Annotated in this window: 50 protein-coding genes; 17 read left to right on the plus strand and 33 right to left on the minus strand. The window is 63.6% G+C overall.

Features of this window, described 5'->3' with window-relative positions; genetic code table 11:
• Positions 1 to 81: 81 nt before the first annotated feature.
• The gene (locus tag NKI35_RS25410; RefSeq protein ID WP_352741740.1) at positions 82 to 2,061 is read right to left on the minus strand and encodes a putative bifunctional diguanylate cyclase/phosphodiesterase; all 1,980 of its coding nucleotides are present in this window, start codon (positions 2,059 to 2,061) and stop codon (positions 82 to 84) included.
• 267 nt (positions 2,062 to 2,328) lie between these two features.
• Between NKI35_RS25410 and NKI35_RS25415 the strand changes: the two genes are divergently transcribed.
• Positions 2,329 to 3,375, plus strand: a complete 1,047-nt coding sequence (locus NKI35_RS25415; RefSeq protein WP_352741741.1) for a class I SAM-dependent methyltransferase — start codon at positions 2,329 to 2,331, stop codon at positions 3,373 to 3,375.
• 276 nt (positions 3,376 to 3,651) lie between these two features.
• Here NKI35_RS25415 and NKI35_RS25420 read toward each other — a convergent pair whose 3' ends face one another.
• Entirely contained in the window at positions 3,652 to 4,545 is an 894-nt protein-coding gene (locus NKI35_RS25420) for an SDR family oxidoreductase (RefSeq protein ID WP_352741742.1), read from the minus strand.
• A gap of 127 nt (positions 4,546 to 4,672) precedes the next feature.
• Here NKI35_RS25420 and NKI35_RS25425 point away from each other — a divergent pair, with 127 nt between their 5' ends.
• The gene (locus NKI35_RS25425; protein ID WP_352741743.1) at positions 4,673 to 5,686 is read left to right on the plus strand and encodes an AraC family transcriptional regulator; all 1,014 of its coding nucleotides are present in this window, start codon (positions 4,673 to 4,675) and stop codon (positions 5,684 to 5,686) included.
• Here NKI35_RS25425 and NKI35_RS25430 read toward each other — a convergent pair.
• A complete protein-coding gene (locus tag NKI35_RS25430; RefSeq protein ID WP_352741744.1) occupies positions 5,680 to 6,726 on the minus strand; it encodes an alpha/beta fold hydrolase in 1,047 nt (348 codons plus the stop codon). The two genes, NKI35_RS25425 and NKI35_RS25430, sit on opposite strands and share 7 nt — an antisense overlap.
• Before the next feature lie 235 nt (positions 6,727 to 6,961).
• Here NKI35_RS25430 and NKI35_RS25435 point away from each other — a divergent pair, with 235 nt between their 5' ends.
• The 3 genes from NKI35_RS25435 to NKI35_RS25445 all read left to right on the plus strand — a co-directional run bounded on the left by NKI35_RS25435 (position 6,962) and on the right by NKI35_RS25445 (position 9,592).
• Entirely contained in the window at positions 6,962 to 7,375 is a 414-nt protein-coding gene (locus NKI35_RS25435) for an organic hydroperoxide resistance protein (protein ID WP_352741745.1), read from the plus strand.
• A 136-nt stretch (positions 7,376 to 7,511) separates the two neighbouring features.
• A complete protein-coding gene (locus tag NKI35_RS25440; RefSeq protein ID WP_352741746.1) occupies positions 7,512 to 8,249 on the plus strand; it encodes a response regulator in 738 nt (245 codons plus the stop codon).
• Positions 8,250 to 8,254: 5 nt separating this feature from the next.
• Positions 8,255 to 9,592, plus strand: a complete 1,338-nt coding sequence (locus NKI35_RS25445; protein WP_352741747.1) for an ATP-binding protein — start codon at positions 8,255 to 8,257, stop codon at positions 9,590 to 9,592.
• Here NKI35_RS25445 and recQ read toward each other — a convergent pair whose 3' ends face one another.
• The 9 genes from recQ to uxaC all read right to left on the minus strand — a co-directional run bounded on the left by recQ (position 9,593) and on the right by uxaC (position 18,838).
• The gene (gene recQ / locus NKI35_RS25450) at positions 9,593 to 11,425 is read right to left on the minus strand and encodes a DNA helicase RecQ (protein WP_352741767.1); all 1,833 of its coding nucleotides are present in this window, start codon (positions 11,423 to 11,425) and stop codon (positions 9,593 to 9,595) included.
• Positions 11,426 to 11,688: 263 nt separating this feature from the next.
• Positions 11,689 to 12,027, minus strand: coding sequence for a cupin domain-containing protein (locus tag NKI35_RS25455; RefSeq protein WP_352537813.1), 339 nt, complete (start codon positions 12,025 to 12,027; stop codon positions 11,689 to 11,691).
• Between the two features lie 10 nt (positions 12,028 to 12,037).
• A complete protein-coding gene (gene kduD / locus NKI35_RS25460) occupies positions 12,038 to 12,805 on the minus strand; it encodes a 2-dehydro-3-deoxy-D-gluconate 5-dehydrogenase KduD (protein ID WP_352741748.1) in 768 nt (255 codons plus the stop codon).
• On the minus strand, positions 12,802 to 13,659 hold the full coding sequence (gene kduI / locus NKI35_RS25465; RefSeq protein WP_352741749.1) for a 5-dehydro-4-deoxy-D-glucuronate isomerase: 858 nt from the start codon (positions 13,657 to 13,659) through the stop codon (positions 12,802 to 12,804). The genes kduD and kduI overlap by 4 nt, the downstream gene beginning before the upstream one ends.
• 23 nt (positions 13,660 to 13,682) lie before the next feature.
• Positions 13,683 to 14,459 carry a FadR/GntR family transcriptional regulator gene (locus NKI35_RS25470; protein WP_352741750.1) on the minus strand — a complete coding sequence of 259 codons (777 nt, stop codon included), beginning with the start codon at positions 14,457 to 14,459 and terminating at the stop codon, positions 13,683 to 13,685.
• Positions 14,460 to 14,497: 38 nt separating this feature from the next.
• On the minus strand, positions 14,498 to 15,778 hold the full coding sequence (locus NKI35_RS25475; RefSeq protein WP_352741751.1) for a TRAP transporter large permease: 1,281 nt from the start codon (positions 15,776 to 15,778) through the stop codon (positions 14,498 to 14,500).
• On the minus strand, positions 15,779 to 16,342 hold the full coding sequence (locus NKI35_RS25480; RefSeq protein ID WP_502897171.1) for a TRAP transporter small permease: 564 nt from the start codon (positions 16,340 to 16,342) through the stop codon (positions 15,779 to 15,781). It abuts the gene before it with no gap.
• A 70-nt stretch (positions 16,343 to 16,412) separates the two neighbouring features.
• Complete coding sequence (locus tag NKI35_RS25485; protein WP_023668677.1) at positions 16,413 to 17,390, minus strand: TRAP transporter substrate-binding protein; 978 nt, start codon at positions 17,388 to 17,390, stop codon at positions 16,413 to 16,415.
• Positions 17,391 to 17,428: 38 nt separating this feature from the next.
• Positions 17,429 to 18,838: a glucuronate isomerase gene (gene uxaC / locus NKI35_RS25490; RefSeq protein ID WP_352462258.1), complete on the minus strand. Its 1,410-nt coding sequence runs from the start codon at positions 18,836 to 18,838 to the stop codon at positions 17,429 to 17,431.
• Positions 18,839 to 19,013: 175 nt separating this feature from the next.
• Here uxaC and NKI35_RS25495 point away from each other — a divergent pair, with 175 nt between their 5' ends.
• Entirely contained in the window at positions 19,014 to 20,516 is a 1,503-nt protein-coding gene (locus NKI35_RS25495; protein WP_352741752.1) for a mannitol dehydrogenase family protein, read from the plus strand.
• A 100-nt stretch (positions 20,517 to 20,616) separates the two neighbouring features.
• Here the strand turns inward: NKI35_RS25495 and NKI35_RS25500 are convergent, their stop codons facing one another.
• The 6 genes from NKI35_RS25500 to NKI35_RS25525 form a co-directional block, all read right to left on the minus strand.
• Entirely contained in the window at positions 20,617 to 21,024 is a 408-nt protein-coding gene (locus NKI35_RS25500; protein ID WP_023668674.1) for a F0F1 ATP synthase subunit epsilon, read from the minus strand.
• Positions 21,025 to 21,133: 109 nt separating this feature from the next.
• Entirely contained in the window at positions 21,134 to 22,705 is a 1,572-nt protein-coding gene (gene atpD / locus NKI35_RS25505) for a F0F1 ATP synthase subunit beta (RefSeq protein ID WP_023698224.1), read from the minus strand.
• Between the two features lie 70 nt (positions 22,706 to 22,775).
• Complete coding sequence (locus NKI35_RS25510; RefSeq protein WP_023698225.1) at positions 22,776 to 23,660, minus strand: F0F1 ATP synthase subunit gamma; 885 nt, start codon at positions 23,658 to 23,660, stop codon at positions 22,776 to 22,778.
• 34 nt (positions 23,661 to 23,694) lie between these two features.
• Entirely contained in the window at positions 23,695 to 25,224 is a 1,530-nt protein-coding gene (gene atpA / locus NKI35_RS25515; protein ID WP_023684101.1) for a F0F1 ATP synthase subunit alpha, read from the minus strand.
• Positions 25,224 to 25,784, minus strand: coding sequence for a F0F1 ATP synthase subunit delta (locus tag NKI35_RS25520; protein ID WP_023698226.1), 561 nt, complete (start codon positions 25,782 to 25,784; stop codon positions 25,224 to 25,226). Before NKI35_RS25520 ends, atpA begins: the two co-directional genes overlap by 1 nt.
• A gap of 246 nt (positions 25,785 to 26,030) precedes the next feature.
• Positions 26,031 to 26,426 (minus strand): AGROH133_08824 family phage infection protein, encoded by a 396-nt coding sequence (locus tag NKI35_RS25525; protein WP_023684099.1) that lies wholly within the window; start codon positions 26,424 to 26,426, stop codon positions 26,031 to 26,033.
• 138 nt (positions 26,427 to 26,564) lie between these two features.
• Between NKI35_RS25525 and NKI35_RS25530 the strand changes: the two genes are divergently transcribed.
• Complete coding sequence (locus tag NKI35_RS25530) at positions 26,565 to 26,753, plus strand: hypothetical protein (protein ID WP_023698227.1); 189 nt, start codon at positions 26,565 to 26,567, stop codon at positions 26,751 to 26,753.
• A 16-nt stretch (positions 26,754 to 26,769) separates the two neighbouring features.
• Here NKI35_RS25530 and NKI35_RS25535 read toward each other — a convergent pair whose 3' ends face one another.
• The 5 genes from NKI35_RS25535 to NKI35_RS25555 all read right to left on the minus strand — a co-directional run bounded on the left by NKI35_RS25535 (position 26,770) and on the right by NKI35_RS25555 (position 33,572).
• Entirely contained in the window at positions 26,770 to 27,465 is a 696-nt protein-coding gene (locus tag NKI35_RS25535; protein ID WP_023684097.1) for an aspartate/glutamate racemase family protein, read from the minus strand.
• A 110-nt stretch (positions 27,466 to 27,575) separates the two neighbouring features.
• The gene (locus tag NKI35_RS25540; RefSeq protein WP_023668667.1) at positions 27,576 to 28,910 is read right to left on the minus strand and encodes a lysine N(6)-hydroxylase/L-ornithine N(5)-oxygenase family protein; all 1,335 of its coding nucleotides are present in this window, start codon (positions 28,908 to 28,910) and stop codon (positions 27,576 to 27,578) included.
• Entirely contained in the window at positions 28,907 to 30,727 is a 1,821-nt protein-coding gene (locus tag NKI35_RS25545) for an IucA/IucC family protein (RefSeq protein WP_352741753.1), read from the minus strand. Before NKI35_RS25545 ends, NKI35_RS25540 begins: the two co-directional genes overlap by 4 nt.
• Positions 30,724 to 31,788: a GNAT family N-acetyltransferase gene (locus NKI35_RS25550; RefSeq protein WP_352741754.1), complete on the minus strand. Its 1,065-nt coding sequence runs from the start codon at positions 31,786 to 31,788 to the stop codon at positions 30,724 to 30,726. Before NKI35_RS25550 ends, NKI35_RS25545 begins: the two co-directional genes overlap by 4 nt.
• Positions 31,785 to 33,572 carry an IucA/IucC family protein gene (locus NKI35_RS25555; protein WP_352741755.1) on the minus strand — a complete coding sequence of 596 codons (1,788 nt, stop codon included), beginning with the start codon at positions 33,570 to 33,572 and terminating at the stop codon, positions 31,785 to 31,787. The genes NKI35_RS25550 and NKI35_RS25555 overlap by 4 nt, the downstream gene beginning before the upstream one ends.
• 121 nt (positions 33,573 to 33,693) lie before the next feature.
• Between NKI35_RS25555 and NKI35_RS25560 the strand changes: the two genes are divergently transcribed.
• Positions 33,694 to 34,860 (plus strand): MFS transporter, encoded by a 1,167-nt coding sequence (locus NKI35_RS25560; protein ID WP_352741756.1) that lies wholly within the window; start codon positions 33,694 to 33,696, stop codon positions 34,858 to 34,860.
• 11 nt (positions 34,861 to 34,871) lie between these two features.
• Here the strand turns inward: NKI35_RS25560 and NKI35_RS25565 are convergent, their stop codons facing one another.
• From NKI35_RS25565 to NKI35_RS25580, 4 genes are all read right to left on the minus strand, one after another.
• The gene (locus tag NKI35_RS25565; RefSeq protein ID WP_023827094.1) at positions 34,872 to 36,158 is read right to left on the minus strand and encodes a RhtX/FptX family siderophore transporter; all 1,287 of its coding nucleotides are present in this window, start codon (positions 36,156 to 36,158) and stop codon (positions 34,872 to 34,874) included.
• On the minus strand, positions 36,155 to 36,529 hold the full coding sequence (locus NKI35_RS25570) for a hypothetical protein (RefSeq protein ID WP_155922495.1): 375 nt from the start codon (positions 36,527 to 36,529) through the stop codon (positions 36,155 to 36,157). Before NKI35_RS25570 ends, NKI35_RS25565 begins: the two co-directional genes overlap by 4 nt.
• Positions 36,530 to 36,544: 15 nt before the next feature.
• Positions 36,545 to 38,803, minus strand: a complete 2,259-nt coding sequence (locus tag NKI35_RS25575; RefSeq protein ID WP_352741757.1) for a TonB-dependent receptor — start codon at positions 38,801 to 38,803, stop codon at positions 36,545 to 36,547.
• 224 nt (positions 38,804 to 39,027) lie between these two features.
• Entirely contained in the window at positions 39,028 to 41,211 is a 2,184-nt protein-coding gene (locus NKI35_RS25580; protein WP_352444810.1) for a primosomal protein N', read from the minus strand.
• Positions 41,212 to 41,301: 90 nt separating this feature from the next.
• On the opposite strand from NKI35_RS25580, the gene fsa reads away from it, so the two are divergent.
• On the plus strand, positions 41,302 to 41,958 hold the full coding sequence (gene fsa, locus NKI35_RS25585; RefSeq protein ID WP_023688874.1) for a fructose-6-phosphate aldolase: 657 nt from the start codon (positions 41,302 to 41,304) through the stop codon (positions 41,956 to 41,958).
• 89 nt (positions 41,959 to 42,047) lie between these two features.
• Here fsa and NKI35_RS25590 read toward each other — a convergent pair whose 3' ends face one another.
• Positions 42,048 to 42,644 (minus strand): LPS assembly lipoprotein LptE, encoded by a 597-nt coding sequence (locus NKI35_RS25590; protein ID WP_023831794.1) that lies wholly within the window; start codon positions 42,642 to 42,644, stop codon positions 42,048 to 42,050.
• Entirely contained in the window at positions 42,631 to 45,273 is a 2,643-nt protein-coding gene (gene leuS / locus NKI35_RS25595) for a leucine--tRNA ligase (protein WP_023747323.1), read from the minus strand. The genes NKI35_RS25590 and leuS overlap by 14 nt, the downstream gene beginning before the upstream one ends.
• Positions 45,274 to 45,421: 148 nt before the next feature.
• On the opposite strand from leuS, the gene NKI35_RS25600 reads away from it, so the two are divergent.
• The 4 genes from NKI35_RS25600 to NKI35_RS25615 all read left to right on the plus strand — a co-directional run bounded on the left by NKI35_RS25600 (position 45,422) and on the right by NKI35_RS25615 (position 48,013).
• Positions 45,422 to 46,084 carry a YggS family pyridoxal phosphate-dependent enzyme gene (locus NKI35_RS25600; RefSeq protein ID WP_023745345.1) on the plus strand — a complete coding sequence of 221 codons (663 nt, stop codon included), beginning with the start codon at positions 45,422 to 45,424 and terminating at the stop codon, positions 46,082 to 46,084.
• 89 nt (positions 46,085 to 46,173) lie between these two features.
• A complete protein-coding gene (locus NKI35_RS25605; protein ID WP_023684084.1) occupies positions 46,174 to 46,428 on the plus strand; it encodes a type II toxin-antitoxin system Phd/YefM family antitoxin in 255 nt (84 codons plus the stop codon).
• On the plus strand, positions 46,428 to 46,829 hold the full coding sequence (locus NKI35_RS25610) for a type II toxin-antitoxin system VapC family toxin (RefSeq protein ID WP_023747324.1): 402 nt from the start codon (positions 46,428 to 46,430) through the stop codon (positions 46,827 to 46,829). Before NKI35_RS25605 ends, NKI35_RS25610 begins: the two co-directional genes overlap by 1 nt.
• A 134-nt stretch (positions 46,830 to 46,963) precedes the next feature.
• Positions 46,964 to 48,013 carry an aldo/keto reductase gene (locus NKI35_RS25615; RefSeq protein WP_023747325.1) on the plus strand — a complete coding sequence of 350 codons (1,050 nt, stop codon included), beginning with the start codon at positions 46,964 to 46,966 and terminating at the stop codon, positions 48,011 to 48,013.
• A gap of 51 nt (positions 48,014 to 48,064) precedes the next feature.
• On the opposite strand, the gene NKI35_RS25620 is transcribed toward NKI35_RS25615, so the two are convergent.
• A complete protein-coding gene (locus NKI35_RS25620; RefSeq protein ID WP_023747326.1) occupies positions 48,065 to 48,973 on the minus strand; it encodes a LysR family transcriptional regulator in 909 nt (302 codons plus the stop codon).
• Between the two features lie 126 nt (positions 48,974 to 49,099).
• Between NKI35_RS25620 and NKI35_RS25625 the strand changes: the two genes are divergently transcribed.
• A complete protein-coding gene (locus tag NKI35_RS25625; RefSeq protein ID WP_352741758.1) occupies positions 49,100 to 50,281 on the plus strand; it encodes an MFS transporter in 1,182 nt (393 codons plus the stop codon).
• Between the two features lie 43 nt (positions 50,282 to 50,324).
• Positions 50,325 to 51,359: an aldo/keto reductase gene (locus NKI35_RS25630; RefSeq protein WP_023747327.1), complete on the plus strand. Its 1,035-nt coding sequence runs from the start codon at positions 50,325 to 50,327 to the stop codon at positions 51,357 to 51,359.
• Positions 51,360 to 51,418: 59 nt separating this feature from the next.
• Here NKI35_RS25630 and NKI35_RS25635 read toward each other — a convergent pair whose 3' ends face one another.
• Complete coding sequence (locus NKI35_RS25635; protein ID WP_023668649.1) at positions 51,419 to 51,691, minus strand: usg protein; 273 nt, start codon at positions 51,689 to 51,691, stop codon at positions 51,419 to 51,421.
• A 305-nt stretch (positions 51,692 to 51,996) separates the two neighbouring features.
• Between NKI35_RS25635 and acs the strand changes: the two genes are divergently transcribed.
• Positions 51,997 to 53,952 (plus strand): acetate--CoA ligase, encoded by a 1,956-nt coding sequence (gene acs, locus NKI35_RS25640; protein WP_352741759.1) that lies wholly within the window; start codon positions 51,997 to 51,999, stop codon positions 53,950 to 53,952.
• Positions 53,953 to 53,958: 6 nt separating this feature from the next.
• Positions 53,959 to 54,699: an MOSC domain-containing protein gene (locus NKI35_RS25645; RefSeq protein WP_352741760.1), complete on the plus strand. Its 741-nt coding sequence runs from the start codon at positions 53,959 to 53,961 to the stop codon at positions 54,697 to 54,699.
• A gap of 66 nt (positions 54,700 to 54,765) precedes the next feature.
• On the opposite strand, the gene NKI35_RS25650 is transcribed toward NKI35_RS25645, so the two are convergent.
• Both NKI35_RS25650 and NKI35_RS25655 read right to left on the minus strand, forming a co-directional pair.
• The gene (locus NKI35_RS25650; protein WP_352741761.1) at positions 54,766 to 56,034 is read right to left on the minus strand and encodes a class I SAM-dependent methyltransferase; all 1,269 of its coding nucleotides are present in this window, start codon (positions 56,032 to 56,034) and stop codon (positions 54,766 to 54,768) included.
• Between the two features lie 387 nt (positions 56,035 to 56,421).
• Entirely contained in the window at positions 56,422 to 57,291 is an 870-nt protein-coding gene (locus NKI35_RS25655; RefSeq protein ID WP_023700201.1) for a transglutaminase-like domain-containing protein, read from the minus strand.
• Between the last annotated feature and the right edge of the window lie 101 nt (positions 57,292 to 57,392).

Below are 57,392 nucleotides of genomic sequence, written 5' to 3' on the forward strand. Positions count from 1 at the left end.
TGAATACATCTGCAAAATCTGGACAAAAGAGCCCGAACGATTCAGGCTCGATCCAACCCATCAAACCTTGGGACTAAACATCTAGGCAACGAGGCCTTCCCTCATTTGGTTTACGTCTTCGATCGGGACCGGATGCCCGGTGAGGAAGCCTTGCATCAAATCTACCCCCAGGCGCTGCAGCAATATGTACTGCTCTTCGGTTTCTACGCCCTCGGCGAGCACGACATGGCCGAGATTGCGCAGCAGTCCGACCATGTCCCGCAACAGGCTCAAGCCACGAGACGTCTGGCAATCGTGGAGGAAGCTGCGATCGATCTTGACCACGTCGAATTTGAAACGGCGCAGCCATGTCAGGCCGGCAAATCCCGTTCCGAAGTCGTCCAGCCAGATCTGAACGCCCAGTTTTCGCAACCGCTCCACGTTTCTTACCGCTTGCGCCTCCAGAAAGATGTCACTGCCTTCGGTGATTTCGATGGCCAGTTTCTGGGGCGCAAGGCCGTGCCTGCCAAGGATTTCGGTGATCCGGAGCGAAAAGTTGGGAGCCTTGAGCTGAAGAACGGAGACGTTCACCGTCACGACCGAGCCCAATCCGTATTCCGCCATGTCACCGCAGGCTCGATCGATCAGCCACGTACCCAGTTCCACGATCGCTCCGGTCTGCTCGGCAACGGGTATGAATACGGACGGACCGATCATGGTGCCATCGAAGTCGCACAGCCGCATCAGAGTCTCGTGGCCCAGCACGCGTCCAGACGCCAGGTCGAAAATTGGCTGGTAGGCGACAGAAACGAGCTGGTTGGAAATTGCCAGCTTCAGCAGTTCTGAAAGATTTTCGCCGGAGCGATCCTGGCTGGTGGCGTGCGGGTCGTAAATCGTGAACGTAGCCCGACCGGCAAACTTGGACGCGTAGAGTGCGCGGTCCGCTTCCTGCAGCAGGATTCTAAGCTCTATGCTCTGATCGGCGCGCGTCAACGACGCTCCGGCACTGATCGTGACGATGTTGAGCTTGTCGCCCCGATCAGGGTGGTAGATATCCAAATCCTCTACAGCGCGACAGAATTTCTTCGTTATCTCATGAAGGTGAGCCCGCCCGGTGACCTTGCAGAGAATGACGAATTCTTCTCCGCCATAGCGGGCCGCGATGGCGTTGTTGGCAGCCGCCATCTCGGAAAGGACATGGGCGAGTTTGATCAGGCAATCGTCGCCGGCCTGGTGACCAAGTCCGTCATTAAACCTTTTGAAGTAGTCGACGTCGATCAGAATGAGGCCTATCTCGTCGTCGTCCGCGGCCCAGTCTTCGCGCAGCTCCGAGAATTCTCGAATGATCGCCCTGCGGTTCTTCATTCCCGTGAGCGGATCGGTGTCGGCGATTTCAGTTAGCTTTTGCCCCTTCTTGATAGCAGCCTGCTCCTGGAATTGTGCCCGAAGCGCGTGCAGGAAAGTCTGGTACCGCTCCAGACTCAGCCGCCAGGAAAGATAAAGCGACAAGACGAGGCAGTTCACGAAATAGGCCGACAACACGACCCGACCGGCGATGTCGGCCTGAAGGGAGAACATCGCGGCGTACACAAAGCTTGCGGCGACCGTCGCGGAGGCAAGGGCCGAAAGCCAAAAACGGAAGTTGAAGAACAGATTCGCACCCAGGATGAACACTGTGCCAAAAACCATGAAATGGGAGAGGGCATCCTGATGCTCTGTTCCAACAGCGGAGACGAGCCACCCAAGGGCACCGGAGACAATCGCCAGCGCTGCTACAAGGTGCAAGGTGGCAAGGGCAAAGCCCCGTCGGGCGACAAATTCGACAAGCGCCAGGGAAGTGACCCCTAGCGTAACGCGCGTCAAAACAAGCCGGCCGGCGACATCCGGAAAGAGAAACCAATCGAAAAGGCCATAGGCCACATAGCTGAATACAGCAGCCGCAATACCCCATCGCACAAGGCTGCGATTCTCATCGGCATCCTTCTGCAGGAACAGTGTCAGGAGTTCCGGATCGGCGGAATGCCACCGCGGACGTCCAATCGCTGCCGCCACCTTCTGGGCAACGTCCTCGCTCAGTTGCATCGCAACGCTCCTCCGCGATCTGCAGTAGCGAATGCAACAGCCGACGTCGCCTGCGGTCGGGGAATGAAGACGTCCCTGTCCGCAAGAAAAGTCAGATGTCGCTAACCGAGGGTAAACGGGCGGTTCGGATTTAGCCAGTTTGCAGGATTGATGGCCGTTCCGTTGATTAAAATTTTACTTAAATTTTATTAAAATTGTTAGCATTGGTTGGCGGCGCACCTATGCTGCTGGCCGGGGACCGGGGCGGTAAACCGGAGAGTAAACGGCATGCCTATCAAGCCAAAACTGCAGCTCGACCAATACAGCCTGGTCACCACTAGGCTGATGAAGAAACATGTTGCGACCTCCGAAGAGGCGGCTGACTCCGACGAGTTGAGGGACAGCACGGCCCAGCTCGCCCTGATACTGGACCTTGCTCATCAAGCCTTTGCGCGAAACAAACCGGCCGCCCCCGTCGTCCATCGTTTGGCGGGGCGACTCCACAAGCTCCGCCGGCAGGTTGCTATCGCGGTTTGGCAGAAACTCGTTCCTTTGGCTCAGCAGCATCGGGTCGCGGAATATTTGCTCCAGGACCCGTTCACGCGGTGGTCGGTCGAAAAACCGCGCGGGTATTCGGGCGATGCAGGCCTGCTGGATATTTACTACAAGCATCCGATCGCCGACGAGATCGTGGCCTCGTCGACCTTACTTGGTCGGCAAATCTATGCGTACACCAGTGAAGCTGCCAGTTCGGTGGCGGGGCGCGAGCGGCGGGATATTCTGGCCAGGACCGTGGACGAGACGGCCAGCAGTGTGGAAAAGGCTGAGGTGCTGGCGATTGCCTGCGGCCACCTCAGGGAAGCCGAACGCTCCGACGCGTTGGCCAGGCATAAACTGCAGCGTTGGATCGGCCTGGATCAGGACCCCGTCAGCGTAGCCACGGTGAACCACGACTTTGCCGGCACGGCAGTCGAGGCAGTCCAGGGTTCCGTACGCGGCATCCTGCGCCGCGCCTACGCCCTTGGCACATTCGATCTCGTCTACGCATCGGGGCTTTACGATTACCTGCCGCGTGCCATCGGCGTCCGCCTGCTTCAAAGAGCCATGGAACTCGTCAAGCCCGGTGGCGAATTCCTGTTTGCCAATTTCAGCGACGAGATAACGACGGATGGTTACATGGAGACTTTCATGGATTGGCCGCTCATCCTACGTTCGGCCGACGATATGTGGGACATCATCAATGCCGCCCTCGGCGGGAGTCCTTTCGACGCGAAAGTCTACTATGGCTCGAACCGGAATATCGTCTACGGCAAGGTGAGGAAGGGCGATTTCTAACTAGGCGCGGGAATCGCGCGCGCATCCCCGTAACAAGGTAGGTCTGCCATGACGAGGCCATGCCTTCGCCGGCTTTCCGGCGACGGGCGAGCAGGTCGTCCGGGCTGCGGGCGGCCTACGCCGTGTTCGTTCTGATTGCCGCCATACAGATGTGGCGGCGGTTCCAGCAGCACGACAGTGCTGCCCGCTCGGCGGGCTGCGTCTGGCCGTGTTGCTGGCACTGCCGCTGATCGCCAGGCTGTCGGTCGTGCAATGCAACGCGACTGGCCGGCCTGATCAGGCCTCGAAATAGCGGGCACGATCGAGATCGGCGATGAGCCCCGGCCCGGTCGGCTGCCATCCCAGCGCAGTGCGGGTCTGCTCACTTGACGCCGACAAGTCCCTGCCGATGAAATGCCCGAGAAAGCCGAAATGCGCAGCCGCGTCCTCGGAGCCTATGGAAACGACCGGCAGGCCGAGCCGGCGGCCGATGATCTCGGCGGTCTCTTTGCTCGCCACGCCCTGTTCGGCAACCGCATGATAGCTGACGCCGCCCGCCCCCTTCTGCACCGCCAGCCTGTACAGGGTGGCGGCGTCGAACCGGTGCACCGCCGCCCAGCAATTTGCGCCGTCGCCGACATAGGCCGAGACGCCCTTTTCACGCGCAATGGCAATCAGCATCGGCACGAAACCGTGATCGCCCTCGCCATGGACGGTCGGCGCCAGCCGCACCGTCGATGCGCGCACCCCGCGCGCTGCGAGCGCCACGGCCGTTGCTTCCGAAGCGCGCGGCATGGCGGCCGATGGAGGCGCGGGTTTGTCGTCTTCGGTTGCCGGCCTTCCCTGCGCAAAACCGGCGAGGCCGGAGGTGACAAGCAGCGGTCGCTCGGAACCCTCGAGCGCCGCGCCGAGCGTTTCGATGGCGCGCTGGTCAACTGCGCAACTGGCGGCGAATCTCGAAAAGTCGTGGTTGAAGGCCGTGTGGATGACGCCATCCGATTGGGCAGCGCCGCTGCGCAGGCTGTCGAAATCCTCGATATCGCCGCGATGCGCCTCGGCACCCGCGGCCACGATCGACTCCGCACCTGCTTCCGACCGCGCGAGGCCAAGCACCTGATGGCCCGCCCCGAGCAATTCCCGCACCACAGCCGAACCGACAAAACCGGTAGCCCCGGTAACGAACACACGCATGATCATTTCTCCTTGGTTTTCGGCGAAGGCCGTACAGGCAGCCCGTTGCCGAAGGAGATAGAAGGTTGCGATCATACGATCTATGCGGTAAAATCCGAAATATCTTCGCAATCGTCCCAGAACCCTCATGGATCCGCTGTCAGACGTGCTGTCGCTGCTGAAGCCGCGCAATTACCTGTCCGCCGGCCTGGAAGCCGGTGGCGACTGGGCGATCCAATTCCCCGACCAGCAGGCAGCGATCAAATGCGGAGCGGTGGTGTCCGGCCAATGCTGGCTGTCGGTTGAGGGCGTCCCTGACGCGGTGCGGCTGGACGTGGGCGACTGTTTCCTGTTGCCGCGCGGCCGCCCTTTCCGGCTTGCCAGCGATCTCGGCCTGACGACGGTCGATGCCCGAACGATCTTTTCACCGGCACGCACCGGCGGCATCACTGTCCATAATGGCGGCGGCGATTTCCTCCTGGTCAGCAGTCGCTTCACGCTGTCCGGCGACCATGCCGGCATCCTGTTGCGGATGCTGCCGCCCATCGTCCACATCCGCGCCGAGAGCGACCATTCGGCGCTGCGCTGGCCGGTGGAGCGGATGATGCAGGAATTGCGCCAGCGGCGTCCCGGCGGCTTTCTCATCGTCGAGCACCTCGCCCACATGATCCTGATCGAGGCCTTGCGCCTGCATATGACGGCGCAAGGCAATGTCGGCTGGCTGTTCGCGCTGACCGACAGGCAGATCGGCGCGGCGATCGGCGCCATGCACGAGGACCCGGCGCATGGCTGGACATTGCAGCAACTGGCGGAGCGCGCCGGCATGTCGCGATCGACTTTTGCGCTCAGATTCAAGCAGACGGTCGGGGCCTCACCCCTGGATTATCTGACGCGCTGGCGCATGATGCTGGCCGGCGACAGGCTGATGCATTCCGGCGATCCGGTTTCCGTCATCGCGCTGGCGCTCGGCTACGAATCCGAAAGCGCCTTCAGCACGGCATTCAAGCGCGTCATGGGCTGTTCGCCGCGCCAATACAGCCGCCGGGAGCCGGACCTGACTGCGCAGGGCCTGAGTCTAGAGGCTGTAGGGGAGGCGCTTCGTGTCTTCCCACAACGGGCGGCCATTGGCCGCCCGTTTCGTTATCAGCGACAGGATCAATAACCGTCGACGTCGATGACTGCCTGGGCGAAAGCCTGCGGCGCTTCCTGCGGCAGATTGTGGCCGATTCCGCCCTCGATGGTCCGATGCGTATATTTGCCCGAGAACTTGTTGCGATAGGCCGTCGGGTTGAGATGCGGCGCACCATTGGCGTCGCCCTCGAGCGTGATTGTCGGCACGCTGATGACCGGGCCAGCGGCGAGCCGGTTTTCCAGATCGTCATATTGCGGATCGCCCGCCGCCAGCCCGCCGCGCCAGCGGTAATTGTGAATGACGATGGCGACATGGTCAGGATTGTCGAAGGCCGCGGCGCTGCGATCGAAAGTGGCGTCGTCAAAATTCCATTTCGGTGACGCCGTCTGCCAGATCAGCTTGGCGAAATCATGCCGGTATTTGTCGTAGCCGGCCGCGCCGCGCTCGGTGGCGAAATAGAACTGATACCACCAGTCATGCTCGGCGCTCGGTGGCAACGGCACCTTGCCGGTCTTGATGTTGCTGACGAGATAGCCGCTCACCGAGACCAGCGCCTTTGCGCGTTCCGGCCACAGCGCCGCAATGATGCAGGCGCAGCGCGCGCCCCAGTCGAAACCGGCAAGGATAGCCTTGGGGATACCGAGCGCATCCATCAGCGCGACGATGTCCTGGGCGACCACCGATTGCTGGCCGTTGCGCATCGTCTCGGCGGACAGGAAGCGCGTCGCGCCATAGCCGCGAAGATAGGGCACGATCACCCGGTAGCCCGCCGACGCCAGCAGCGGCGCGACATCGACAAAGGCGTGGATATCGTAGGGCCAGCCCTGCAGAAGAACGACCGGCGGCCCGTCGGCCGGACCGGCCTCGGCATAGCCGATGTCGAGGACGCCGGCCTTGATCTGCTTCAGCGCGGCGAAGGTCGTGTTCGTCCCTGGGCTGACCGTGGGCAGGGTCGCCGCCTTTGCCGTGCCGGCTAACGCGCCTGTCGAGCCGACCATGCCGGCGGCAGCGATAGTCAGAGCCGCCGTACCAAAGAAGCGGCGGCGGTCGTGGTTGATTTCGTCGGTCATGGGTTTCTCCTACTGATTTGATACCTGCTGGAAAGAATGGCCTCGGTGTATCTCGCATGTGTCCCCATCCGTTCAAATTGAAAGCGGATGTAGCAAGCCGGCGCTCAGATACATTGCGATACATTTCCAGCCGATCAGCACACAATCGGGATACGTCGCTTGCCTCTTATGCGGATGTCGCTGGCCTCCGGGCTATCGCGGCTCAACGCTATCCCTCCCTCAAGGAAATTATTCCATGACGACGATCGAAAAAGTCCTCTACACCGGCAAGACCCACACCACGGGCGGCCGCGACGGCGCATCCCGCAGCTCGGACAGCCATCTCGACATCAAGCTTTCACCACCCGGCACCGGCGCCGGCACCAATCCGGAGCAGCTGTTCGCAGCCGGCTGGTCGGCCTGCTTCATCGGCGCCATGGGCCTTGCGGCACGCAAGATGAACGTCGCCTTGCCGTCCGATGTCGCCGTCGATGCCGAAGTCGACCTGGCCACATCCGAGGGCGGCTATCTGCTGCAGGCCCGTCTCAATGTCAGCCTTCCCGGTGTGGATCGGGAAACTGCCCGCGCTGTGGTGGACGGAGCGCATCAGACCTGCCCCTACTCCAAGGCGACGCGTGGTAACATCGGCGTCACGATCGAGCTGGTCTAGCCAACTGGCAAAAACAACGGCATCGCTGCCGGCAGCTTATCGCGTCTCGCGGATACACTGCCGGCGGCACTTGATGCACTTTCCCTAGGGAAAATGTACAGGTGACATCAGGCGAAGAAGACAGGAAGCATCCACGATGGATCATGTCGATCACATCCTGATCGTCGATGACGATCGCGAAATCCGCGAGCTGCTCTCGGGCTACCTCAAGAAGAACGGCCTGCGCGCCACCGCCGTGCCGGACGGCCGGCAGATGCGCGCCTTCCTCGATACGGATTCCGTCGACCTCGTCATCCTCGATGTGATGATGCCCGGCGATGACGGCCTCGTTCTGTGCCGGCAATTGCGCGCCGGCAAGCACAAGGCAACGCCGATCCTGATGCTGACCGCCCGCAACGACGAAACCGACCGGATCGTCGGCCTGGAACTGGGCGCGGACGACTATCTGGTGAAACCTTTCGCCGCGCGCGAGCTTCTGGCCCGCATCAACGCTGTGCTGCGGCGAACCCGCATGCTGCCGCCAAATCTCCAGGTGACGGAGACCGGGCGTCTGCTCAAATTCGGCGCATGGCGCCTCGACACCGTCGCGCGTCACCTTCTCGACGAGGATGGCACCGCGATCGCGCTCAGCGGCGCCGAATACCGGCTGCTCTGCGTCTTCGTCGACCATCCGCAGCGTGTCCTGAACCGCGACCAGTTGCTGAACCTGACGCAGGGGCGCGAAGCCGAGATCTTCGACCGCTCCATCGACCTGCTGGTCAGCCGCCTGCGCCAGCGCCTGCGCGACGACGCGCGCGAACCCGCCTACATCAAGACGGTGCGCAGCGAAGGCTATGTGCTGTCGATGCCCGTCGAAATCAGCGAGCCGGGTTGAGCCCGATGGCGACATCCCGGCGCTTCCGGCCTTGGCCGCGCACATTGCGCTCCCGGCTGTTCCTGATCCTGCTCGCCGGCCTGATCGTGGCGCAGGGTCTTTCCTTTGTGCTCCTGATCGCAGAGCGCTTCGCCTCAGCCCAGACGATCATGACCGATACGCTGGACAGGGACGCGAAGGCGGCGATCGCCATACTCGACCGCGTTCCCGCGGCGGAACGGTCGCAATGGCTGCCGCTGCTCGACCGGAATACCTATCGCTATGTATTGGGGCCGGGCCTGCCGGGGGTGCCCGAGCTGACCGGCCGGGGCCCGTTGATAGGCGCGACCATAAGCGCTGCAGCCGGCCCGCGTTTCCTAGTGAGGGTCGAGGCCATTCCCGCTGACGGAAACCGTCTTCAGGCGCATTTGACGCTAAGCGATGGCGCACCGCTGACCATCGATGTCCACCCCTCGCTGATGCCGCTGGCGCGCTGGCTGCCCTATGTGCTGGTGGCGCAGCTGCTTTTGCTCGTGCTGTGCAGCTGGTTCGCCGTCCGGCTGGTCATCCGTCCGCTTGTCGATCTGGCCAACGCCGCCGACAAACTCGATCCGGGCAAGCCAACGCCACGTCTCAGCGAATCCGGACCTCTGGAAATCGCGCATGCGGCGACCGCCTTCAATTCGATGCGCGAGCGCATTGCCGAGCACCTCGAAGAGCGCATGCAGATCCTTGCCGCGATCTCCCATGATCTGCAGACGCCAATCACCCGCATGAAGCTGCGCGCCGAACTGTCGGACGAGACGCCGGGGAAAGAGAAGCTGATGCACGATCTGGCCGAGATCGAGAACCTCGTGCATGAGGGCGTGGCCTATGCCCGCAGTGCCCGCGGCAGCCTCGAAAAGCCGTCGCGGATCGACCTCGGCTCCTTCGTCGAAAGCCTGGTGTACGACTACCAGGACACTGGCAAGGCCGTGTCGGCCGGTGCGGAAATCGATGCCGCGGTGGTGACGCGCCCGCAAGCGCTGCGGCGCATCCTCACCAACCTCGTCGACAATGCGCTGAAGTTCGCCGGCGAGGCGGAGGTCTCGGCGGCAAAAGGGCTTGGCGACCACGTCGTCATAAGTGTGCTCGATCGCGGCCCCGGCATTCCGCACGACCAGCTCGAAGCGGTCCTGCAACCGTTCTTCCGCCTTGAGCAATCGCGAAACCGCGGCAGCGGCGGAGCGGGATTAGGCCTGGCAATCGCCTATCAATTGTCGCTTGCTATCGAAGGCAGGCTGGAACTGAAAAACCGACCCGGCGGCGGATTGATCGCCGAAATCCATTTGCCCGATCGGATGCAGGCGAGCCGCAACGCGTAGTCACCCGCCAGCTTGATGTTCGGCAATGGCGCTCAGAAAAACCTTGCCGAACTCCTTGAGCTTGGCCGCACCGACGCCATTCACCCCGGCGAAATCGTCGAGGTCTTGCGGACGACGCTCGGCCATGTCGATCAGTGTACGATCCGAAAACACCACATAGGCCGGCACCTGGCGTTCCTTGGCCAGACGCAGCCGCAGTGTCTTCAGCGTCGCGAGCAGCGACGCATCGACATTTTCGCTCTGAGGGCTCTGCCCGGCACGAGCCGCGCGGCGCGCGGCGCGCGTGCGCATCTCGACCCTATACTGGAACGGCACCTCGCCCCGGCCGAGTGCGTGGCCCTTGTCCGCGATGGCCAACCCGCCATGGCCGGCCGGGTCCGGCATCAGGAAACCGTTCGCGACCAGCTGGCGAATCATAGATTGCCAAAAATCCTTCTTGTGCGCGGCGCCATTGCCGAAGGCTGCCAGCCTGTGATGCCCCCTTGCCGCGATCTTTTCAGTCTCGTGGCCGATCAGGATGTCGATGACATGGCCGGCGCCGAAGCGCTCGCCGCTCTGCGCCACCGCCGCCAGGATGAGGCGCGCCTCGGCGGTGCCGTCGGCGCGCGGCGCCTGTTCCAGGCAATTGTCGCAATTGCCGCAAGGGACCGCCTCTTCACCGAAATAACCGAGCAGCACCTGGCGGCGGCACTCGGCCGTCTCGCAATAGCCGATCAGCGTATCGAGCCGGCCATGCGAGCGGCGCTTGTGTTCGACAGCGGCGTCCTCGTCGTCGATGAACATGCGGCGCATGCGGATGTCGCCAAGGCCGTAAAGCATATGCGCCTCCGCCGCCCGGCCGTCGCGACCGGCGCGGCCGATTTCCTGGTAATAGGCTTCGAGGCTGCCCGGCAGGTCGGTGTGGAAGACATAGGCGACATCAGGCTTGTCGATCCCCATGCCGAAGGCGATGGTCGCCACCATGACGACGCCCGACAGCGTCATGAAGGCGTTCTGGTTGGCATCGCGCGCCTCCTTGCTCATCCCGGCGTGATAGGCGAGCGCGGTCACGCCGTTCTTTTCGAGAAACGCCGCCATCTCTTCGGTCTTCTTGCGCGACAGGCAATAGACGATGCCGCTGCGTCCCTGATGGCGCCCGATGAAATTGAGCAACTGCCGCTTGCTGTCCTGCTTGGGCTCGATGGCGAGCTTGATGTTGGGACGGTCGAAGCCGAGCACCTGCGTTTCCACGCGGCCGCCAAACAGCCGCGTCTCGATGTCTGCCCGCGTCGTCTCGTCCGCCGTTGCCGTCACCGCAATGATCGGCACGTCGGGAAATATGCCGCGCAGTTGCGAAAGGTCCTCGTATTCGCGTCGGAACGCCGGCCCCCACTGCGAAATGCAATGCGCCTCGTCGATGGCGATCAGGCTGACGTCGAGCTTAGCCAACGCATTTAGCATGCGCTCGGTCATCAGCCGTTCCGGAGCGAGATAGAGCAGACGCGTCTGCCCGGACGCAACGCGGCGCCATGCCGCGACATTGGCATCACGGTCGATCGAGGAGTTGATCGTGTCGGCGGCGACGCCGGCGAGGCGCAGTGCCGCGACCTGATCCTGCATCAGCGCCACCAGCGGCGAAACGACGATGGTCAGCCCGCCCTTGACCAGCGCCGGGACCTGATAGCAGAGCGACTTGCCGGCACCCGTCGGCATGACGGCCAGCACATGACGGCCGGCAAGCAGCGCCTCCATCACCGCGGCCTGTCCGGGACGGAAATCGTCGAAGCCGAACACGTCCTTGAGGACGCGCCGTTTGGGATCGTGCGTCGGCACGCTTGTCGTCGATATCTGCATCACTGATGTTTTTGCGATCGGCCGCCCGAAGCAGCGGCCTGGACAGAACGATTAGCGCAGCCCCTGCCCGACCACAACAAGCAGCAGCATTACCCCACCGGCGGTCGACCTGATTGGCACGTTAAACCTATCTTCACCATGTTGCGGCACCGTCCAACCCTGCGGCGATGTTTCGAGTACCGCTGCGCCACGAGCGCACAGGCAACAGACCCGCGCCTCCCAGGAGGCGCGGGTTTCCTGTTTCTCGAATTGCCGAAAACGGCTCAGGCCAGGAAATCGGCCCGATGCGGGGTAAAGCTGTCGACCAGGCGCCCGGCCTCCAGCGCCTTCACGCCGTGCACCAGATTGGACGGCACGATGAAGCTGCCACCGGTCTCGATTGTTTCGGTGCGGCCGTCGATGGTCACCTCGAAGCGACCTTCGGCGACATAGCTGGCCTGGACATGCGGGTGCGAATGCAGTGCGCCGACGCCGCCCTTGTCGAAGCCGAACTCGACCATCATCAGCTCATCGGTGGAGACGAGAACGCGGCGTCTGTTGCCGTCCGGCGTCGGCGTCCAGGCGCTCTCGTCTGGCTGGGCGAAAATCTTAGCTTCAATCATGACCATCTCCTCACCGGGCCAGCCAGCCGCCGTCCACGGGAACCACCGCGCCATGCATATAGTCGGACGCCGGCGCCAGCAGGAAGACAGCGGCATCGCCTATGTCTTCCGGTCCGCCCCAGCGCCCGGCCGGGATGCGCGCCAATATAGCGGCGCTGCGGTCGGGATCGGCGCGCAACGCCTCGGTGTTGTTGGTTTCAATATAGCCGGGCGCAATGGCGTTGACGTTGATGCCTTTTGCCGCCCATTCGCAGGCCAGCAGCCGGGTTATGCCGAGCGCGCCATGTTTCGACGCGGTGTAGGACGCGACACGAATACCGCCCTGGAAACTCAGCACCGAGGCGATGTTGACGATCTTGCCGCGCTGCCCGGAATCGGCCAGCACGCGCCTGGCAAAACCCTGGCTGAGGAAGAACAGCGTCTTCAGATTGACGTCGATGACGTCGTCCCAATCGGCCTCGGAGAAATCGACCGCATCGGCGCGGCGGATGATGCCGGCATTGTTGACCAGCCCGTCGATCGGGCCGGTCTTCTCCCACACCTGGTCGAGCATGGCATTGGCGGCAACATGATCGGCGAGATCGCACCGCACAGTCTCGAACTGGCCGCCGGCTTCCGCGACTTGTCTTTCCGTGTCGTCCATCACAGAGCGGCCGACACCGATGACGATGCCGCCGGCGCGCGCGATCGAGACCGCGATGCCCTGGCCGATGCCGGTGTTTGCGCCGGTGACCAGGACGCGCTTGCCGGCCAGGCTGAAGGAGGAATGGCCGCTCAACGCAGTTCGCCCAGCGGCACCGGGTCGACATCGGTGTAGTCGACATTGTCGCCGGCCATCGCCCAGATGAAGGCATAGTTCGAGGTGCCGGCCCCCGAATGGATCGACCAGCCCGGCGACAGCACCGCCTCCTCGTTGGCCATCACCAGATGCCGCGTTTCGTCCGGCTCGCCCATGAAATGGAAGACGCGCGCCGTCTCCGGCAGGTCGAAATAGAGATAGGCCTCCATGCGCCGGTCATGCACATGGCAAGGCATGGTGTTCCACACCGAGCCCGGCGCCAGCTGCGTCATGCCGACGACCAGTTGGCAGGTCTTGACGCCATCGGCATGGATGAACTGGAAGATGGAGCGTTCGTTGCAGGTTTCCTTGCTGCCGAGATCGAGGCGCTTGGCATCGCCAATGCGGATCAGCCGGTTGGGATGGGTGTGATGCGCAGGCGCGCTGAGCAGATAGAATTTGGCCGGTGCGCCCTCATCGGCCGATGCGAACGAAACGTCGGTGCTGCCCATGCCGAGATAGAGCATGTCGCGCGCCTGCAACTGGTGGGTCTCGCCATTTGCCGTCACCGAGCCGGCGCCGCCGATATTGACGATGATCAGTTCGCGGCGGTCGAGAAAATTCTTGGTGCCCGTCGGCTTGATCGCTTCCAGCGGCAGCGGCGCTGCCGCCGGCACGGCGCCGCCGACGATCATGCGGTCATAGTGGGTGTAGGTCAGGCTGACGCGTCCCGGCTGGAACAGGTCGTCAATATGGAAGTTGTGACGCAGCTCGTCGGTTCCCATGGACGCTGCGGCGACCGGGCCGATGGCGAAACGCGAGGTGAATTCGGTATGCGGGTGGCTTTGAGTCATTGCTGCTCCAGCTGAATGAATGGCTATTTGGTTGCCGACGCCTTGACCGAGTCGGCGTAGTAGACCTGGCGGGCGTGCAGCCGCTCGCGGTAGCGCTCTTGGCTGGCGGTGAGATGGGTGCGCATCGCCTCGCGCGCGGCTTCGGCGTCGCCTGACGTGATCGCATTCAGGATCACCAGATGCTCGCGCTGCAGCCCGCGCTGATAGCTGTCGGATTGCACAAGTTCCGTCGACCAGGGCGAGGTCACGTCGCAAGGAATGGCGCGGCGGCCCAGCACATCGAGCATCTCGACATAGAACGGGTTGTTGGTGGCGCTGGCGATCGCACGGTGGAACGCGAGATCGGCCGGGCCGGTCGGCTCGCTGTTGAGCAGCAGCCGTTCGAACTCGAAGAAGGCTTCCTGGATCGCCGCTTCCTGCGCGGCGTTGCGGCGAATGGCGGCGAGCCCGGCCGATTCGATTTCGACGGCCAGGCGCACTTCGAGCACATTGAGCGCGATGGAATCCTTGCTGCCCATGTCGGCGGCGAGCGCGCCGAACATCGTTGAGATGTGCTCGGTGACGAACACGCCGGCGCCCTGGCGCGCCTCGACCAGCCCGTCGGCGGCGAGCTTGGCCAGCGCTTCGCGGATGACGGTGCGGCTGACGCCGAAGGTCTCGGTCAGTTGTCCTTCGGTCGGCAATTTGTAGCCGGGCAGGATCTCGCCCGCCTGCAGCTGCTTGCGGATCGCAGCGACGACGGTCTCCGACAGTTTGGGTTTTCTCTCGACCCTGAGATCAACAGCCCTATCCGATGCCATATCGCACCCCTGTTTGAAGACGTCTATTTGAAGACGCCCTATTTGAACACGCTCGGCAACCAGAGCGAAATCGCCGGAATATAGGTGACCAGCCCCAGGACCACGATGCCCGCGCCATAGAACGGCCAGATCGAGCGCATCGCTTCCCAGACCGTAATCTTGCCGACGGCACAGGCGACGAACTGCACCGTGCCGACCGGTGGCGTGTTGAGCCCAATGCCGAGATTGAGGATGGTGATGACGCCGAAATGCACGGGGTCGACGCCGTAATGGGTGACCAGCGGCAGGAAGATCGGCGTGCAGATGATGATCATCGGCCCCATGTCCATGAAGGTGCCGAGCAGCAGCATCAAGACGTTGAGCAGAAGCAGCACCACCAGCGGATCGGTGGAGATGGCGTTCATGCCTGCGATCAGCAGCACCGGCACTTTGAGATAGGCCATCAGCCAGCTGAACGAGGCCGCCGTGCCGATGATCAGCAGCACCATCGAGGTCGTGCGCACCGCGCCCTTTGTGGCATGGACGAAATCGCTCCAGGCCATCGACCGATAGACGAAGACGGTGACCAGCAAAGCGTAGATGATGGCGATGCAGGAGCTTTCCGTCGCCGTGAAAATGCCCGAGCGGACGCCACCGAAGATGATGCCGATGAGCAGAAGTCCGGGCACGGCGATCACCGCCAGTTGGCCGACGCGCGAGAAGCCCGGGAAGGCTTCGACCGGGTAGCCGCGGCTGCGGGCGACGAAATAGGCGGTCACCATCAGCGAAGCCGCGAACAGCAGACCCGGCAGGATGCCGGCCGTGAACAGATCGGCGATCGAAATCTTGCCGCCGCCTGCGATCGAATAGATGATCATGTTCTGCGACGGCGGCAGAAGCAGCGCGATCAGCGCCGCCATCGACGTCACGTTGACGGCGTAATCGGCGCCGTAGCCGCGCGCTTTCATCTGCGGGATCATCAGCCCGCCGACGGCGGCGGCTTCAGCCACCGCCGAGCCGGAAATGCCGCCGAACAATGTCGCGGCGATGATGTTGACCTGGCCGAGCCCGCCCCTGACATGGCCGACCAGCGAGCCGGCAAAAGAAACGATGCGTTGAGCGATGCCGCCGCGCACCATCAGATCGCCGGCGAAGATGAAGAACGGGATCGCCATCAGCGAGAACGCCGACATGCCGGATTTCAATTGCTGGAACACCACCAGCGGCGGCAGGCCGAGATAGATGACGGTGGCGAAGGACGCCGCACCCAGGCAAAAGGCGATCGGCGTGCCGGCAAACATCAAAAGCGTGAAGACGCCAAACAGGATCCAGAGTTCCATCTAGGCCTCCTGCACGGCCGGCATTTCCGGCACTTCCTCGAGATTGATATCCTTGTCGATGTCGGCGCCGGACCAGCGCAGCACGATGCGTTCGGCCGAGAACAGGCAGATCAGAAAGCCGCCGGCGGCCAGCGGCAGATAGTCGAAACCGCCGGGAAGCTCGAGCGCCGGGATGATGGTCCGCCAGGTCAGCCCGACCAGCTTGCAGCCGTACCAGACCATGCCGAAGCCGAAGCCGAACGCGATCAGGTCGGACAGGGTGCGCAGCGCCCATTTGCTGCCCTTGGGCAGGATATAGAGCAGCACGTCGAAGCCCATATGGTAATTCTCGCGCACGCCGACGGCAGCGCCCAGGAAGATGAACCAGTTCATCAGCATGATGGCGGTGACTTCGGTCCAGCTCGGTGACGCGTTGAGCACGAAGCGGGAAAACACCTGGTAGGCAACAAGCGCGGTCATGGCGACCATCCCGATGCCCGCGAGATAGAGCGCACCGTCGCAAATCTTCGAAAGCACCGCACTGAAGCGCGGTGGCGCTCCGCTCCTGGCCGTTCCCGCAGTCATCCGATCCTCCCGGTCTTTCCGTCCCCTAAAAGCGATTGGCGGGGCGGCGCCATGCCGCCCCGCCAGAAAATCACTTGGTCGCCTGGATGCGCGTCGCGAGGTCCTTGAGCTCCGGCGTCTTCAGATACTTGTCGTATACCGGCTTCATCGCATCGATCAGCGGCTGCTTGTCGATCTCGCTGACCTTGACGCCGGCCTTCTCGACGATCTCTCGCGACTTCTTCTCCTGCGCGTCCCACAATTCGCGCATCTTGACGACGCTATCCTTGGCCGCCTGCTTGACGATCGCCTGGTCTTCCGGCGTCAGTCTGTCCCAGCTCGATTTCGACATCACCAGCACTTCCGGCACGATCTGGTGCTGGTCGACGGTATAGTGCTTGGCGACTTCGTAGTGCTTGGCGGATTCGAAGCTGGGCCAGTTGTTCTCGGCGCCGTCGATGACACCGGTTTCGAGCGCCGAATAGACCTCGCCATACGCCATCGGCGTGGCATTTGCGCCAAGCGCGTTGACCATATCGACGAACACGTCGGACTGGATGACGCGGAACTTCATGCCTTTCAGATCGGCGATCGAGGTGATGTCCTTCTTGGTGTTGTAGAAGGAACGGGCGCCGGAATCGTAGAAGGCAAGGCCGACCAGATCATGCGTCTCGAAGGCCTTGAGGATCTCGTCGCCGATCGGCCCGTCCATGACATGGCGCATGTGTTCGACCGAACGGAACATGTAGGGCAGCGACGGCACCGCGGTTTCCGGCACGATGCCGTTGAACGGACCCATCGAGACGCGGTTCAGATCGATGACACCGGTCTGCGTCTGTTCGATCGTGTCCTTTTCCTCGCCGAGCTGCGCCGAATGATAGACCTCGACCGAATAGCGGCCGGCGGTGCGCTCCTTGATGAGCTCGCCGAGATATTTGACCGCCTCGACAGTCGGATACCCGTCCGGATGGGTGTCGGCCGAGCGCAGTACGGTCTGGGCGCCAGCAACGCCGATCATCAGCGAGCCGAAGGCGAATGTGGCTGCCACCAGTTTTGAAAAATGCAACATGACTGTCTTCCTCCCTTTTAAAATTCCACGCGCCCGGCTCACAGCCGGTACGCCTTCTTGGCAAGCGTGTAGGCAAGCTCCCGCGCCAGCTCATGCGCCTCGTCCTCACGCAGCCGGTGCTCGGCGACGAGACGAGCGAGAAAGGCGCAGTCAACCCGGCGCGCCACATCGTGACGGGCGGGAATCGACGGAAAGGCACGGGTGTCATCGTTGAAGCCGACGGTGTTGTAGAAGCCGGCGGTCTCGGTGGTCATCTCGCGGAACCGGCGCATGCCTTCCGGACTGTCGTGGAACCACCAGGCCGGCCCGAGCTTCAACGCCGGATAGACGCCGGCCAGCGGCGCCAGTTCGCGCGCGTAGCTGGTCTCGTCGAGCGTGAACAGAATGATGGAGAGGTCGCGCTCCAGCCCGACGCAGTCGAGCAAGGGTTTGAGCGCCGCGGCATAGTCGGTGCGGGTCGGAATATCGAAGCCTTTGTCGCGGCCGAATTTTTGGAAAACACCAGGCGAGTGGTTGCGCCATGAGCCGGGATGGATCTGCATGACCAGCCCGTCGTCGCGGCTCATCTTGGCCATTTCGGTCAGCATCTGGGCGCGAAACAGTTTGCGCTCGCGCTCGTCGTCCGAGCCGCGGCGGATGCGGTTGAACAGCTCTTCCGCCGCCGCATCGGAAAGATTGGCGGTCTCGGCCGTCGGATGGCCGTGATCCGACGAGGTTGCGCCGAAACTTTTGAAGAAGGCGCGGCGCTGGCGATGCGCGTCGAGATAGCCGACCCATGTGCCGGTGTCGCAGCCGGCGATCTCGCCCAGACGATCGAGATTGGCCGAAAATCCTTCGAAGTCGGGATCGACGACGGCATCCGGCCTGTAGGCAGTGATGACGCGGCCCTGCCAGCCGCTGTCGCGGATCGTCTTGTGCCATTGGAGATCGTCGAGTGCGCCCTCGGTCGTCGCGATGACCTCGATGTTGAAGCGCTCGAACAGCGCGCGTGGGCGATAATCGTCGCGCTGCAAAAGCGCCGCGATGGTGTCGTAATGGCGGCTAGCGGTGCTGGCGTTGAGCGGCTCTTCGATGCCGAACAGATGCTCGAGCACATGGTCGAGCCACAACCGCGTCGGCGTGCCGCGGAAGAGGTAATAGTGCTCGGCGAAGCGCCGCCAGATCGCCCTGGGATCGGTCTCGACCGGCGAGCCGTCGAGGGTCGGGACGCCGAGATCTTCCAGCCGCACGCCCTGGCTGAACAGCATACGGAAAATGTAGTGGTCGGGCACCACCAGCAATTGCGCGGGATCGGGGAATGGCTCGTTGAGCGCATACCAACGCGGATCGGTGTGGCCGTGCGGGCTGATGATCGGCAGGTCCTTGATGCCGGCATGGAGATCGCGCGCGATCGACAGCGCGCGCCCTTCGGCGGCAAAAAGCAGATCCGGATCGGTCAGTCCCGCCACGTCGTTCCTCCCAGGGGCGATATCGGTAGGATTGGAAAGAAATAATGTCAACATACAAAAACTGGATTGTTGTATGATGACTTTTAACCGGCGTCAGGTCATTGTGCGGCGGAAGAGCGGATGTTACGCCGCTAGCAGATCCCGCCCCGCACACCATCCAGCGACAAGCCGCGCCATGACCAGCAGACGCCTTTCCAACGCAACAGTGCAATCCTTGCCGGCCTCGGTCGCGGTCCCCCCCTATGATCGCGCCAGTGTCGCCCCAGGCATCGTCCATCTCGGCGTTGGAGCCTTCCACCGTGCCCATCAGGCCGCCTATGTCGATGACTGCCTGGCGGCCGGCGAGACCGGCTGGGGCATTGTCGGCGTCTCGCTGCGCAGCCCCGACACGCGCGATGCGCTGACGCCACAGGACGGGCTCTACACGCTGGCGGTGCGCGGCAGCGATGGCGAAGCGCTGCACATTATCGGCTCGATCCAGTCGATGCTGGTCGCGCCGGAAGACCCCGGCGCGGTGCTGGCCGCGCTGACCGACCCGCGCACCCGCATCGTCACCCTGACCATCACCGAAAAGGCCTATCTCAGGGCCGCCGACGGCAGCCTCGACGAAAACCATCCCGATATCGTCCACGATCTGGGCAATCCCGGATCTCCCAGGACAGCGCATGGATTCCTGGCGGAAGCGCTGGTGCGACGCCGGGCCGCCGGCACGCCGCCCTTCACCGTGCTTTGCTGCGACAACCTGCCGGCCAATGGCGCCACGCTGCACCGGCTGCTGGTCGGGTTTGCAAAACTGCGCGATGCCGGCGCTGCTGCTTCAGGCGACGCTGCCCTCGCCGGTCATATAGCCGATGACGTTGCATTCCCATCGAGCATGGTCGACCGCATCGTGCCGGCAACCACCGATGCCGACCGGGCGCGCATCGCGGTCGAACTCGGCCTCGAGGACGCCTGGCCGGTGATGACCGAACCGTTCCGGCAATGGGTGATCGAAAACAGGTTTCCAGCCGGCCGCCCGGCCTGGGAGAAATTCGGCGTCACCATGGTCGAGGATGTCCGGCCGTTCGAGGACATGAAGCTTCGGCTGCTCAACGGCGCCCATTCGGGCATCGCCTATATCGGCCTGCTCAGCGGCCACGTCACCGTCGACCGCGCCTTCGCGGATCCCGCGATCCGCGCGTTCGTCGACCGGCTCTGGGCCGAGGCCATCCCGACATTGCCTGCGGATGCCGGGCTCGACACGTCAGCCTATACGGCCGAACTTGCCGAACGTTTCTCCAACACCGCGCTGGCCCACCGCACCGCGCAGATCGCCAATGACGGCAGCCAGAAATTGCCGCAGCGCATTGTCGCTACCGCCATCGCGCGCATCCAGGCCGGCCTGGTCCCGGAGCATCTGACGCTGGTGATCGCCGCCTGGATCGCCGCCTGCGAGGCGCGCGGCAAGGACCTGCCGGAAGCCCACTTCACCGATCCGCTCGACGCGGCGCTGGCCGCGCTCGGAGCGCAGCCGACGCTGGAACGGGTGGTGACGGTGTTTGACCTCGCCGGCTTCGCCAGCGGCAGCCCCGAGCGCCAGACGCTGATCGAACTGGTTGCCGCCCATCGCGAGCATATCCTGCAAGGCGGGGTGGCGCTCGCGCTCGCGGCACTGGGTGTACCGGGAAAGACCAGGTGACCTGACGTCGCCCGGATACAAAAAGCCGGGCTTAAGCCCGGCCTGTTTCATACCTTTGCCCGACCATGACCCCTCTGATCACGTCCAATCATTCTGCGGCTTACGCCGGCAGCAGCGCGCCTTCGAGCGTGGTAAGCTGGCTAAGGAACTGCTCCGCCTTGCTGCGGCTCTGGTCGTCCTTGGCGTCGGCGGCGTCTTCCTTGGCTTCCTGGATGCGGCGGGCGAGATCGGCGCGGTCGATATCGCCGACGGCGACCGCCGATTCGGCGAGCAGCGTGCAGCCGGCAGGGACGATGTCGGCAAAGCCGCCGAACACCACATAGCGTTCTTCCTTGCCGCCGGCGGTCTTCAGCGTGACGACGCCCGGCTTGATCGTGGTCATGACTGGCGCATGGTGCGCCATGACTGTCATTTCACCTTCGGCGCCTGGAATGACGACGGACTCGACCTGCTCGGAAACCAGGAGGCGCTCCGGCGAGACCAGTTCGAACTTGAAAGCTTCAGCCATGTCAATTTAGTGAGTAGGGAATAGTGAGTAGGGAGTAGGGAGAGGACAGCTGTCCTGATCACCCGGCCGCTATTCACTACTGACTACTGACTACTCCCTATTGCCTTGATTACGCTGCTTCAGCCGCCAGGCGCTGAGCCTTCTCGACCGCTTCGTCGATGCCGCCGACCATGTAGAAGGCGGCTTCCGGCAGGTGATCGTAGTCGCCGTTGCAGAGGCCCTTGAAGCCCTTGATTGTGTCGGCGAGGTCGACCAGCTTGCCCGGCGCACCCGTAAACACTTCGGCGACGAAGAACGGCTGCGACAGGAAGCGCTCGATCTTGCGGGCGCGGGCCACCGTCTGCTTGTCCTCTTCCGACAGCTCATCCATGCCAAGGATGGCGATAATGTCCTGCAGCGACTTATAGCGCTGGAGGATCGACTGCACCTGGCGGGCGACGGCATAGTGCTCCTCGCCGACGACCAGCGGATCGAGCATGCGCGAGGTCGAGTCGAGCGGATCGACGGCGGGGTAGATGCCCTTTTCCGAGATCGCGCGGTTGAGCACGGTCGTCGCGTCCAGGTGGGCGAACGAGGTCGCAGGCGCCGGGTCGGTCAAATCGTCGGCCGGCACGTAGATCGCCTGCACCGAAGTGATCGAACCCTTGGTCGTTGTGGTGATGCGTTCCTGCAGCGCACCCATGTCGGTGGCCAGCGTTGGCTGGTAACCCACGGCCGAAGGAATACGGCCGAGCAGCGCCGACACTTCAGAACCGGCCTGCGTGAAGCGGAAGATGTTGTCGACGAAGAACAGCACGTCCTGGCCCTGGTCGCGGAAATATTCGGCGACCGTCAGGCCGGTCAGGCCGACGCGGGCACGCGCGCCCGGCGGCTCGTTCATCTGGCCATAGACCAGTGCCGCCTTGGAGCCTTCGCCGCCGCCCTTCTTGTTGACGCCGGACTCGATGAACTCGTGATAAAGATCGTTGCCCTCGCGGGTGCGCTCGCCGACGCCGGCGAAGACCGAGAAGCCGCCATGCGCCTTGGCGACGTTGTTGATCAGCTCCTGGATCAGAACCGTCTTGCCGACGCCGGCGCCGCCGAACAGGCCGATCTTGCCTCCGCGGGCGTAGGGCGCCAGAAGGTCGAGCACCTTGATGCCGGTGATCAGGATCTGCGCTTCCGTCGACTGTTCGACATAGGTAGGCGCCGGCTGGTGGATGGCGCGCATCTCGATGCCGTCGACCGGGCCTTCTTCGTCGACCGGCTCGCCGATGACGTTGATGATGCGGCCGAGCATGCCCGGGCCGACCGGAACGGTGATCGGCGCGCCGGTGTCATAGACGTCCTGGCCGCGAACCAGGCCTTCGGTGGAATCCATGGCGATACAGCGCACGGTGTTTTCGCCCAGATGCTGGGCAACTTCGAGCACCAGGCGGTTGCCGACATTGGAGGTTTCGATGGCGTTCAAAATGGCCGGCAGATGATCGCCGAACTGCACGTCGACGACGGCGCCGATGACCTGGCGAACCTTGCCGATGGCGCCGGTCTTCTTGACGGCAACGCTCGTCGTCTTCACTGCCGGGGCCGCGGCCTTGGCGGGCGCGGCCGCCTTCTTGGCCGGAGCGGCCTTCGCCGCTGCTGCCGGAGCCTTTGCGGCCGCCTTGGGGGCCGTCTTCGCGGGGGTCGCTGCTTTCGCCATCGTCTTTACCCTTCTCGTCCTTTGTTTCTCACGCTCCATCAGAAGGTCGATGACCTCCTGGCGGTCGCGCCTAGAGCGCTTCGGCGCCCGAAATGATTTCGATCAGTTCCTTGGTGATCTGCGCCTGCCGCTGGCGGTTATAGGTGATCGACAGTTTGTTGATCATGTCGCCGGCATTGCGCGTTGCATTGTCCATGGCGCTCATTTTGGCGCCCATCTCGCCGGCTGCGTTTTCGAGCAGCGCGCGGAAGATCTGGACCGAGATGTTGCGCGGAATGAGATCGGTGAGGATCTCGCCCGGCTCCGGCTCGTATTCGTAGACGGCATTGCCACCGGCGGTCGCTTCGGCGGGAGCGGAAGCCACGCCGGCAGGAATGATCTGCTGCGCGGTCGGAATCTGGCTGATCACCGACTTGAACTGCGAATAAAACAGCGTGCAGATATCGAAGCCGCCTTCGCCGAACAGATGGATGATCTTACGGGCGATCGCATCGGCATTGACGAAGCCGAGCTTCTTGACATCGCGCAGGTCGACGCGGTCGATAATCAGCGAGGCATAGTCTCGGCGCAGAATGTCGAAACCCTTCTTGCCGACGCAGATGATCTTGACCTGCTTGCCGTCGGCCAGAAGCCGGCGGATATGGTCGCGGGCCAGACGTGCGATCTGCGAGTTGAAGCCGCCGCACAGGCCGCGCTCGGCGGTGCAGACGACGAGCAGATGCACATCGTCCTTGCCGGTGCCGGTCATCAGCGCCGGGGCATCGCCGCCGCCGCCGATCGCCTGCGTGATATTGGCCAGCACCGCACCCATCCGCTCGGAATAGGGACGCGCCGCCTCCGCTGCTTCCTGCGCGCGGCGCAGCTTCGCCGCGGCGACCATCTGCATCGCCTTGGTGATCTTCTGCGTCGCCTTGACCGAGGCGATACGGTTACGAAGGTCTTTTAATGAAGGCATGCTTCAAACCTGATCCCGAGCGTCCGGCTTCTTCTCAAGCGAAGGTCTTGGCGAAGGCGTCGATCTCGGCCTTCAGCTTGGCGCGCAGATCGTCCGACAGCGCCTTTTCCTTGCGGATGCCGTCCAGCACGTCCTTGCCGGCCGAGCGCATATGGCTGAGCAGGCCGTGCTCGAACTTGCCGACCTGGTTCAGCGCCAGCTTGTCGAGATAGCCGTTGACGCCGGCGAAGATCACCGTGACCTGCTCCTCGACCTTGAGCGGCGAGAACTGCGGCTGCTTCAGAAGTTCGGTCAGGCGCGAGCCGCGGTTGAGCAGGCGCTGCGTGGCGGCGTCGAGATCGGAGCCGAACTGCGCGAACGCAGCCATTTCGCGGTACTGCGCGAGCTCGCCCTTGATCGAGCCGGCGACCTGCTTCATCGCCTTGATCTGCGCCGACGAACCGACGCGCGACACCGACAGGCCGACGTTGACCGCCGGACGGATGCCCTGGAAGAACAGGTTGGTTTCGAGGAAGATCTGGCCGTCGGTGATCGAGATCACGTTGGTCGGGATGTAGGCCGACACGTCGTTGGCCTGCGTCTCGATGATCGGCAGCGCGGTCAGCGAACCGCCACCCAGATCGTCGTTGAGCTTGGCGGCGCGCTCGAGCAGGCGCGAATGCAGGTAGAACACGTCGCCCGGATAGGCTTCGCGACCCGGCGGGCGGCGCAGCAAGAGCGACATCTGGCGATAGGCGACGGCCTGCTTCGACAGATCGTCATAGCTGATCAGCGCATGCATGCCGTTGTCGCGGAAATATTCGCCCATGGTGGCGCCGGTGAACGGCGCCAGGAACTGCATCGGCGCCGGATCGGAAGCTGTGGCGGCGACGATGATCGAATATTCAAGGGCGCCGCGCTCTTCGAGAACCTTCACGAACTGCGCGACCGTCGAGCGCTTCTGCCCGATGGCGACGTAGACGCAGTAGAGCTTTTCCTTTTCCGGCCCGTTGTCGTGCACGGCCTTCTGGTTGAGCATCGTGTCGAGGATGATCGCGGTCTTGCCGGTCTGGCGATCGCCGATGACCAGCTCGCGCTGGCCGCGGCCAACGGGGATCAGCGCATCGATGGCCTTGAGGCCGGTCGACATCGGCTCGTTGACCGACTTGCGCGGGATGATGCCTGGCGCCTTGACGTCGACGCGCTTGCGTTCGGTCGCCTTGATCGGGCCCTTGCCGTCGATCGGATTCCCGAGCGCGTCGACGACGCGGCCGAGCAGGCCCATGCCGACAGGCGTATCGACGATGGCGCCGGTGCGTTTGACGATGTCGCCTTCCTTGATGTCGCGGTCGGCGCCGAAGATGACGACGCCGACATTGTCGGCTTCGAGGTTGAGCGCCATGCCGCGGATGCCGCCGGGGAATTCGACCATTTCGCCGGCCTGGACATTGTCGAGGCCGTAGACGCGAGCGATACCGTCACCGACGGACAGCACCTGGCCGACTTCGGAGACCTCGGCCTCCTTGCCGAAATTCTTGATCTGGTCTTTGAGAATTGCGGAAATTTCCGCGGCGCGGATGTCCATCAGCCGACCTCTTTCAGTGCAAGCTTGAGCGAATTGAGTTTGGTTTTGAGCGACGTATCGATCTGGCGCGAGCCCATCTTGACCACCAGCCCGCCGAGCAGCGACGGATCGACGGTAACAGTGATGGCCACGTCCTTGCCGGCGACGCCTTTCAGCGCGGCCTTGAGTTCGGTCTGCTGGGCAGCCGTCAGTTCATGCGCCGAAGTGACCTCGGCTGATGTCTCACCGCGCTGTTCGGCGGCGATCTTGCGAAAAGCCTTGATCATGCCGGGCACCGCGAAGAGCCGGCGGTTGCGGGCGACGACGCGCAGAAAATTGCCGGTCAGGCCGGTGATGCCGGCTTTGTCGGCGATCGACGCGATTGCCTTGGCCTGGTCCTCGCTGGAGAACACCGGGCTGTTGATGAGGCGCGTCAGGTCGACGCTGTCATCCAGCATCTTGGCGAAACTGTTGAGGTCGGCCTCGACCTTGGCCACTGAATTCGACTGCCGCGCAAGTTCGAACAGCGAACCCGCGTAGCGTTCTGCGACACCTGAGATTGGCGATGACGATTGAGCCACGGACCGTCTTTTCTCTTGTCTGAGGGGCCGCAGATTGTTGGCGCGAGCAAAAACTCTGGCTAAATCTTTGACCTTACTAAGTTTTTCCAAGCACGGAGGCGCGGCTTCCGCTATCCCCGGCCGAAAGTCGATTGCCGTCTAGCACAGGCATTTTAAGACCGCAATGCGTCGTCCCGCATGCTTTTCGGGCACTATTGTCGCATCCGGCCGCAGAGTTCAACCGAAGCCTTTGGATTGGCTGCCGATTCAGGGCAGAAAGCCGAAGACGAAGGCAAGCGGCAACGCGGCCAGGACGAGTTCGACGACGATCGACGCCCAGTTGAAAGGCGTGTTGGCGCCGTCCGACATCATCGACAGCAAACGGCCAAAAGCGGTGAACAGCCAGGAAAAGCCGAGTGCCATATAGAGCCACGGCTGCGCCAACAGAATGCAGCACAGGCTGACGCCGAGATAGAAGCCCGACATGCGGCCGCGCCCTTCCGCGATTGCCGCTGCCCTTTCGGGCCGGACCTGCAGCCGCAGAATCCGAAATGCCAGCCCTGGCGCGAGGAAAAACAGCAGACCGAGCGCCAAGGTGACGACGGCGCTGGACCAAGCCAGCCATTCGCCCTGGCTGGTCGGCCACGGAAACGCGAATTCCATCTTGCTTTCATCCCCTCACAGCAATGCCGGATGCATTGAATGTCGCTGCAAAAAGAAGTCAAGCGCGCGGCAGTTTCGGCGCGCAATTCGTGAAGGAGCGGAAGGCTGTTTAGGCCGCGCACGCGTCCGGCCAGCATCGTGGCCAACCTGTATTATCAGGCGACGCCTCCCTCCTATCTGCAGGACCGGTTTTGCACAGCCAAAGGCCCCGACACCGGTCGCCTTTATTTCCTGACCGGGCACCTCAATCTGGCCGGCACGGAAGCAGATCGATGGAAGCTGAAAGTGGCCGGCAGCGGCAATGTCGCCGTGGCTGCCCAGCCCTGATCCTTGTTTTGACCCTTCAGGGCAGCATGAATGCGACCGCCGCCTCAGCATGGATGCGCGTGGTGTCGAACACCGGAATGTCGAAATCGCGCTCGCCAATCAACATGGTGATCTCGGTGCAGCCCATGATGACGCCATCGATCTTCTCATCGCGCCGCAGACGGGCGACCTCGTCGATATAGGCCGCCTTCGATGCCGCGTTGACGATGCCCCGGCAAAGCTCGTCGTAGATTACCTGGTGCACCATGTCGCGCCCGGCCTGGTCCGGCACCACGGGCTGCAGCCCGTATTTCTCCGTCAGCCGGCCCTTGTAGAAATCCTGCTCCATGGTGAAGCGGGTCGCCAGCAGCGCCGGCCGCTTGACGCCGGCGCCCTTGACCGCGACGGCCGTGGCGTCGGCAATGTGGATAAGCGGGATCGACACCGCCGCCTGCACCCGGTCGGCGAGCTTGTGCATGGTGTTGGTGCAGATCAAAAGCCCCTCTGCGCCGCCCGCCTCCAGCTTGCGCGCGGCATCCGCCAGCAGCACGCCCGCACTGTCCCAGTCGCCATGATGCTGCCGGTCGGCGATTTCGGCGAAATCGAAGGAATAGAGCAACAGCTTTGCCGAATGCAGCCCGCTCAGCCGCTCGCGCACGATCTCGTTGAGCAGGCGATAATAGATCGCCGTCGATTCCCAGCTCATGCCGCCGATGAGGCCAAGGGTTTTCATGCGCTGAGCCTCCAGCAGGACCGAACGATCTCTCTCACAGAAAAGCTTTACGGGTCGATGTCAACCTTAACGCGCGCCGTACCACGCTCTTCGGCCCGCCTCCACAAACATCACCGGGCGCCCGATTCGGTCATCCTCGCATTGGCGCCGAGATGATGCAGGCTTTGTATCGTGTGCCTTGAACTCCAGGCAACCGGCGGATCGGGCAGATCGAGATCGAACTGTGCCCGCCCGAGCAGCGAATTGACGATCTTGGCGCTGCGCCAAGCCATCAGGCTGAGCTGCGGCTCGGCTATGCCATGGCTGAGCCGGCCGGCATTGAGCGCGTAGATCCGGCGGTCGTCGGGCCCGTCCCATTCGACCTCGAAGCTGGCGTTGAGCCTGTAATGACCGCGCTCGTCCAGCGCGATCCTGTTCATGAGCGGTGCCATGCAATCAGGAATGGCAAAGGCATAGCCGGTGGCCAGAACCACCGCATCCACGGTGCGCGTCTCGATGGCGCCGTCGAAGCCGTTGCGCATGATCAGCCGGTATTCGCTGCCTTCCCGCGTCACGTTCAGCACTTCGCGGTGCGGCGTCATGTTGACCGCCGTCGTTTCCTCCGAGAGGTGCCGCAGCGTGTAAAGCTGGCGATAGATCGCCTTCAGCGTGCTCGTCGATGCGCCGTCACCGGCAAGCAGCTGCTGTTCCAGGATCGTCTCGCGCCGCCCTTGCGGCAGCCGATGGAAGTTTTCGACATAGCCCGGCGTGAAGAGTTCGTCGGTGAAAGGCGAGTCGTCCAGTGGCAGGAAATTCGGCCGCATCGAGATCCACTCGATTTCGCGGCCGGCGAAGCCGTCGGAGGAGATCAGATGCAGAAGCACTTCGGCGCCGCTCTGGCCACCGCCGATCACGGCGACACGCTGTCCGCTCAGGCGATCGAGGCGGTTGGCGGCCTGGGCGTTGTGGAAGCATTGATCGGAGGCCGCCGCCCGCGCCCAGGCGGGGATGTTAGGCACCAGCCCGACGGCAATGGCGAGATTGCGCGCGTTCACCTGCTCGCGGCCGATACGCAGCCTGAAATTCGTTCCGTCGAAGTCGATCCGGTCGACGGCGCTGGCGAAGCGCAGCGAAGACAAGTTCTCGCCGACCCATCCGAGATAGCGGGCGAATTCCGGCCGCGGGATGGCTGAGAAATCCGCGTTGAGGAATTCATAGAACCGCTTCTGCGCGACCAGATAGGACATGAACGACCATGGGCTGGTCGGATGCGTCGCGGTGACGAGATCCTTGAGGAAGGATGTCTGCAGTTCGACGCCCGGCAGCATCATGCCCGGATGCCATTCGAGCCGCGTCGCCCGATCGAAGAAGCGCGCTTCGACGCCGTCCACCGCATCGAGATGGGCGGCGAGGCTGAGATTGAACGGCCCGATGCCGATGCCTGCGAGGTCAAGCGTATGGGTCATGGCGAACTCCTTATGGAGCTGGCTGGGCTGATGGGAGATCGCCGGGCTGACTCGGGGTTAAGCGGATTGTCGAGCGGTGTGCCAAGGTCGGGCAGAGGGCGTTCGCCGCTGTCGCCGTAGCCGATGGCGAAGCGCACCTTGTTGATGGCGATGCGTGGGATCTTCGGAGCAAACAGATCGAAGAGCGCGAACCGTTCCGACAGATCCGGGTTCTGCGCCTGGTAGCGCCGGATGGCGGCGGCCAGGATGGCGTAGAAAGTCCTCTCGTCGAAGCGGTCATAGGCGGCCAGCGCCTCGGATAGGAAGCGCAGAACGCTGACGATGTGTCCCGTTTGCAGATGCTGGAGAAGATGTGCCGGCGGCCGGCGCTTCAGCGTCGACAGGATTTTGGGGTCGAGGCCGGCCAGTTCGGGAAACGGCTGGTCGACGAGATCGAGGTCGCCCTGGAAATCCTTGACCGCCACGCCGAGAGGCGTCGCTCCGTCGAGGATGATGGTGACGTTCTGGCCATGGGCGATGAAGCCGACGCCGTAACGGCACATGAAGTGGTAGAGCGGCACGAAGGCCGTGGAGAACAGGCGATCGAGCCATGCCTCCGGACCAAGGCCGGACTGCTCCATCAGGGCGCTGGCGATCGGCCTGCCATGCGCGTCGCGCTGCGGCAGGGCGCCCATCATCATCGGCCGCTGGCCCGCTGTCAGATCCTTTTCGGGGCTTTCGCGCCATATGGCGCCCAGCATCTCGCAAAACTGATAGGGCGCGCCTTCAACGCCGGTATAGTGCGGATGCGGATAGAAGGCGCCGGCGACTTCCTGCAAGACCTTGACGTCCTTGAGCACCGGGTCCGCGGCCGCCACCGTGGCCAGCCAGCGCGACAGATCGGCGCCGATCGCCATGTATTTGCCCGGCACGCCGCGCCACGCTGAGGTGTTGAGGACGGTCAGCGGCAGCTTGACGTGCAGCGCCTCGGGCCGTGCCACATTGGCAAGCGTGCGCAGCGACTGCAAGGGCAGGAACGGATCGCCGAACTGGCCAAGCGGCACCAGCCGGCCGGCGGCGATCTCGCTACCATATTGCGAGGCGATCATCGCCTGCCACTGCCAGGGGTGGACCGGCAGCAGCCTATGCGTCGATCGCGAGATCCCGGCGGCGCTGAAAGCCGCTTCGAGCCTTGCGCGCTCGTAGTCGCCGAGTGCGGCCTGCAGCAGCGCCTCTTCGTCGAGCCCGCAGTCAAGCGCCAGCAGGCAGCGATCGCTGGCGGCGGCAAGCCAGAAGAGCTGGAATGCGGTGGCCGATTCTGGCGCGTAGCGCTCGAAGTCGTCCCGTCCCCAGCCAAGCCGTCCCTTGTTGGCAGGGGCCTTCGGATGGCCGTCGAGCAATGCCTGCAACTCGGTATCCGGCAGCGCGGCTAGATCGGCGGCCGGTCGATTGCCGCGTGCCTTGGCGATCCGCATGTCGGCCATCAGCGTGTTGTAAAGCTCCTTCGCATAGATGCAGAATGTTGCCGGCGACATGCCGAGCGTCTCGCGCGCGTCGGCGAAGAAGGCGACCGCATCGTCGACCGGCAGCTCGATGCCGGCGTCGCGAGTCAGCGTCTCCGGACGGACGGCGATCTGGCCCCACAGGCGCCGCGTCGCGGCAAAGCGATAGGTCACGCCGGGGCCGGGCGTCAGCTCCCATCGGCCGGGCGAAAGCTCGCGCGGCGACAGGCACTCCTCGAAGGTCAGTTCGGAAATGGCCTTGGCGACGGCGTCGCGGTTGATCGCGGCCCAGCGTGTCGCCTCCCCCGCTTTGGCAATCGGTTGCTGCACCGTCACAGCGGCACCTCGCGGAAGAAGCGCTCGCGTTCGCAGCAGACCAGCGCCGCGCGCTTGTGCGGGAAGTCGAACTCCTTGACCTTGTCGTAGGCGGCGCCGGCGCAATAGCTCAGCATCTTCTGGTGCGCGGCGCGTGGCTCGCCGACGACGCGCTGCGTGCGCGGCTCGTCGAGGAACAGATAGTGGGTGACGGAGCGGAACAGTGACAGCGTCTTCGGCCGGCCGAGATGGCGCATATTGCCGATCAGCCCATGCCAGCCGCGGTCCCAGTCGAGCGGCTCATAATAGGGCCCGAGCCGGTCCTCCTTGGCCCAGTAGAACTCGAAATAGCCGGTCGGCTCGCCGTCGAAGCTGGCGATGACGCCGAAAATATGCGGATCGCTTTCCTGCTCGGCGAGATATTTGTCGAGATCCTCATGGCTCTGGGCAAGTTCCCAGAAGAAGGCGACGCGGCCATCGTTCATCCAGCGATGGAAGAGGTCGAGATCGGTCCGGCGGTCGATCGGCCGCAGCGACACGGTGACGCCGATTTCCGGAATCCAGCGTTCGTACATCGGGCCGCAGGGGCGCGGTTGGCGCAATGGCGGCAGCCGGTCTTCCGGGCCGATAGCGGTCGTCAATGCCGGATAGGTGACATGCGAGGCCTGGCTGCGCCACAGCAGCGGCAGCTGGCGCAGGACCGAGCGATGGATGACGGCGCATTCCGGTTCACCCGGAACCGTCTCGGTGGCCAGCGCCGAAACCGGCCACAGCGTCTTCGCCGCCGGCAGGAAGGCGCAGTCGAAGGAAGGATGCAGGCGCAGCGCGGCGTCGACGAGACCTGCCAGGATTTGCGGTTGGTCGAGGCGGCCCCCAATGAACGCGACATCGTCGATGAGCAGGCGGCCATCCGCGTCGGAGATGCGGGCCTGTCCCACCGCTGTTCCCTCAGCGTTGACCAGGCTGACATGGCCATCGCCGGCACGGATGGCGAGCGGCTCCGCGGCCGAGGCCAGATGCTGCCATCCTTCGTTGCCGGCGACGGTGGCGGGTGACCAGTTTTTCGCAGCCTCGATGTTCATGCGTATTCTCTCACATGCAGGGGGTTGGGAAGCTCGACGTAACCGGCCAGCGGGTCGGTCACCTCGGTGTTCTCATTGATGTCGCGCAGCGCGATCAGGAAATTGCCCTTGGCAGCAAGCGTCGGCGCGTTGAGCAAATAGTCGACGCAGGACCGGTCAGCCATCGGCGTGGCGGCCAGCCGCTCGAGCGAGCGGCGGAATATCGCCAGCAGATCGTCTTCGTTGGTGAGGCCAGCGGCGGCAAGGGCTGCGACGGCGGCGAAAGCGCCATTGACGACCAGATAGTAGCCGAACAGCTTCGCGGCCGCTTCCGCTGGGAAGACATGATCGCCCGCCTGACCGGCCTCGGGCACGAATTCGCGCAGCCTGGGCAGAAATTCCTCGACATAACCGGTGCCCTGGCAGTCGCGAAAATAGAGCGCATTCGGCCAGCCTCCGGAAAGACCGACGACGAGGTTCTGCTGATGGGCGCCGAACAGCAGGCCGAATTCCGAGAAGGCAACGATAAACGGCTCGATGGCGGCATAAAGGAAACGCTCGAACCACAAACGCGCCGTTTCCTCGACAGGTCGCTTCTCGTCGCGGGCGATACGGTGGACCAGGTCGGACAGATGGCTTTCGGTACGGCCGGGATGGCGCTCGCAAAGCGCGCCGAGAACGGCAGCCGGCGGATTGCCCGTGCCGCGAAACGGATTTTCGCGAAACGAGACGATGGTATCCGTCATCAGCCGGCCGTCTTCGCCACGCAGGCCGAACCAGGCGGGCTCACCCAGCACCGTCATGGTCGGACAGCGCCGCTGCAAGGCATAGCCGAGCTTGCCCTTGACCAGCCGGTGCACCGAAAGGCCGCGCCGGCACTCATGCTCCTCGACGATGCGCCTGGAATTGGTCAGGCGCAGGCTGAGCGAGAATTTCAGCATCCACTCGGCTTCAGCTGAATGAACCGTGCGCAGCGAGGTCGTGGCCCGCCACGCTGGTCCGCCGAGCCCAACATCGACGATACGGCCGGCGCAAAACAGGCGCTCGACGCGGTCTTCCAGCATGAGCCGTACGGCCTGCCACGGATGCATCGGAACGAGAACCTTGCCCTGTTGCTTGCCAGCCCGAGCAAGCAGCTGCGGATCGCTGGCGGCAAGCCCGCGGACCATCTCGGTGACATCTAGCGGCTCGACGCTGCCCCCAGTGAGGATGGTCGGGTCGACGGCCCACCAGCGCAGTTTGAACGCATTGCAGTATTCATGCCCGAAGCGCGCGGAATCCGTGTGCGTGAACTCTTCGCGACTCATCGGCGCCGGATGCACGGCATGGCCGAAGCGCAGGGCGCTTTCGGCATCGATGAAATCAGGATCGCCTTCGGAGAAGGGCCGCGACGATCCACGCGCCGCAGTCGCGTCAGCGATTGCGGCGATGCTGGCCAGGCTGCGGCGCAGGAAGGTCAGTCGGCTTTTCGCTGTCGCCCGGCCGGCAATGTCAGGCTCCGCCAGGATCAGCGCCAAAAGACTGAAAAGGTCGATCTCGGACGCCTCGCCATCGGCCCCCTCGCTACTAATATCGAGGCGCCAGAGCGGCATCGCGAACTCGTGGTAACCAACCTTCGAGCGATGCCGCGCCTCGACGAGCACCGCCGCGCGCGAGGCAGGGAAATTCAGACGCAGCACGGCCGCCTGCGGCCGAAACAGCCCGGTTTGGCTGGCGTCGACGAATTCCCAGCCATCCCATTCCCGCAGCAACGCGTTGAGGAACGGGCTTAATGCAGAGGAAGATTCTGGTTTTACTTGTTCCATGTGCATCCTCATAAATCCACACAATACTGTAGTATTATATCTTATACGCTGTGGTTATTAGAACATTTCTGTTGATTATTTATTCTAACCAGGAAATAAGCTTCGCGTTATGACGACCAGTATGAAAAATCGATCTTCGCTTCTTCGCCGCCTGGCAATCGCGGTCTCGGCAATCGGCTTCGGCCAGTCGGCCTTCGTATCGCTCGTTCCCCTGGTGATGGAGCGGCTGAGGCTCGACACGTTTGCGATCGGCGCGGCAACTGCTGTCGGCGCGGCGGCCTTTCTGGTCGGCTCGCCGCTGTGGGGCCGTATGGGCGAGCGGCTTGGCCATGCCAGGCTGCTGCGCTTGCTCGGCCTCTCCATGCTGGCCGGCCAGGCGGTGTTCGCCATTCTGCTGATAGCCGGCATGGGAGCCGCGCTCGGCATCGCTTTGCTGATGCTTTCGCGAACCGTGTACGGTTTTGCCACGTCCGGCGTCATGCCGACGGCGCAGGTCTGGGCCAGCCGCTCGGTTGCCGATGACAGGCGACAGGCCGCGCTGGGACTGCTTGGCGCCGGCGTCAGCATGGGGCGGCTGGCCGGCGCGCTGGCGGCAACGGCTGCCGTCCTGTCGCCGCTGCTGCCGCCCATCCTGTTCCTGTTCAGCCCGCTGTTGCTGTGGCTCGCGCCGGGCAAAGGGGAAGCCGGCGGACGGAGCGACGGCAAGGCAGCCGACGTCGGCCGTGGAATATCGCCCTTCGATCGCCGCGCTCTGCCTTGCCTGGCGATGGGCTTGTGCCTGACGCTCGGCTTCGGACAGGTGCAGATGATGCTCGGCCCGATGGCCCAGCAGCGTTTTGGCCTTGGTGCGACGCAGGCCACGACGGTGACCGGCCTGGCCCTGATGCTGGTCGCCATCGTCATGGTTTTGGTCCAGGGACTGCTCATGGCGCGCCTGCGGCTGGCGGAGCGCAACAGCGTCGTCGTCGGCTGTCTCATGGTTTGCGTCGGCATGACGGCGCTGGCCGTCACGGCCAGCCATGTTGCCTCGGCAGCGTCTCTGGTGGTGGCGGCGGCCGGCATTGCCCTGGCGACACCCGGCTACACCGCCTGGCTGATGAAGCGCCTGGAGCCCGGCGAGCAGGGCGCGGCGGCCGGCTGGCTCACCAGCACCCATGTACTCGGCCAGAGCATCGGCGCATTGGCCGGCGGCTTTGCCTTCACGCTCTGGCCCTTTGCGCCGCTGGCCGACTGCGCGGCGCTGGCGCTGGCCGCTGCCTGTCTCGCTGCCATGGTTCGCAAGCACTAGCCAAACCGCGCTCATTCGGCGACCTCCGGCAGCGGCTGCATCGGAGTACCCGGCTGGGCTTTTGCGGCATCGGCGAAATGGGCATTCAGCATGCGATAGGTCGCCACCACGGCGACGCCCGACAGCACTGTCGCCAGGGTGAACAGCGCGGAGTAGCCGAGCATGTCGGCGAGGCGGCCGGCCAGCATGGAGCCGACGAGATAGACGATAAGCTGGGCGCAGGACAGGATGGTGAAATCGGTGCCGGGTTGGTCCGACGACGTGACGGACATGAACAGGCTGTAGAGCGCCACGATCTCCATGTAGCGCACCAGCGTCTGCAGGAACGAGGCGCCGAAGATCGGCCAGAAGCCGGCGATAGCGCCGAAAGCGTGCAGCGCGAAGATCAGGAAGCAGATGGTTCGCAGCGCGCCGAGCAGGCCGAGCACCGAGGCGGCGCCCCTTTTGTGCAGCAGCCACGCCGCCAGCGCCGAGCCGCCGAGCCCGACGGTGAGCGCGGCACCCCCCGAGAGATAACCGATGATGTCGAGCGGCACGCCGGCATCGACGAGATAGGAGCCTTCCATCGACTTCACCAGCCCCTCGCTGGCGCGGTAGATGAGCGCGATCCACAGGATCTGGCGCGCCTCCGGCCGGCGCAGGAAACGCAGGATCGAGGGGCGGTCCATGGACGCCTGCGGCGCGCTGGCGACGGGATCGGTCTCGCGCATGGCGAAGGCGGCGACCAGCGGGATGATGGACAGCGCGGCCACCATGGCCACCATGGTTTGCCAGCCGGCATGATGATAAGCCAACAGGCCGAGCGTGCCGCCGAGAACGACGCCGAGCGCGACGGCGCCGCCCTGGATCGCATTGCCGATCGGCCTGTCCTTCGGGTCGAGATATTTGGCCGCGTAGCCGTCGGTGGCGATGTCCTGGGTCGACATCAACAGGCTCACGACAAGGCCGACGGCAAAGATACCGGCGACATCGGTCGGCTCGATCCAAAGCATGGCGGCGATGCCGGCGATGACGCCGATCTGGGTGATGATGACCCAGCCGGCGCGATGGGCGCGGGCCACTGGCCGAAAGCGATCGACCAGCGGCGCCCACAGGAATTTCAGCACCAGCGGCAGCATCAGCAGCGCCATCATGCCGATGGCGGTGCGCGACACGCCTTGCTCGCGCAGGATCGGCGGGATCGCCGCGGCAAACAGATAGCTCGGGATGGCCTGCGCCAGATAAAGGCAGGCGAGAACGACGAAAAGCCGCAGGCGCGAAAGCCCGGCTGGCGCCGGCCGGTCTGCGTCGGCGCTCATTTGACATAGTCCTTCGGTGCGTAACCGTTCAGGAAGGCGCCGGCCTCCGCCCGGCTGCGGGTGACGAGCACTGGAAAGCCGAACAGGCTTTGCCAGACGCGCTGCATGTTCTCGTCGGCGGCGGGGCGCACCAGCGCACAGGCGCGGCAGCCTTTTTCGAGCTGCTCGCGTTCCGCCTTGTACCAGAGGTTTTGCGCCTTGCGCTGGGCGTCGCTCAGCGCGATCTCGATGCGGATATCGACCAGGAGCACGAACGGCTCCCGTTCCTGCGAAAGGCGGCCGAGCGCCTCGATATAGCGCGCGCCATCCGCCGGATCGGCTGGCGCTTCTGCCAGCAGCGAGACCAATGCACCGTTTCGTTGGAGAGACACCGCCACCGCCGCCCCTCAGAATGTGATCTGGTAGGACAACGCAACCGAACGTCCCAGACCCGGAACGTCGGCGCCGCGGGTCGCCGATGCGGAAGGGTTGATGTAGTAGGTGTCGAACACATTGCGCACGGCAAGGTTCAGCACGCTTTCATTGCCGAACTTCTTCGAGACGGCGAGATTGACCAGAGCCGCACCGTCCAGTTCCTGGGTGGCGATGCGGTCGCGCCCGGAGAACAGCTCCAGCTCGCTGCGCAGGGTCAGCTCGTTCTCGAAATGGGTCGTGAGATAGACCAGGCCTTTGTAGGTCGAGGGAATGCGGTTGTTGGGCAGATATTCGTTGGCTTCGATGTGGCCGTCGCGATCCGCATCGTATTTGCCTTCGACATAGCCGACAGATCCGCCCAGCGTGAACATGCCGCTGAGGTCTGCCTCCAGATTGGCTTCGACGCCCCAGATGCGTTCCTTCTGCTGCGATACCCGGTTGTTGACGATGTCGTAGCTGACGCCGTTGTCCGAGGTCGACAGATAGGTGCTGACGCCGCCGCGATAGTCGCCCCAGTCGCCGCGCAGGCCGGCTTCCCATGTGTTCACAAGCTGGGGCTCGGGCGCGATATCGGCATAGCTGATCGCATAGTCCGGCGCGTTGGTGCAGGGCAGCAGCGGCCTGATGGCGGTGCCGTAAGCGTCGCAGGTCTCTGCGTTGGAGTTCAACCCAGCGCGGCGGGTGAAGCCGCCAATGTCGGTGAGGCTGTAGCCTTGCGAGAAATTGCCGAAAAGCTGCATCCTTTCGGTCAGGTCATAGACGGCGCCGGCGTTGAAGGTGACGGCGTCGTAGTCGAACGAGCCGCCGGTCACCCGGATCGCCGGCAGGCCTATGATGTTGCGGCCAAGCAGGACCGCGGCGGCAGGCCGGGTGAAGTCCTCAACGTTGAGATAGAACTGGTCGTAGCGCGCGCCGCCGCTGATGCGAAAGCGATCCGTCACCGGAATTTCGCCCTGCGCAAACAAGGCGACCGAGTTCTGGGTCGTGGGCGAGATGGCGTCCTGGCCATTGGTCAACTGCTGATCGGTGGCGTCGAAGACATAGTCGGCGCCCCAGGTCAGCGTGCTGCCCTGGGCGATAAAGTCCATCGGCGTGTTGACGGTCAGATTGACGCCGCTGCGCCGCGATTGCAGCGCCGTCTGGTTGAAGTCGGCGGTCGGGTCCGTGCCCGGCGGCAGGATCACCGGCCGCGTCGGGTTCGTCGGTAAATACACCTGGCTGTTGACGGCCGAGAATTTGGTAAAGGGCGACTGCTTGAAGATGTCGTTGTAGAACGCCTTGACCTCGAGGTTTCCGAGCGCGAAGTCGCTGTCGGTGTATTTGGCGGTCAGATATTTCGAACCTTCCTTCAGCGGCTTGCCTTCATAGGGATCGCCGAAATCCGGGGAGACGGGATTGGTCGTGTAATCGGTGAACCAGTCCGGCTTCTGGTTGGCATAGGTCCAGTCGACGCTGGCCTCGAAGCGCCTGGAATCGAACTGGTAGCCGGCCACGCCGAAGAGATTGCCCGTGCCGGTGCGGTCGCCGCCGCCTTGCCCAAGCATGGCGTCGGAAGCCATCTCGTTGCCGTGGCCGTCATAGGTGCGGCGCGACAGATCACCGGACGCCGAGAAGAAATAGTCGAAATCGCCTTTCTTGCCCTCGACCGAGACACTGGTGCTTGGCCCGGCCGACTTGCCGGGGTTTTCGGTGAAGGCGGTGACGCCGGTGCGCACCGTCACCTTCGGCTTGTCGCTGTCGCCGCGCTTGGTGATGAAGTTGATCGTGCCGCCGGTGGCGCCGGCGCCATAAAGGCTGGACGCGCCATTGATGACTTCGATGCGCTCGACCGAATTCAGGTCGATCATCGACAGGATGCGTGAGACGTCCCGCAGCGGTGTGTTGCGCGGCACACCGTCGACCATGATGAGAACGCTGCGCCCGCGGAAGGTTTCCGAAGCGCCGGAAACGGTCTGGTTGCGTGGCGCGTAGCCGGGGACGATGCGGCTGATCAGGGTCGCGGCGTCGATATTTTCCTGCGCGGCTTCCTCGACCTGTTGCCGTTCCACGACCTGGACAGACTGGGCAACGCTGGAAATGGACCTTTCATTGCGGCCGGTGACCAGGATCTGGTCGAGCACCGTGGCTTCCTGCTTGCCTGTCGGGGCGGCTTCCTGGGCAAATGCCACGCCTGCCAGGATCGACCAACCCAAAGCCGATGACCAAAGAAGTGAACTGTAAAATCTGCGCATGCTGCCCCCATCCATGCCCTGGTCCCTAGTGCCAGAGCGGAAAGGCCCAGTTATAATTTATGACAAAAGGAGTCAACATTTATTTTATGAGTTCTTTGATCAGGATTGTTCCGCAACGGACGGGGCTGTGCATATGAGCAGAACGTATTTTAGCGGGCGCTAAGATGTTGAGCTTTCTTGACAAAACGGCATAGGGCAGCCGGCGGCGTCGTCAGCCTTTGTGCTTACAAGAAGCTCTGCGGATCGATGTCGACCTGCACGCGAACCGAGCCGCGCTGCTTCGGCCCTTCGGCCAGCATGGTGCGGATGAAGCCTTGGATGTCGGCGCGCTTTTCACCCTGGATCAGCAAGCGGAAACGATGGCGCCCACCAAGCAGCGACAGCGGCGCCTCGGCCGGGCCGAGCACGAACAGGTCGCTGGCCTGGGGTGCTGCACGGCGCAGGCCGCGCGCGTGGCCTTCGGCCTCGGCCCGCGTCACCGCACTGACGATGACGCCGGCAAGCCTGCCGAAGGGCGGCAGGGCTGCCCGTTCGCGCTCAGTGATCTCGCGTTCGTAAAAGGCCTCGGCATCGCCCGAGACGATCGCCCGCATCACCGGATGGTCCGGCTGGAAAGTCTGCAGCAGGCCGAGGCTCTTCTTGCCGGTGCGGCCGGCGCGTCCAGTCACCTGGCTGAGCAATTGGAAGGTCCGTTCGGCGGCGCGCGGATCGCCATTGGCGAGGCCGAGATCGGCATCGACGACACCGACCAGCGTCATGCTGGGAAAGTTATGGCCCTTGGCGACCAGCTGCGTGCCTATGACGATGTCGGCCTCGCCATTGGCAATGGCCTCAAGCTCCAGACGCAGCCGTCGCACTCCACCCATCAAATCGGACGACAGGACGATCGTGCGCGCGTCGGGGAAATGCGCCACGACTTCTTCAGCTATCCGCTCGACGCCAGGCCCGCAGGCGACCAGATGGTCGAGCGTGCCGCATTCCGGACAAGCCTCCGGCCGCTTCTCATTGTGCCCGCAATGATGGCAGACGAGTTGGCCGCGAAAGCGGTGCTCAACCAGCCAGGCCGAACAGACCGGGCAGCCGAAGCGGTGGCCGCAGACACGGCACAGCGTCAGCGGCGCATAGCCGCGCCGGTTGAGGAACAGCAGCGACTGCTCCTTCTTCTCCAGCGTACGCTGCATCTGGTCGATCAGCAGCGGCGACAGAAAGCCGCCGCGGGCCGGCGGCGCGCGCCGCATGTCGATCGTCTTGAGATCGGGAAGCGCGGCTTCGGCAAAGCGCGCCGACAGCACCGCCCTGCTGTAGCGGCCCTGCTGCGCATTGACCCGGCTTTCGACCGATGGCGTCGCCGACGCCAGCACCACCGGGAAGCCGCTGATATGGCCGCGCACCACCGCCATGTCGCGGGCATTGTAGAAGACACGGTCCTCCTGCTTGTAGGCAGGGTCGTGCTCCTCGTCGACGACGATCAGCCCGAGCTCGCGGAACGGCAGGAACAGCGCCGAGCGTGCGCCGGCGACGACGCGCACGCCGCCTTCCGCCACCTGTCGCCAGACCTTTTCGCGCATTCGGGGCGGCAGGTCGGAATGCCATTCCGCCGGCTTGGCGCCGAAGCGCTGCTGAAAGCGTTCGAGGAAGGCATGCGTCAGCGCGATCTCCGGCAAAAGGATCAACACCTGCTTGCCCTGGTCGAGGGCTGCCGCCACCGCCTCGAAATAAACTTCCGTCTTGCCTGAACCGGTGACGCCGTCGAGCAGCGTGACGTTGAAAGCAGCGGCCGTGACATTGGCGCGCAGCATGGCGGCCGCGTCTGCCTGGTCCGGCATCAGCTCCGGCATGGCGTAGGAAGGATCGGGCGCGGCGACCACCGGTCGAGGCGGGATCATCACCGTCTCGAACACGCCTTGCGCCTTGAGCCCCTCGACCACCGTCGACGACACGCCCGCCGCGTGCGCCAGGCCGGATCGCGTCCAGGCAAGCCCCCCTTCCGCCGTCTCCAGCACGCGCGTCCTGGCATCCGTCATCCGGTCGGGCATGACGAGGGTCCGCTGCAGGCCCTCTATCCATGGTTCGGGATCGAACGCCTCCGGCGCGCGCAACAGCATGCGCGCCACCACGCCGGGCGGCGACAGCGTGTACTGCGCCAGCCAGTCGACAAAGCGGCGCATGCCGCGGTCGATCGGCGGGCAGTCGAAGACCTGTTCGATCGGGCGCAGCTTTTTGGCGTCGATATTCTCGACCGCACCATCCCAGACGATGCCGGCAACCTGGCGCGGACCGAGCGGCACGCGCACGATCGAGCCCGGCACCACGCGCATGCCGGCGGGCACAGCGTAGGTGTAGGGCCGTTCGGCGGGCATCGGCACCAGCACCGGCGCGGCTGCGACAAAGGGCGAATCTTCGATCATCGGGCGTGACCTTGCCCCGACTTTGGTCTAGATCAAAGGGCAACCCCGAATGTGCATGGCATGCACATGGAAATCTTTCAGGAGACCCCCATGAAATTTTTTGTCGACACCGCTGACATCAAGGACATCAAGGAACTGAACGACCTGGGGCTGCTCGACGGCGTGACCACCAATCCCTCGCTGATCCTGAAATCCGGCGGCAAGATCGCCGAGGTCACCAAGCAGATCTGCGACATCGTCAAGGGCCCGGTTTCGGCCGAGGTCGTTGCGGTCGAATACAAGGACATGATGGCCGAGGCCAACATCCTGGCCAAGATCGCCGACAATGTCTGCATCAAGGTGCCGCTGACGCTCGATGGCCTGCGCGCCTGCAAGACGATCCGCACCGAGATGAACCGCATGGTCAATGTAACGCTGTGCTTCTCGGCCAACCAGGCGCTGCTGGCGGCCAAGGCCGGCGCCTCGTTCATCTCGCCCTTCGTCGGCCGCGTCGACGATACCGGCGCGGACGGCATGGAACTGATCCAGGAGATCCGGCAGATCTACGACAATTACGATTTCGACACCGAGATCCTCGTCGCTTCGGTTCGCACCGTGAACCACGTCAAGCAGGCAGCCCTGATCGGCGCCGATGTCGTTACCGCGCCGGCCGCGACGCTGAAGGCGCTGGTCAAGCACCCGTTGACCGACAAGGGCCTGGATCAGTTCGCTGCCGACTGGGCCAAGACCGGCCAGAAGATCGGCTGAGATCGGTTCGATACAAACGAAAAAAGGCCGGGAAACCGGCCTTTTTGTTGCGGACTGCTAAAAGTCTAGTTGGCAGCGCCAGGGAATGCTCAGGCCTTCTTGCCGTGCCTGACCAAGTCCTGGGCGACCGACAGGCTCACCATTTCAGCCAGTTCACGCGCGGCGCGGTTCTCGGCGTCGAGCTGTGCCCGGTAGGAGGCGAACTCCTGCGTCGGCTTGTCGAAGGATGATGGGATCGACCGTTTGCCGGTTGCGATCACCACGCCGGTCCTGGCATCGGTCAGCACATAGTTTGCGGTCAGCGTCACCGTGCCTGCCGTCGGCTCGTCTTCGTCGGTCTGGATCTGCACCACCGCGGCCGATTCGACCAGTTCGGTGACGCCGAGATCGAGCATGTAGACCGGCGCCGGCGGCTCGCCGGCGCCTTGGCCAAAGGCAAAGATCAGATTGTTGCGGACCTGCTGGGCGTAGCGTGTCTTGACCGGCTTGACCGCGATCGACGCCAGTTCCGCCGAAGCGCTGACCGTGGAACCGGCGCTCAGCGGCGCGCTGGAATAGAGCGGCCTCACCGTGCAGGCCGAAACCAGCGCCACCGAGGCGACCATGCCGTACAGCGCTGCGCGGCGCAGCAATAGCGTCGTCTTTTCCAGATCAGGCCCCATCCTTCTGAAGTCAAGCAACGACATTGACGATCCTCTGCGGCACGATGATCACCTTGCGGGGTGCCTTACCTTCCAGCGCTTTGTGCACGAAGTCGAGAGCCAGAACCGCTTTTTCGACCGCACCTTGGTCCGCGTCGCGGGCAATTGTCAAATCGCCGCGCTTCTTGCCGTTGACCTGAACTGGGAGCACGATCTCGTTGTCGACCACCAGTGCCGGATCGTAGACAGGCCAAGGCCGTTCGGCGACCAGATCGGTGCCGCCGAGCGTGTGCCAGCACTCTTCGGCAAGATGCGGCATGACCGGCGCGACCACATGCACAAGGATCTCCACCGCCTCGCGGCAGGCGCCTTTCAGCGCCGCGTCGGTCTTGCCCTCGGCGACGTCGTTGAGCGGCGTTGTCAACGCATTGGCCAGTTCGTAGATGCGGGCGATGGCGCGGTTGAAGCCGAGCTTCTCGATATCCTCGCCGATGGCCTTCAGGATCTTGTGCGCGGCCTTGGAAACGGCGCCGGCCTCGCCCTCCAGCGCCGCGTGCGGCTTGACACCGTCAAGCGTCTCGGCGGCGATCGACACCAGGCGCCAGACGCGCTGGATGAAGCGATGTGCGCCGGCGGCGCCATCGTCCGTCCATTCGACGTCGCGCTCGGGCGGCGAATCCGACAGCATGAACCAGCGTGCGGTGTCGGCGCCGTAGCCGTCGGTGATGTCTTCCGGGCTTACCGTATTCTTCTTCGACTTCGACATCTTTTCGAGTGAGCCGATCGCCGCCTCTTCGCCGGTGGCGATCTCGATGGCGCGGCGCTTGCCGCCGACATCCTCGATCCTGACCTCAGCCGGCGACAGCCAGCGGCCATTGTTCGACGCACCGCCGACGCGGTAGGTCTCATGCACCACCATGCCTTGCGTGAACAGGCCCTTGAACGGCTCGGCCAGGTCGAGATGCCCGGTCGCGCGCATGGCGCGGGTGAAGAAGCGCGAATAGAGCAGATGGAGGATCGCGTGCTCGATGCCGCCAATATACTGGTCGACGGCCAGCCAGTCATCGGCAGCCTTCGGCTCCGTCGGCTCATTGGCCCAGGGCGCTGTAAAGCGCGCGAAATACCAGGACGAATCGACGAACGTGTCCATCGTGTCGGTCTCGCGGCGCGCATCCTTGCCGCATTGCGGACACTTCACATGCCGCCAGGTCGGGTGGCGGTCGAGCGGATTGCCGGGACGGTCGAACTCGATGTCGTCGGGCAGCTTGACCGGCAGGTCGGCTTTCGGCACCGGAACCACGCCGCAATCCTCGCAATGGATCATGGGGATCGGACAGCCCCAGTAGCGCTGGCGCGAAATGCCCCAGTCGCGCAAGCGGAAGTTCACCTTGCGCTCCGCCATTGGCCGCCCCCCTATGGTTTTCTGCTCCAGGAGCTTTGCCACCTCGTCGAACGCCTGCTCCGGCCTCATGCCGTCGAGGAAACGCGAATTGATCATCACGCCGTCATCGACATAGGCGTCTTCCGTGACCTGGAAGGTTTTGGCGTCGGCATCTTCCGGCATCACCACCGGGATCACCGGCAGGCCGTATCTGTTGGCGAAATCGAGGTCGCGCTGGTCGCCCGACGGGCAGCCGAATATGGCGCCGGTGCCGTATTCCATCAAAACGAAATTCGCGACGTAGACCGGCAGGGTCCACGAGTCGTCGAACGGATGCACGACGCGGATGCCGGTGTCGAAACCTTTCTTCTCGGCCGTCTCCAGTGCGGCCACCGACGTGCCCATATGTCTGATTTCTTCGATGAACTTGGCCAGTTCGACATTGCTCTCGGCGGCCTTCCTGGCCAGCGGATGATCGGCGGCGACCGCCATGAAGGAGGCGCCGAAAATGGTGTCGGGCCTGGTCGTGTAGACTTCCAGCTCGCTCGTGTCGCCACCAATCTTGCTAGAACTTGGCTCTGCCAGCGGCCAGCGGATCAGCAGCCCTTCCGAGCGGCCGATCCAGTTCTGCTGCATCAGCTTGACCTTTTCCGGCCACTCGCCGAGACCGTTCAGCGAATCCAGCAAGTCCTGCGCGTAATCGGTGATCTTGAAGAACCACTGCGTCAACTCACGCTGTTCGACCAGCGCGCCCGAGCGCCAGCCGCGCCCGTCGATGACCTGCTCGTTGGCGAGCACCGTCATATCCTCCGGGTCCCAGTTGACCTTGGAGGATTTGCGCGTCACCAGCCCCTTTTCGACGAAGTCGAGGAACAGCATCTGCTGGCGGTGGTAATAGTCGACGTCGCAGGTGGCGAACTCGCGCGCCCAGTCCAGCGACAGGCCCATCATCTTGAGCTGCTCGCGCATGGCGGCGATGTTGGCGTAGGTCCATTCCTTGGGATGGACCTTGTTCTGCATCGCCGCGTTTTCGGCCGGCATGCCGAAAGCGTCCCAGCCCATCGGGTGCAGCACGTTGAAACCCTTGGCCCGCTTGTAGCGCGCCACCACGTCGCCCATCGTGTAGTTGCGGGTGTGGCCGATATGGATCTTCCCCGAGGGATAGGGGAACATCTCCAGCACGTAGTATTTCGGCTTCGGATCGTCGTTATGCGCTTCGAACAGCTTCTTTTCGGCCCAGGCCTTCTGCCATTTGGGCTCTGACGCGCGCGGATTGTATCGTTCGGTTGCCATCGGATGATTTTCACTTAAAAGCAGGCGCAGACCGCCGGACAAGGCCCGGTGGCCGAGGTAAATGTCGTCGCGGTGTTCACCATGGATTGCCGGACCCGTCAACTGCGGCGAGCCGGCCAAGACGATTAAAGACAGGCAGGATATGGGCATGGCCAGCGCCGTCGAACAGTTTTTCGCCGTCAAGACGAGGATCGCTGCCGCCGAGCGCGAGGCCGGCCGTGACGCCGGTTCGGTGACGCTGGTTGCGGTGTCGAAGACTTTTGAGACCGACGTCATCCGCCCGGTCATCGAGGCTGGCCAGCGCGTCTTCGGCGAAAACCGCGTGCAGGAAGCGCAAGGCAAATGGCCGGCCTTGAAAGCGGAATTCCCTAATATCGAACTGCATCTGATCGGCCCGCTGCAGTCGAACAAGGCGAGGGAAGCCGTCGCTCTCGCCGACGTCATCGAGACCGTCGACCGCGAAAAGCTCGCCGCCGAACTCGCCAAGGAAATCGTGCGCCAGGGCCGCACGCCGAAACTCTACGTCCAGGTCAATACCGGCTCGGAGCCGCAAAAGGCCGGCATCGAGCCGCGCGACGCCGTCGCCTTCGTCGCCCGCTGCCGCGATGTCCATGGCCTCGCCATCGAAGGCCTGATGTGCATCCCGCCGGCCGACGAAAACCCCGGCCCGCATTTCGCCTTGCTGGAAAAGCTCGGCAAAGAGGCCGGGGTCGCAAAACTGTCGATGGGCATGTCCGGCGACTTCGAGACCGCCATAGCCTTCGGCGCCACCAGCGTCCGCGTCGGCTCGGCGATTTTCGGCGGCCGATAAACCTCGGTGATCTCGCCGCCCTAACAGTAGCATTGTTGCTGCATCGCTGCAGCGATGCTATATCTAGCCAAGCTAGCTAGGTACCTTCCATGAACTGGCATCTGCAGGACGCAAAAAACAATCTCTCGAAGCTGGTTCAGCAGGCTCGTGAAAAGGGCCCGCAGACCATCACCTTGCGTGGAAAGCCCGCTGCTGTCGTGTTGGCCGCTGAAGAATACGAAAGGCTCGTCGGCTCTAAGCCCTCACTTGCGGAATACCTTCTTTCCGGTCCCGAATGGGACGACGACTTCGTCGAAGAGGTCAATCGCCGCTCCAAGGGGCCCGGCCGAGACGTGGACCTCTGATGTTTCTTCTGGACACGAACGTCGTGTCGGATGCGCGAAAGCGAGGGGGGCCAGTGGCGGACTGGATAATCAAGCAAGAGCGCCAGTCTCTGTTCCTAAGCGTCATCACGCTCGGTGAAATCGCACGCGGAATCGAAATGAAGCGGCGAAACGACCCCGACACTGCAAACCATTTAGCAGCGTGGTTCCACGGTCTGCGCCACAGCTACGAAAACCGAATTCTCGGCATAGACGAGAACATCGCTGCCCAATGGGGTCGCATCTCCGCGATCCGCACGCGCGGCGACGCAGATGGGCTTATAGCCGCGACGGCGCTCTTCCACGATCTCATACTGGTCACACGCAACGTCGCCGATTTCGACGATACTGCCGTCACAATGTTCAACCCTTGGGAAGCCTGACCCGCCTGTGTTGATCCGGTGTTGGGTCGGCTGCAGGTTGAGCCAGAGCCGGCCCATCATTGTACCACCACTGGAAACGAAACGCACCGTTCCTATTTGCTTGGCGTCATCACCAATCTGCTGGAGCCGCCACCATGCGCTACAATCAACTCGGAAATACGGGGATGTTCGTCTCCGAACTGTGCCTCGGCACCATGACCTTCGGCGCCGCCGGCGAGAATGCCCAATGGGGCCTGATCGCCAGCCTCGACCAGAAGGGCGTCAACGACATCGTTGCCCGTTCCATCGCCGCCGGCGTCAATTTCTTCGACACGGCCGACGTCTATTCATTCGGCCAGTCCGAACGCCTGCTTGGCCAGTCGCTCAAGGATCTTGGCGTCAAACGCTCGGACGTCGTCATTGCCACCAAGGTGCATGGCGCCATGGGCCAGGGCCCGAACGAGCGCGGCTCTTCGCGCGGCCACATCATGGATTCGGTCGAGGGCAGCCTGGAGCGGCTGCAGCTAGACCATATCGATCTCTACCAGCTGCACGGCACCGACACCGTGACGCCAGTCGACGAGACGCTGCGGGCGCTCGACGATCTCGTTGCCAGCGGTAAGGTCCGCTATGTCGGCGTCTCCAACTGGGCGGCCTGGCGCATCGCCAAGGCGCTGGGCGTTGCCGAGCGCAAGGGATTTTCCCGCTTCGAGACCATCCAGTCCTATTACTCGATCGCCGGCCGCGACCTCGAGCGCGAGATCGTGCCGCTCATCAACGAGGAAAAGCTCGGCCTGATGGTCTGGTCGCCAATGGCCGGCGGCCTGCTGTCGGGCAAATACGGCCCCGGCGCGCCCGGCAATGGCGAAGGCCGCCGCGCCGCCTTCAACTTCCCGCCGGTCGATGAGGACCGCGCCTGGGCGGCTGTCGCCGCGATGCGCGAGATCGCCCAGAAGCACGGCGTCAGCGTCGCCACGGTGGCGCTCGGCTATGTCCTGGCCAAACCTTTCGTCATGAGCGTCATCATCGGCGCCAGCCGCATGGAGCAGCTCGAGCAGAACCTTGCCGCGGCCGAGGTGAAGCTCGACGCCGATGATCTCGCCAGACTGGATGAGGTCAGTGCGCTGCCGGCCGAATATCCCGGCTGGATGCTGGAGCGTCAGGGCGCCGGTCGCCGCCCGGCGCCGTTCACCCCGAAGAAATAGTCATCGCTGTCGCCTGATGCTTGGGGGGTCATCTGGCTCCCCAACGTCTTTTCAGCTCATCCGCACGCTCTCGACCAGAAAGTCGAGAAACGCCCGCACCCGTGCGGGCAAATGCCGGCCCTGGCCGACATAGACGGCGTGGGTAGGCTCCTCGTCGCCCGGATTGAAATCCTCCAGCAGCGCCGTCAGCCGCCCCGCCGCGATGTCATCGGCCACATGCCAGTGTGCCAGCCGGGCGATGCCGGCGCCGCCGACCGCCATCAACCGCATCGACTCGCCATCGCCGACCAGCGTGTTTCCCACGATGGGAACCGTGATGGCATTGTCAGCTGCGTCGACAAACTGCCAGCCATCGACATGCCGGACAAAGCCGAAAGCCATGCGATTGTGCCGGTCGAGATCTGCTGGAACCAGCGGCGTGCCATGCGTCTTGAGATAGGACGGTGCGGCAACGACTGTCATCCGGCTTTGCCCGAGCTTGCGCGCCACCAGCCGCGACTCGCCGAGCGGCCCGGCGCGGATGGCGACGTCGGCACGTTCAGCCATCAGATCGATGACGCTGTCGGTAAGCACCAGATCGACCGAAATCCCGGGGTAGCGTTCGAGGAAATCAGGCAGCAACGGGATCAGCCGATGCACCCCGAAGGGCACATAGGAGTTGACGCGCAGCCGTCCGCGCGGCGCGGCACCCACGGCCGCCTCGCGCTCGGCCGCCGCCATATCGGCCAGGATGCGCACCCCGCTATCATAGAACGCCGTCCCTTCCGGCGTCAGCTGCAGCTTGCGCGTCGAGCGGGTGACCAGCCGCGCGCCGAGCCTTGCCTCCAGTCGCGCGATCAGCTTGCTCACCGCCGACGGTGTCATACGCAGCGAACGAGCCGCAGCCGAGAAGCTGCTCGCCTCGACGACGCGGACGAACACTTCGATCTCGCCGGAACGGTTGATATCGGGTCTGGCCATTTGTGAATCTATTTCACAGGAGATATGCCCAAGGCAAGTCTGGTTCACAAGGCATGCCAACACGATCTCTGCGGTCGGGGCGCGGGTCTGGACAGCGCGCTCATCGAGTTCGAACTGGAAACCGCCATGCCTCTTGCTCTCTACGCCCTCGCTGCCGGAGCCTTCGGCATCGGTGTCACCGAATTCGTCATCATGGGGCTGCTGATCGATGTCAGCAAAGATCTCGGAGTCTCGATCTCGGCCGCCGGCCAGTTGATTTCGGGCTACGCGTTGGGCGTCGTCATCGGCGCGCCGCTTTTGACCATCGCCACCGGCAACTGGCCCCGCAAGACCGTCCTTCTGGCCCTTATGGCGATCTTCACGCTCGGCAACCTCGCCTGTGCGATCGCCCCCGGCTACTGGACGCTGATGGGCGCCCGCATCATCACCGCCTTTGCCCATGGCACTTTCTTTGGCGTCGGCTCGGTGGTCGCCACCGGCCTGGTCGCGCCCAACAAGAAAGCCTCGGCGATCGCGCTGATGTTCACCGGCCTGACTATCGCCAACATCCTCGGCGTGCCCTTCGGCACCTGGCTCGGCCAGACCTTCGGCTGGCGCGCCACCTTCTGGGCGGTAACCCTGGTCGGCTTGGCAGCCTTTGCCGTCATCCTGCTTCTGGTGCCGCGCAGCAAGGAAGCGCCCGAGAAGACCAATCTGCGCGCCGACCTCGCCGTGCTGCGCCGCACGCCGGTGCTGCTCGGCCTCGCCACCACCGTGCTCGGCTATGCCGGCGTCTTCGCCGTCTTCACCTACATCGCCCCGCTGCTCACCGAGATCAGCGGCTTCAGGGAGGCCGCGGTGTCGCCGATCCTGCTCGTCTTCGGCGGTGGCCTCCTCGCCGGCAATCTGCTTGGCGGCAAGGTCGCCGACCGCTGGTTGGTGCCGGCGGTGCTCGGCAGCCTCGTGGTGCTGGCGTTGGTGCTGGCCACAATGACCTTCGCCGTCCACAGCCAAATCCTGGCCGTCATCTATGTCGGCCTGCTTGGTGCCGCCGCCTTCGCCACCGTGGCGCCGCTGCAGATGTGGGTGCTGGAAAAGGCGCAAGGCGCGGGCCAGAGCCTCGCCTCGTCCTTCAACATCGCCGCCTTCAACCTCGGCAATGCCGCCGGCGCTTGGCTTGGCGGCGCGGTGATTGCCCATGGCCTCGGCCTCGGCTCACTAACCTGGATCGCCGCTTTGCTGCCGGTCGCGGCTCTTGGCGTCGCTGCCCTGGCGCTGCGCCTCGATCGCGCCCCCACAATCGGGGCGCCGGTCTGCGCCCAGTCATGAGCATCACGCGCAATCCTTCTTCGACATCATCAAGGAGCATAAAATGGATTATCGACGTCTCGGCGCATCGGGCCTGAAAGTGCCCGCACTCTCTTTCGGCGCCGGCACTTTCGGCGGCTCCGGGCCGCTGTTCGGGGCCTGGGGCAACAGCGACGCCAAGGAAGCGCGGCGGCTGATCGACATCTGCCTCGAGGCCGGCGTCAATCTGTTCGACACCGCCGATGTCTATTCGAACGGCGCCTCTGAGGAAGTGCTTGGCGAAGCCATCAAAGGCCGCCGCGACGCGGTGCTGATCTCGACCAAGACTTCGCTGCCGATGGGCGACAGACCGGCCGACTACGGCTCGTCGCGCTCGCGGCTGATCAAAGCCGTCGACGCCGCCCTGAAGCGCATGGGCACCGATTACATCGACCTGTTGCAGCTGCACGCCTTCGATGCCGGCACGCCGATCGAGGAGGTGTTGTCGACGATGGACGACCTCGTGCGCGCCGGCAAGCTGCGCTATGTCGGCGTCTCCAACTTCTCCGGCTGGCAGGTGATGAAATCGCTGGCGGAAGCTGACAAGCATGCTTATCCGCGCTACGCCGCGCATCAGGTCTACTACTCGCTGGTCGGTCGCGACTATGAATGGGAGCTGATGCCGCTCGGTATCGACCAGGGCATCGGCGCGCTGGTGTGGAGCCCGCTCGGCTGGGGCCGCCTGACCGGCAAGATCCGCCGCGGCCAGCCCCTGCCGGAAAAGAGCCGGCTGCACGACACCGCCGATTTCGGCCCGCCGGTCGCGGACGAACATCTCTACCGGGTCATGGACGCGCTTGATGCGATGGCTGAAGAGACCGGCAAGACCGTGCCGCAGATCGCCATCAACTGGCTCTTGCAGCGCCCGACCGTGTCCTCGGTCATCATCGGCGCCCGCAACGAGGAACAGCTGCGCCAGAACCTCGGCGCCGTCAGCTGGGCGTTGACGCCGGAGCAGGTCAAAAAGCTCGACAAGGCAAGCGAAGTGACCGCGCCCTACCCGTACTTCCCCTATCACCGCCAGGAAGGTTTCGCCCGGCTGAACCCGCCTGCGGTGTGATCGCCGACGTTGAAGCTGCCAATCTCCCCCCTCGCGGGGGAGATCAGCTATACTGCCGCTCAGTGCAGCACGAACTCCCCATCCACCTTCCGCCATTCGTTCGGCGCGATCAGCTTCTGGTGCGTGTAGCTGATCGAATGCAGCGGCCCGTCGAGCCTGGCCTTCCAGAACTCGATGAACTTGATCAGCACCGGAAACTTCGGCGCCAGATCGTAATCCTGCCAGATGAAGCTCTGCAGCAGATGCGGGTGGTCGGGAAAATGGTACAGAATCTTGGCCGTGGTCAGGCCGTACCCCTTGAGCATCAGGTCCATTTCGGAATGATCGCGCATGACAGCCCCTTGGCCTAGTTGATTCTCCATTCCTCCCAACACTGAATTGTGCGCGCCGTTCCTTAACTGTCTATGATTTTCCTGATCCCAGTCGGGTTTTATGCACGAAAACATGCAGTTAGCAGCGACCGCTGCCGAGTGCTGATACAACCGAAACGGGAGCTGCGGCATCCCGCCACGCGAATCCAACGTCTAATGTTGCCGTCAGCGCGGAACTGTTAATAATGCCGCCGAATTCGCGGCTGCGTCGCCGTGATCCTGGCTGTGGTCAAGCCGGCGGGGTGGTTTGGGAGGAAAGTGAAGACATGTCCGAGGTTAAGATCCACCGCGTCCAGCCGGCGTGGAAGAAGAACGCGCTGATCGACAACGACACCTACCTCAAATGGTATAACGACAGCGTGAAGAATCCGGACAAGTTCTGGGGCAAGCACGGCAAGCGCATCGACTGGTTCAAGCCGTTCAGCAAGGTCAAGAACACCTCCTTCGAGGGCAAGGTCTCGATCAAATGGTTCGAGGACGGCGAAACTAACGTCTCCTACAACTGCATCGACCGCCATTTGAAGAAGCGCGGCAACCAGACCGCCATCATCTGGGAAGGCGACAATCCCTACGACGACAAGAAGGTCACCTACAACGAACTTTACGAGCATGTCTGCCGGCTCGCCAATGTGATGAAGAAGCACGGCGTCAGGAAGGGCGACCGCGTCACCATCTACATGCCGATGATCCCGGAAGCCGCATACGCGATGCTGGCTTGCACCCGCATCGGCGCCATCCACTCGATCGTCTTTGGCGGCTTTTCACCGGACGCGCTGGCCGGCCGCATCGATGACTGCAAGTCGACCTTCGTCATCACCGCCGATGAGGGCCTGCGCGGCGGCAAGCCGATCCCGCTGAAGGAAAACACCGACAGAGCGATCGAAATCGCCGCCAAGGCCGGCACCAAGGTCGAAAAAGTGGTCGTCGTTCGCCGCACCGGCGGCAAGACCGGCTGGGTCCAGGGACGCGACATCTGGTACCATGACGAGATCGCCACGGTGAAAGGCGACTGCAAGCCGGAGAAGATGAAGGCCGAGGATCCGCTGTTCATCCTCTATACCTCAGGCTCGACCGGCAAGCCGAAGGGCGTGCTGCACACCACCGCCGGCTATCTCGTCTATGTCTCGATGACCCACCAATATGTCTTCGACTACCATGATGGCGATATCTACTGGTGCACCGCCGATGTCGGTTGGGTCACCGGCCACAGCTATATCGTCTATGGCCCGCTCGCCAACGGCGCCACCACGCTGATGTTCGAGGGCGTGCCGAACTACCCCTCGCAGTCGCGCTTCTGGGAAGTCATCGACAAGCACAAGGTCAACATCTTCTACACCGCGCCGACGGCACTGCGCTCGCTGATGGGCGCCGGCGACGAACCGGTGAAGAAGACCTCGCGCAAGTCGCTGCGCGTGCTGGGCTCGGTCGGCGAACCGATCAATCCGGAAGCCTGGGAGTGGTATTTCAACATCGTCGGCAACGGCAAGGTGCCGATCGTCGACACATGGTGGCAGACCGAGACCGGCGGCATCCTGATCACGCCGCTGCCCGGCGCCACCGACCTCAAGGCCGGTTCGGCGACGCGGCCCTTCTTCGGCATCAAACCGCAACTGGTCGACGGCGAAGGCAAGGTGCTGGAAGGGGCGGCCGACGGCAATCTCTGCATCGCCGATTCCTGGCCCGGCCAGATGCGCACGGTCTATGGCGATCACGACCGCTTCGTGCAGACCTATTTCTCCACCTACAAGGGCAAATACTTCACCGGAGACGGCTGTCGCCGCGACGCCGACGGCTATTACTGGATCACCGGCCGCGTCGACGACGTCATCAACGTTTCCGGCCACCGCATGGGAACGGCCGAGGTCGAATCGGCGCTCGTCAGCCACGAGAAAGTGTCGGAAGCAGCTGTCGTCGGCTATCCCCACGACATCAAGGGCCAGGGCATCTACAGCTACGTTACCTTGATGAAAGGCGTGGAGCCGAGCGAGGAACTGCGCAAGGAGCTCGTGGCCCATGTCCGCAAGGAGATCGGCGCCATCGCCTCGCCCGACAAGCTGCAGTTCGCGCCCGGACTGCCGAAAACCCGCTCCGGCAAGATCATGCGCCGTATCCTGCGCAAGATCGCCGAGGACGATTTTTCCGCGCTCGGCGATACCTCGACACTGGCCGATCCGGCCGTGGTCGATGATCTGATCGCCAACCGCCAGAACAAGAAGGGCTGAAGGGATTTGACGGCTGCACTGGGCGCAGTCACGGAGCTCTGGCGTTACCCCGCAAGTTCGCTTGCCGGCGAACGCCAGGACGCCATTTCGGTCGGCCTTGAAACCATCGACGGCGACCGGCTGTTCGGCCTTGTCGATGTCTCGGACAATGAGATCGCGCGGCCCGACCGCGACGCCAAGTGGCACAAGGTGCCGCGCATCCGCACCCGGCTCACCAACCATCGCGAGCTGGAGATCGCCGTTCCCGGCGGCGACTGGCTGGCAGTGCCGGGTGTGGAATGCGACCAAGCCATCTCGGCCTATCTCGGCTTCGCCGCCTCGATCCGGCCGTTCAGCCAGGACAACGCCCCCGGCTACACCGGCCCGCTCACCGCGGCGCGCTACCGCAAAGCGCCGATCCATCTCTTGACCACCGCATCGCTGGCGCGGCTAAAGGCGCTGCACCCCGAAGGCATTCCCGATCCGCGCCGCTTCCGCCCCAACATTGTCGTCGACATGGCGGCGGTCGAAAGCTCGTTTCCCGAGACCGAATGGATTGGCCGCAAGCTTGCCATCGGCGACCTGCTGGTGACCGTCTCGGAGCCGTGCCGCCGCTGCGGCTTCACCATCATCAGCCAGGACGGCTTCGACCACGATCCCGGCATCCTGCGCAATCTGGTCCGCCACAACGCCCATAATCTCGGCGTCTATTGCACTGTGGACAGGCCTGCCCGCGTCGAGATCGGCGCGCCGATGCGGTTCGTGTAGGCCTCTACCGCGAGGCAGCGAATCGCAGACCTTGGAAAGCGTGGGGTTCGGCCCCGAATCCTATCCCTACCGATACAGATCCGCCCGTGTCGGCGGCAGCCCGCTCGGGCCGCGTGCGCGTTTGGTGACGACGGTCTGAAAAATCTGCGCCGAGGCGCGCTCGAAGGTGATCGAGCAGCCGGTGAGATAAAGCAGCCACAGCCGTGCCTTGGCCTCGCCGACTTCGGCGACCGCCTCGTCGAAGCGAGCCTGCAGCCGCTCGGCCCACAGCCGGCAGGTGCGCGCATAGTGCTCGCGCAGATTCTCGACGTCGTAGACCAGGAAGCCATGCGCCTCCAGATTGCCCAGCGTCATGCCGATCGTGTCGAGTTCCCCGCCGGGGAAAATGTATTTGAGCAGCGCCTTGAACTCCGGCCCCTTGCGCAAGGTTTTCTTCAAGTCGCCCTTGCTGCGCCTGGTGATGGCGTGGTGCAGATAGATGCCGCCGGGCTTCAGCAAGCGATGGATGGTCTTGAAATAGGTGGCGTGGTTGGCGAGGCCGAGATGCTCGAACATGCCGATCGACGATATCTTGTCGAAGGAGCCTTTGAGCTCCGTATAGGATTTGATTTCGATGGTGATGCGGTCCTGCAGCCCTTCGGCGCGGATGCGCTCGCGGGCGAGATCGGTCTGCGCCTGCGACAGCGACACGCCATGGCCGACGACGCCGTAATTTTTGGCCGCATGGATCAGCATGGCGCCCCAGCCGCAGCCGATGTCGAGCAGCTTTTCGCCCGATTTCAGCCTGAGCTTGCGGCAGATATGGTCGAGCTTGTCGGCCTGCGCTTGGTCGATGCCATCGGCGAAATCCTTAAAGTAGCCGCAGCTGTAGACCATGCGCTCGTCGAGGAAGAGCCGGTAAAAGGCATTCGAAATGTCGTAGTGATGCTGGATCGCCTCCTGGCTCGACCCGCTGACATAGGGGTTGCGACCCGACAGATCGGTGCGTGCACTCATCTGCTTGCGTGACAGGAGCACCGCCGGCAGGTCGCGCAGGATCGCCAGCTTCGGCAGCGACTTGAGCTTGGTCCTGAGCTTGCCTTGCGACGGCAGTGCATAAAAATCGAAAATCGTCCCGTCTTCGATGTCTATCGTCTTGGAAATCCACATCTCGATCAGCGTCGACAGTGATGGCCGCTTCACCACCTGCCAGACGATGTCCTGGTCGTTGATGGTGAGCACGGGCCCGGTGGCGGGACCGATCCGCTCGCCGGTCCACAGCTTGACCGCAAAACCCGGGTTCAGCGTTTCGATCACCGTTCGCACGATGCGCGCGGCCTTCTCGGCTGCCTCCATGGCCATCCTCCCGAGTCCTGACAATCCACCTTGCATGGATTTTGCCCGCCCTCGCGGCTCTTCGCAACCCGGCGCAAAAGGCGGCTCGCCGGCTATTTCAAATCGGCATCTTGTTTTTTGCTGCAACGCACCCCATCATCTGTACGTGTTCAACAAATCGAAAGGAGGTGATCCGATGTCGAGTGATTTCGTTTTCCAGAACGTGGCCTCAGCGGATTGCACTTTCGGGAAGCAGTCTTCCCGTTAAGGCGCGATAAGCGCGGCGGGTGACCTCGGTCGCCGCCATTGGCCGCGCCACGGACGGAAACACGGAAGGCCGCCGGCTTCGTCAAGAAGCGGCGGCCTTTTCCATTTCCGGATTGTGTGTCGAAGCGGATCAGAATCCGGTCACGCCAGCATCCGCGCGCTCACCGTCTTGTCGACGCCGTGATAGGGCGGGTTGAACAGATTGCCTTCCTGCTCATAGGTCCAGACCTTGAACAGCGAAAGTTGGTGCGGGCCGAAGCTGTGCAGCAGCGGGACATCCGTGGCATCACGACCGCGCGCGATGACGACGCGGCCTATCCTCGGACGATTATGACGCGGGTCGAACGTGTACCATTTGCCGTCGAGGAACACTTCCATCCAGGCCGAAAAATCCATCGGCGCCGGGTCGGCCGGTACGCCGATGTCGCCGAGATAACCGTTCACATAGCGGGCCGGGATGTTCATGCAGCGGCAGAGCGTGATCGCCAGATGGGCGAAGTCGCGGCATACACCAACCTGCTCCTCATGCGCCTGGGCTGCGGTGCGGGTCGACCGCGCATAGCCATAGCCGAAGGACAGCCGGTTGTGGACGTAGTCGACGATCGCCTGCACCCGCGCCCAGCCGGAGGGAACATGGCCGAAAAGCTGCCAGGCCAGACTGCTCAGATGATCGGTCTCGCAATAGCGGCTGCCGAGGAGGTAGCCGAGTACATCGTCCGGCAGTTCCGCCACCGGCACTTCCCTGGCCAGCGTGTTGACCGCGTCAGGCTCGCCGCTGTCCTCGACGGCTGCGTCATAGAGAATGCGGAAACTGCCGGCGGGTACGGTGAAGCGGCGGCAGGTATTGCCGAACAGATCGTGATAGACCTTGCTCGGCACTGAAGGCGACGTTAGCACGCGCGTCTGCCGTTTGATGTCGGCCTGACGATCCCTGTGGATATCAAGCAGCGAGATGACCGGCGTGGCGCCGACGCATTCAATGGCGATTTCGTAGCCGAGCCGGATCAGCACAATGATTGCCCCTTCGATCCCGTGGAAAACAGTATGCTCAAAACGCCAAAGGCGGGACCATGGTTCCCTGGAACTATCGAAAAGGCTCTCCCGCGGCTTCC

This window comes from Mesorhizobium sp. M0676 (genome assembly GCF_040320535.1).
Lineage (GTDB): Bacteria > Pseudomonadota > Alphaproteobacteria > Rhizobiales > Rhizobiaceae > Mesorhizobium.

Bases quoted from the DNA above. Each gene is read 5' to 3' on its own strand.
- NKI35_RS25410 (WP_352741740.1), bottom strand. From the start codon at position 2,061: ATGCAACTGAGCGAGGACGTTGCCCAGAAGGTGGCGGCAGCGATTGGA.
- NKI35_RS25415 (WP_352741741.1), top strand. From the start codon at position 2,329: ATGCCTATCAAGCCAAAACTGCAGCTCGACCAATACAGCCTGGTCACC.
- NKI35_RS25420 (WP_352741742.1), bottom strand. From the start codon at position 4,545: ATGCGTGTGTTCGTTACCGGGGCTACCGGTTTTGTCGGTTCGGCTGTG.
- NKI35_RS25425 (WP_352741743.1), top strand. From the start codon at position 4,673: ATGGATCCGCTGTCAGACGTGCTGTCGCTGCTGAAGCCGCGCAATTAC.
- NKI35_RS25430 (WP_352741744.1), bottom strand. From the start codon at position 6,726: ATGACCGACGAAATCAACCACGACCGCCGCCGCTTCTTTGGTACGGCG.
- NKI35_RS25435 (WP_352741745.1), top strand. From the start codon at position 6,962: ATGACGACGATCGAAAAAGTCCTCTACACCGGCAAGACCCACACCACG.
- NKI35_RS25440 (WP_352741746.1), top strand. From the start codon at position 7,512: ATGGATCATGTCGATCACATCCTGATCGTCGATGACGATCGCGAAATC.
- NKI35_RS25445 (WP_352741747.1), top strand. From the start codon at position 8,255: ATGGCGACATCCCGGCGCTTCCGGCCTTGGCCGCGCACATTGCGCTCC.
- recQ (WP_352741767.1), bottom strand. From the start codon at position 11,425: ATGCAGATATCGACGACAAGCGTGCCGACGCACGATCCCAAACGGCGC.
- NKI35_RS25455 (WP_352537813.1), bottom strand. From the start codon at position 12,027: ATGATTGAAGCTAAGATTTTCGCCCAGCCAGACGAGAGCGCCTGGACG.
- kduI (WP_352741749.1), bottom strand. From the start codon at position 13,659: ATGACTCAAAGCCACCCGCATACCGAATTCACCTCGCGTTTCGCCATC.
- NKI35_RS25470 (WP_352741750.1), bottom strand. From the start codon at position 14,459: ATGGCATCGGATAGGGCTGTTGATCTCAGGGTCGAGAGAAAACCCAAA.
- NKI35_RS25475 (WP_352741751.1), bottom strand. From the start codon at position 15,778: ATGGAACTCTGGATCCTGTTTGGCGTCTTCACGCTTTTGATGTTTGCC.
- NKI35_RS25480 (WP_502897171.1), bottom strand. From the start codon at position 16,342: ATGACTGCGGGAACGGCCAGGAGCGGAGCGCCACCGCGCTTCAGTGCG.
- NKI35_RS25485 (WP_023668677.1), bottom strand. From the start codon at position 17,390: ATGTTGCATTTTTCAAAACTGGTGGCAGCCACATTCGCCTTCGGCTCG.
- NKI35_RS25495 (WP_352741752.1), top strand. From the start codon at position 19,014: ATGACCAGCAGACGCCTTTCCAACGCAACAGTGCAATCCTTGCCGGCC.
- NKI35_RS25500 (WP_023668674.1), bottom strand. From the start codon at position 21,024: ATGGCTGAAGCTTTCAAGTTCGAACTGGTCTCGCCGGAGCGCCTCCTG.
- atpD (WP_023698224.1), bottom strand. From the start codon at position 22,705: ATGGCGAAAGCAGCGACCCCCGCGAAGACGGCCCCCAAGGCGGCCGCA.
- NKI35_RS25510 (WP_023698225.1), bottom strand. From the start codon at position 23,660: ATGCCTTCATTAAAAGACCTTCGTAACCGTATCGCCTCGGTCAAGGCG.
- atpA (WP_023684101.1), bottom strand. From the start codon at position 25,224: ATGGACATCCGCGCCGCGGAAATTTCCGCAATTCTCAAAGACCAGATC.
- NKI35_RS25525 (WP_023684099.1), bottom strand. From the start codon at position 26,426: ATGGAATTCGCGTTTCCGTGGCCGACCAGCCAGGGCGAATGGCTGGCT.
- NKI35_RS25535 (WP_023684097.1), bottom strand. From the start codon at position 27,465: ATGAAAACCCTTGGCCTCATCGGCGGCATGAGCTGGGAATCGACGGCG.
- NKI35_RS25540 (WP_023668667.1), bottom strand. From the start codon at position 28,910: ATGACCCATACGCTTGACCTCGCAGGCATCGGCATCGGGCCGTTCAAT.
- NKI35_RS25550 (WP_352741754.1), bottom strand. From the start codon at position 31,788: ATGAACATCGAGGCTGCGAAAAACTGGTCACCCGCCACCGTCGCCGGC.
- NKI35_RS25555 (WP_352741755.1), bottom strand. From the start codon at position 33,572: ATGGAACAAGTAAAACCAGAATCTTCCTCTGCATTAAGCCCGTTCCTC.
- NKI35_RS25560 (WP_352741756.1), top strand. From the start codon at position 33,694: ATGAAAAATCGATCTTCGCTTCTTCGCCGCCTGGCAATCGCGGTCTCG.
- NKI35_RS25565 (WP_023827094.1), bottom strand. From the start codon at position 36,158: ATGAGCGCCGACGCAGACCGGCCGGCGCCAGCCGGGCTTTCGCGCCTG.
- NKI35_RS25575 (WP_352741757.1), bottom strand. From the start codon at position 38,803: ATGCGCAGATTTTACAGTTCACTTCTTTGGTCATCGGCTTTGGGTTGG.
- NKI35_RS25580 (WP_352444810.1), bottom strand. From the start codon at position 41,211: ATGATCGAAGATTCGCCCTTTGTCGCAGCCGCGCCGGTGCTGGTGCCG.
- fsa (WP_023688874.1), top strand. From the start codon at position 41,302: ATGAAATTTTTTGTCGACACCGCTGACATCAAGGACATCAAGGAACTG.
- NKI35_RS25590 (WP_023831794.1), bottom strand. From the start codon at position 42,644: ATGTCGTTGCTTGACTTCAGAAGGATGGGGCCTGATCTGGAAAAGACG.
- leuS (WP_023747323.1), bottom strand. From the start codon at position 45,273: ATGGCAACCGAACGATACAATCCGCGCGCGTCAGAGCCCAAATGGCAG.
- NKI35_RS25600 (WP_023745345.1), top strand. From the start codon at position 45,422: ATGGCCAGCGCCGTCGAACAGTTTTTCGCCGTCAAGACGAGGATCGCT.
- NKI35_RS25605 (WP_023684084.1), top strand. From the start codon at position 46,174: ATGAACTGGCATCTGCAGGACGCAAAAAACAATCTCTCGAAGCTGGTT.
- NKI35_RS25610 (WP_023747324.1), top strand. From the start codon at position 46,428: ATGTTTCTTCTGGACACGAACGTCGTGTCGGATGCGCGAAAGCGAGGG.
- NKI35_RS25615 (WP_023747325.1), top strand. From the start codon at position 46,964: ATGCGCTACAATCAACTCGGAAATACGGGGATGTTCGTCTCCGAACTG.
- NKI35_RS25620 (WP_023747326.1), bottom strand. From the start codon at position 48,973: ATGGCCAGACCCGATATCAACCGTTCCGGCGAGATCGAAGTGTTCGTC.
- NKI35_RS25625 (WP_352741758.1), top strand. From the start codon at position 49,100: ATGCCTCTTGCTCTCTACGCCCTCGCTGCCGGAGCCTTCGGCATCGGT.
- NKI35_RS25630 (WP_023747327.1), top strand. From the start codon at position 50,325: ATGGATTATCGACGTCTCGGCGCATCGGGCCTGAAAGTGCCCGCACTC.
- NKI35_RS25635 (WP_023668649.1), bottom strand. From the start codon at position 51,691: ATGCGCGATCATTCCGAAATGGACCTGATGCTCAAGGGGTACGGCCTG.
- acs (WP_352741759.1), top strand. From the start codon at position 51,997: ATGTCCGAGGTTAAGATCCACCGCGTCCAGCCGGCGTGGAAGAAGAAC.
- NKI35_RS25650 (WP_352741761.1), bottom strand. From the start codon at position 56,034: ATGGAGGCAGCCGAGAAGGCCGCGCGCATCGTGCGAACGGTGATCGAA.